The organism is Nonomuraea sp. NPDC049152, from assembly GCF_040648355.1.
In the GTDB taxonomy this organism is placed as follows: Bacteria; Actinomycetota; Actinomycetes; order Streptosporangiales; family Streptosporangiaceae; genus Nonomuraea.
Map to the genome: position 1 here is coordinate 664,598 of NZ_JBEZDO010000001.1, position 47,113 is coordinate 711,710.

General features: G+C 70.3%; 46 protein-coding genes (1 of these 46 only partly in view). 18 read left to right on the forward strand and 28 right to left on the reverse strand.

The features are described 5' to 3' along the window. Window positions 1-40 carry the beginning of a TIGR02611 family protein gene (locus tag AB0B45_RS03370; protein WP_358124741.1) on the reverse strand. 395 nt of this gene lie to the left of the window's left edge, so 40 of the gene's 435 nt are visible here — the first part of the coding sequence; its start codon is at window positions 38-40; its stop codon lies off the left edge, out of view. A gap of 233 nt (window positions 41-273) precedes the next feature. Here AB0B45_RS03370 and AB0B45_RS03375 point away from each other — a divergent pair, with 233 nt between their 5' ends. After that, a complete protein-coding gene (locus AB0B45_RS03375) occupies window positions 274-1,176 on the forward strand; it encodes an aryldialkylphosphatase (protein ID WP_358124477.1) in 903 nt (300 codons plus the stop codon). Window positions 1,177-1,407: 231 nt separating this feature from the next. Then, window positions 1,408-2,586: an ROK family protein gene (locus tag AB0B45_RS03380; RefSeq protein ID WP_358124744.1), complete on the forward strand. Its 1,179-nt coding sequence runs from the start codon at window positions 1,408-1,410 to the stop codon at window positions 2,584-2,586. A gap of 16 nt (window positions 2,587-2,602) precedes the next feature. Here the strand turns inward: AB0B45_RS03380 and AB0B45_RS03385 are convergent, their stop codons facing one another. Next, window positions 2,603-3,229: a winged helix-turn-helix transcriptional regulator gene (locus AB0B45_RS03385; RefSeq protein WP_358124480.1), complete on the reverse strand. Its 627-nt coding sequence runs from the start codon at window positions 3,227-3,229 to the stop codon at window positions 2,603-2,605. An 82-nt stretch (window positions 3,230-3,311) separates the two neighbouring features. Between AB0B45_RS03385 and AB0B45_RS03390 the strand changes: the two genes are divergently transcribed. From AB0B45_RS03390 to AB0B45_RS03405, 4 genes are read left to right on the forward strand one after another with little or no spacing between them, the layout of a single operon-like run. Then, entirely contained in the window at window positions 3,312-3,959 is a 648-nt protein-coding gene (locus AB0B45_RS03390) for a DUF899 domain-containing protein (RefSeq protein WP_358124483.1), read from the forward strand. 25 nt (window positions 3,960-3,984) lie between these two features. After that, window positions 3,985-4,170 (forward strand): hypothetical protein, encoded by a 186-nt coding sequence (locus tag AB0B45_RS03395; RefSeq protein ID WP_358124486.1) that lies wholly within the window; start codon window positions 3,985-3,987, stop codon window positions 4,168-4,170. A gap of 22 nt (window positions 4,171-4,192) precedes the next feature. Then, complete coding sequence (locus tag AB0B45_RS03400; protein ID WP_358124489.1) at window positions 4,193-5,194, forward strand: sensor histidine kinase; 1,002 nt, start codon at window positions 4,193-4,195, stop codon at window positions 5,192-5,194. A gap of 32 nt (window positions 5,195-5,226) precedes the next feature. Continuing rightward, window positions 5,227-5,880 (forward strand): response regulator transcription factor, encoded by a 654-nt coding sequence (locus AB0B45_RS03405; protein WP_358124747.1) that lies wholly within the window; start codon window positions 5,227-5,229, stop codon window positions 5,878-5,880. A gap of 36 nt (window positions 5,881-5,916) precedes the next feature. Here AB0B45_RS03405 and secY read toward each other — a convergent pair whose 3' ends face one another. After that, complete coding sequence (secY, locus tag AB0B45_RS03410) at window positions 5,917-7,188, reverse strand: preprotein translocase subunit SecY (RefSeq protein ID WP_358124492.1); 1,272 nt, start codon at window positions 7,186-7,188, stop codon at window positions 5,917-5,919. A gap of 85 nt (window positions 7,189-7,273) precedes the next feature. On the opposite strand from secY, the gene AB0B45_RS03415 reads away from it, so the two are divergent. Beyond that, entirely contained in the window at window positions 7,274-7,870 is a 597-nt protein-coding gene (locus tag AB0B45_RS03415) for an AAA family ATPase (RefSeq protein WP_358124495.1), read from the forward strand. Here the strand turns inward: AB0B45_RS03415 and AB0B45_RS03420 are convergent. Beyond that, window positions 7,812-8,420 (reverse strand): TetR/AcrR family transcriptional regulator, encoded by a 609-nt coding sequence (locus AB0B45_RS03420; RefSeq protein ID WP_358124498.1) that lies wholly within the window; start codon window positions 8,418-8,420, stop codon window positions 7,812-7,814. The two genes, AB0B45_RS03415 and AB0B45_RS03420, sit on opposite strands and share 59 nt — an antisense overlap. Before the next feature lie 39 nt (window positions 8,421-8,459). Here AB0B45_RS03420 and AB0B45_RS03425 point away from each other — a divergent pair, with 39 nt between their 5' ends. Further along, on the forward strand, window positions 8,460-10,616 hold the full coding sequence (locus AB0B45_RS03425; protein ID WP_358124501.1) for an excinuclease ABC subunit UvrA: 2,157 nt from the start codon (window positions 8,460-8,462) through the stop codon (window positions 10,614-10,616). On the opposite strand, the gene AB0B45_RS03430 is transcribed toward AB0B45_RS03425, so the two are convergent. The 5 genes from AB0B45_RS03430 to AB0B45_RS03450 all read right to left on the reverse strand — a co-directional run bounded on the left by AB0B45_RS03430 (window position 10,594) and on the right by AB0B45_RS03450 (window position 14,953). Continuing rightward, entirely contained in the window at window positions 10,594-11,379 is a 786-nt protein-coding gene (locus AB0B45_RS03430; protein ID WP_358124504.1) for a putative hydro-lyase, read from the reverse strand. The two genes, AB0B45_RS03425 and AB0B45_RS03430, sit on opposite strands and share 23 nt — an antisense overlap. 9 nt (window positions 11,380-11,388) lie before the next feature. Continuing rightward, window positions 11,389-12,615: a sugar ABC transporter permease gene (locus AB0B45_RS03435; RefSeq protein ID WP_358124507.1), complete on the reverse strand. Its 1,227-nt coding sequence runs from the start codon at window positions 12,613-12,615 to the stop codon at window positions 11,389-11,391. Further along, on the reverse strand, window positions 12,608-13,372 hold the full coding sequence (locus tag AB0B45_RS03440) for an ATP-binding cassette domain-containing protein (protein ID WP_358124510.1): 765 nt from the start codon (window positions 13,370-13,372) through the stop codon (window positions 12,608-12,610). The genes AB0B45_RS03435 and AB0B45_RS03440 overlap by 8 nt, the downstream gene beginning before the upstream one ends. 1 nt (window position 13,373) lies before the next feature. Further along, window positions 13,374-14,492 (reverse strand): substrate-binding domain-containing protein, encoded by a 1,119-nt coding sequence (locus tag AB0B45_RS03445; RefSeq protein ID WP_358124513.1) that lies wholly within the window; start codon window positions 14,490-14,492, stop codon window positions 13,374-13,376. A 107-nt stretch (window positions 14,493-14,599) separates the two neighbouring features. Then, window positions 14,600-14,953, reverse strand: coding sequence for a DUF4190 domain-containing protein (locus tag AB0B45_RS03450; RefSeq protein WP_358124515.1), 354 nt, complete (start codon window positions 14,951-14,953; stop codon window positions 14,600-14,602). A gap of 148 nt (window positions 14,954-15,101) precedes the next feature. Here AB0B45_RS03450 and AB0B45_RS03455 point away from each other — a divergent pair, with 148 nt between their 5' ends. After that, window positions 15,102-15,362: a hypothetical protein gene (locus AB0B45_RS03455; protein WP_358124518.1), complete on the forward strand. Its 261-nt coding sequence runs from the start codon at window positions 15,102-15,104 to the stop codon at window positions 15,360-15,362. 125 nt (window positions 15,363-15,487) lie between these two features. Here the strand turns inward: AB0B45_RS03455 and AB0B45_RS03460 are convergent, their stop codons facing one another. Both AB0B45_RS03460 and AB0B45_RS03465 read right to left on the reverse strand, forming a co-directional pair. Further along, a complete protein-coding gene (locus AB0B45_RS03460; protein ID WP_358124521.1) occupies window positions 15,488-15,721 on the reverse strand; it encodes a hypothetical protein in 234 nt (77 codons plus the stop codon). Further along, entirely contained in the window at window positions 15,721-15,936 is a 216-nt protein-coding gene (locus AB0B45_RS03465) for a DUF6158 family protein (RefSeq protein WP_358124524.1), read from the reverse strand. Before AB0B45_RS03465 ends, AB0B45_RS03460 begins: the two co-directional genes overlap by 1 nt. A 97-nt stretch (window positions 15,937-16,033) precedes the next feature. Between AB0B45_RS03465 and AB0B45_RS03470 the strand changes: the two genes are divergently transcribed. From AB0B45_RS03470 to AB0B45_RS03480, 3 genes are all read left to right on the forward strand, one after another. Continuing rightward, on the forward strand, window positions 16,034-16,963 hold the full coding sequence (locus AB0B45_RS03470) for a LysR family transcriptional regulator (RefSeq protein ID WP_358124526.1): 930 nt from the start codon (window positions 16,034-16,036) through the stop codon (window positions 16,961-16,963). An 86-nt stretch (window positions 16,964-17,049) separates the two neighbouring features. Further along, window positions 17,050-18,501, forward strand: a complete 1,452-nt coding sequence (locus tag AB0B45_RS03475; RefSeq protein WP_358124528.1) for a S1 family peptidase — start codon at window positions 17,050-17,052, stop codon at window positions 18,499-18,501. A gap of 206 nt (window positions 18,502-18,707) precedes the next feature. Further along, window positions 18,708-19,730 carry an LLM class flavin-dependent oxidoreductase gene (locus AB0B45_RS03480; protein WP_358124531.1) on the forward strand — a complete coding sequence of 341 codons (1,023 nt, stop codon included), beginning with the start codon at window positions 18,708-18,710 and terminating at the stop codon, window positions 19,728-19,730. A 99-nt stretch (window positions 19,731-19,829) separates the two neighbouring features. On the opposite strand, the gene AB0B45_RS03485 is transcribed toward AB0B45_RS03480, so the two are convergent. From AB0B45_RS03485 to AB0B45_RS03510, 6 genes are all read right to left on the reverse strand, one after another. Then, window positions 19,830-20,282 (reverse strand): hypothetical protein, encoded by a 453-nt coding sequence (locus tag AB0B45_RS03485; protein ID WP_358124534.1) that lies wholly within the window; start codon window positions 20,280-20,282, stop codon window positions 19,830-19,832. 108 nt (window positions 20,283-20,390) lie between these two features. After that, entirely contained in the window at window positions 20,391-20,558 is a 168-nt protein-coding gene (locus tag AB0B45_RS03490) for a hypothetical protein (protein WP_358124537.1), read from the reverse strand. 3 nt (window positions 20,559-20,561) lie between these two features. After that, window positions 20,562-21,050, reverse strand: coding sequence for a hypothetical protein (locus AB0B45_RS03495; protein WP_358124540.1), 489 nt, complete (start codon window positions 21,048-21,050; stop codon window positions 20,562-20,564). Further along, a complete protein-coding gene (locus tag AB0B45_RS03500) occupies window positions 21,047-21,550 on the reverse strand; it encodes a hypothetical protein (RefSeq protein WP_358124543.1) in 504 nt (167 codons plus the stop codon). Before AB0B45_RS03500 ends, AB0B45_RS03495 begins: the two co-directional genes overlap by 4 nt. A gap of 3 nt (window positions 21,551-21,553) precedes the next feature. Continuing rightward, window positions 21,554-22,312, reverse strand: coding sequence for a hypothetical protein (locus AB0B45_RS03505; protein ID WP_358124546.1), 759 nt, complete (start codon window positions 22,310-22,312; stop codon window positions 21,554-21,556). Window positions 22,313-22,836: 524 nt separating this feature from the next. Continuing rightward, window positions 22,837-23,010, reverse strand: coding sequence for a hypothetical protein (locus AB0B45_RS03510; protein ID WP_358124548.1), 174 nt, complete (start codon window positions 23,008-23,010; stop codon window positions 22,837-22,839). A 74-nt stretch (window positions 23,011-23,084) separates the two neighbouring features. Here AB0B45_RS03510 and AB0B45_RS03515 point away from each other — a divergent pair, with 74 nt between their 5' ends. Both AB0B45_RS03515 and AB0B45_RS03520 read left to right on the forward strand, forming a co-directional pair. Beyond that, complete coding sequence (locus tag AB0B45_RS03515) at window positions 23,085-24,137, forward strand: LacI family DNA-binding transcriptional regulator (protein WP_358124551.1); 1,053 nt, start codon at window positions 23,085-23,087, stop codon at window positions 24,135-24,137. Window positions 24,138-24,322: 185 nt separating this feature from the next. After that, on the forward strand, window positions 24,323-25,528 hold the full coding sequence (locus AB0B45_RS03520) for a hypothetical protein (RefSeq protein ID WP_358124553.1): 1,206 nt from the start codon (window positions 24,323-24,325) through the stop codon (window positions 25,526-25,528). A 97-nt stretch (window positions 25,529-25,625) separates the two neighbouring features. On the opposite strand, the gene AB0B45_RS03525 is transcribed toward AB0B45_RS03520, so the two are convergent. The 5 genes from AB0B45_RS03525 to AB0B45_RS03545 form a co-directional block, all read right to left on the reverse strand. Beyond that, on the reverse strand, window positions 25,626-26,114 hold the full coding sequence (locus AB0B45_RS03525) for a hemerythrin domain-containing protein (RefSeq protein WP_358124557.1): 489 nt from the start codon (window positions 26,112-26,114) through the stop codon (window positions 25,626-25,628). Between the two features lie 135 nt (window positions 26,115-26,249). Further along, the gene (locus AB0B45_RS03530) at window positions 26,250-27,080 is read right to left on the reverse strand and encodes a carbohydrate ABC transporter permease (protein ID WP_358124560.1); all 831 of its coding nucleotides are present in this window, start codon (window positions 27,078-27,080) and stop codon (window positions 26,250-26,252) included. Beyond that, window positions 27,080-28,024 (reverse strand): sugar ABC transporter permease, encoded by a 945-nt coding sequence (locus AB0B45_RS03535; RefSeq protein ID WP_358124563.1) that lies wholly within the window; start codon window positions 28,022-28,024, stop codon window positions 27,080-27,082. The genes AB0B45_RS03530 and AB0B45_RS03535 overlap by 1 nt, the downstream gene beginning before the upstream one ends. Continuing rightward, entirely contained in the window at window positions 28,024-29,376 is a 1,353-nt protein-coding gene (locus tag AB0B45_RS03540) for an ABC transporter substrate-binding protein (RefSeq protein WP_358124566.1), read from the reverse strand. The genes AB0B45_RS03535 and AB0B45_RS03540 overlap by 1 nt, the downstream gene beginning before the upstream one ends. 7 nt (window positions 29,377-29,383) lie before the next feature. Then, on the reverse strand, window positions 29,384-32,524 hold the full coding sequence (locus tag AB0B45_RS03545) for a discoidin domain-containing protein (RefSeq protein ID WP_358124569.1): 3,141 nt from the start codon (window positions 32,522-32,524) through the stop codon (window positions 29,384-29,386). A gap of 210 nt (window positions 32,525-32,734) precedes the next feature. Here AB0B45_RS03545 and AB0B45_RS03550 point away from each other — a divergent pair, with 210 nt between their 5' ends. After that, window positions 32,735-34,537: a DUF5107 domain-containing protein gene (locus AB0B45_RS03550; RefSeq protein ID WP_358124572.1), complete on the forward strand. Its 1,803-nt coding sequence runs from the start codon at window positions 32,735-32,737 to the stop codon at window positions 34,535-34,537. 69 nt (window positions 34,538-34,606) lie between these two features. Next, on the forward strand, window positions 34,607-35,407 hold the full coding sequence (locus AB0B45_RS03555) for a glycerophosphodiester phosphodiesterase family protein (protein ID WP_358124575.1): 801 nt from the start codon (window positions 34,607-34,609) through the stop codon (window positions 35,405-35,407). A 28-nt stretch (window positions 35,408-35,435) separates the two neighbouring features. On the opposite strand, the gene AB0B45_RS03560 is transcribed toward AB0B45_RS03555, so the two are convergent. Together AB0B45_RS03560 and AB0B45_RS03565 are read right to left on the reverse strand one after the other, a co-directional pair. Continuing rightward, on the reverse strand, window positions 35,436-37,517 hold the full coding sequence (locus AB0B45_RS03560; protein WP_358124578.1) for an AAA family ATPase: 2,082 nt from the start codon (window positions 37,515-37,517) through the stop codon (window positions 35,436-35,438). After that, window positions 37,514-39,853 (reverse strand): LuxR C-terminal-related transcriptional regulator, encoded by a 2,340-nt coding sequence (locus AB0B45_RS03565; protein WP_358124581.1) that lies wholly within the window; start codon window positions 39,851-39,853, stop codon window positions 37,514-37,516. The genes AB0B45_RS03560 and AB0B45_RS03565 overlap by 4 nt, the downstream gene beginning before the upstream one ends. 338 nt (window positions 39,854-40,191) lie before the next feature. Here AB0B45_RS03565 and AB0B45_RS03570 point away from each other — a divergent pair, with 338 nt between their 5' ends. Then, entirely contained in the window at window positions 40,192-42,429 is a 2,238-nt protein-coding gene (locus AB0B45_RS03570; protein ID WP_358124584.1) for a LuxR C-terminal-related transcriptional regulator, read from the forward strand. Window positions 42,430-42,528: 99 nt separating this feature from the next. Here the strand turns inward: AB0B45_RS03570 and AB0B45_RS03575 are convergent, their stop codons facing one another. The 4 genes from AB0B45_RS03575 to AB0B45_RS03590 form a co-directional block, all read right to left on the reverse strand. Continuing rightward, complete coding sequence (locus AB0B45_RS03575; RefSeq protein WP_358124586.1) at window positions 42,529-42,963, reverse strand: ATP-binding protein; 435 nt, start codon at window positions 42,961-42,963, stop codon at window positions 42,529-42,531. Continuing rightward, a complete protein-coding gene (locus AB0B45_RS03580) occupies window positions 42,960-43,154 on the reverse strand; it encodes a DUF5999 family protein (protein ID WP_358124588.1) in 195 nt (64 codons plus the stop codon). Before AB0B45_RS03580 ends, AB0B45_RS03575 begins: the two co-directional genes overlap by 4 nt. Window positions 43,155-43,295: 141 nt before the next feature. Beyond that, window positions 43,296-44,648, reverse strand: coding sequence for a 6-phospho-beta-glucosidase (locus tag AB0B45_RS03585; RefSeq protein ID WP_358124590.1), 1,353 nt, complete (start codon window positions 44,646-44,648; stop codon window positions 43,296-43,298). A 54-nt stretch (window positions 44,649-44,702) separates the two neighbouring features. Beyond that, on the reverse strand, window positions 44,703-45,461 hold the full coding sequence (locus tag AB0B45_RS03590) for a DeoR/GlpR family DNA-binding transcription regulator (protein WP_358124592.1): 759 nt from the start codon (window positions 45,459-45,461) through the stop codon (window positions 44,703-44,705). A 132-nt stretch (window positions 45,462-45,593) separates the two neighbouring features. On the opposite strand from AB0B45_RS03590, the gene AB0B45_RS03595 reads away from it, so the two are divergent. Next, window positions 45,594-46,874, forward strand: coding sequence for a carbohydrate kinase family protein (locus AB0B45_RS03595; protein ID WP_358124594.1), 1,281 nt, complete (start codon window positions 45,594-45,596; stop codon window positions 46,872-46,874). The last annotated feature ends 239 nt before the right edge of the window (window positions 46,875-47,113 follow it).

The following is a 47,113-nucleotide window of genomic DNA, read 5'->3' on the forward strand; positions in this document are numbered from 1 at the left end:
CGTCTTTCAGCGCGTCGGCGTCACCGGTTTCGGAGTCCATTGCCACGGATCCAGCGTAATGGGCGGAATGACGCTCCCCGGTAGATCGCCACGTCCCTCCGCCCGCGCGCCGCCCGTGCGCGGAAAACCGCCAGGCTCCACAGCGACGGGGTCTCCGGTGACTCGGCCGGGCAGGGGCCGCCGTGTCGTCGCAGGTCAGCGCTGAAACACTCCCTAGGTAAAGCTTTCGGCAGACATTAGGCGTTTACCAGCAAATATCGGTTAATGTCGTGCATGCCCGAGGTACTTATACGCACCGTCACCGGTCAAATCCGCGCCGACGCGATCACCGGTGCCGTCCTCCCCCACGAGCACCTGCGCTGCGACCTGCGCTGGGCGGTGGGCATCGACTCCGACCCGCACCGGTGGCTCGACGAGGAGCGCACCGTCACCGAAGAGCTCCGCGAGCTGCGCCAGTCGGACGACCTCGGGCTCACCGTCGAACTCTCCTGCATCGGCATGGGCAGGGACGCCGCCTCCATGGCCCGCGTCGCCGCGGGCAGCAGGGTGCCCGTCGTCGCGTCGACCGGCCTGTTCGCCGAGCCGTTCGCCCAGGTCGGGCAGGACGACGTCGACACTCTCACCGCCCGGCTGATGGACGAGATCACCTCGGGCCTCGACGGCACCGGTATCCTGCCCGGCGTCATCGGCGAAGTGGGCTCATGGGGCGCCGAGCCCACGCCCGCCGAGGAACGCTGCCTGGTCGCCGCCGCCCGCGCCTCGGTCTCCACCCGGCTGCCGGTCGCCACCCACGGCCAGAACGGGCTCGCGCTGCTGGAGATCCTGCTCGGCCAGGGGCTGCCCGCGTCACGGGTGAGCGTCGCCTGCGCGGGGCACGACCCCGTCCTGGCGCGCAAGGTCGCCGAGGCGGGCGCCTACGTCAGCCTCTCCTCCGTCGGGCTCGGCTCTTCGCAGGCGGCCGAGGTCGCGCTGGAGCTGATCTCCGAGGGGCACGCCGGCCGGCTGCTGCTCGGCAGCGGAGTGTCCCGCGTGGCCCAGCTCCAGCGGTACGGCGGAGCGGGGTACTCCCACGTGTTCCGCACGCTGCTCCCGCGCCTGAGGGAGGCCGGGGTGAACGAGGAGACGATCCGCTCGATCACGCACGACAACCCGGTCCGCTGGCTGACCAACGGCTGACCGTCCCCGCCGCCGCGCGTCACCTCTCCGCGCCCGCCGGATCCCCCCTCCCCAGCCCACCGGAAGCCCCTCCCGGCGCACCCCCATCCCCCGGCCAGGAACGTGGCAACGTCGGCCCATCTCAGCGCCCGAAGATGACATGATTCTTCCGCCGATGGTCAAGCAGAAGTGTGCTTCAATTCGACATATCGCTTTTATGGGGGACAGGGAGGAGCGGTGTTGTCTCCGGACATGGTGAACGAACCGGGTGGCACAGCCGCCGGAGCGGGCGCGCTGCTGGCGATACTGAGGGACGGCCAGGCCCGCACCAGAGCCGAGCTCGTCCAGCTCACCGGCCTGGCCAGGTCCACGGTGTCACAGCGGCTCGACGTGCTGCTCAGCCACCGGTGGATCGTGCCCACCGAGGACGCCATCTCCTCGGGCGGCAGGCCCGCCGTGGCGTTCGCGTTCAACAGCTCGGCCCGCGTCGTGCTGTCGGCGGACCTCGGAGCCACCCACGCCAGGGTCGCCGTTACCGACCTCGCCACCACCGTCCTGGCCGAACGCACCGCCGACCTCGCGATCGACCGGGGCCCCGAGCCGACGCTCGAATGGCTCCTCGAGACCTTCCTCGAACTGCTCGCGGAGACGGGCCACAGCGTCGAGCAGGTGTGCGGCGTCGGCGTCGGCCTCCCGGGTCCCGTCGAACACGCCTCGGGACGCCCGATCAACCCGCCGATAATGCCGGGATGGGATGGTTTCCCCGTGCCGGAGTGGCTCGGCGGGCGGCTCGGCGCCGCCGTGCTCGTCGACAACGACGTGAACATCATGGCGCTCGGCGAGCACTGGGCGGCCAGGCCCGAGGCCGACCAGCTCGTGTTCGTCAAGATCGGCACCGGCATAGGGTGCGGCATCATCTCCGACCGCCGCCTGCACAGGGGCGCCCAGGGGGCGGCGGGCGACATCGGGCACGTGCGCGTCTCCTCGGCGGCCGACGTGGTCTGCAGATGCGGCAACACCGGCTGCCTGGAGGCGGTGGCGGGCGGCGCGGCCGTGGCGGCCAAGCTGGCCGCGGCGGGCGTGCCCGCTGCGCACAGCCGCGACGTCGTCAACCTGGTACGGCAGGGCAACACGCAGGCCGTGCAGCTGATCAGGCAGGCGGGCAGGGAGGTCGGCGACGTGCTGGCCTCGATCGTGAACTTCTTCAACCCCGCGGTGATCGTGATCGGCGGTGACATCGCGGAGGCCGGTGAGCACGTGCTGGCGGGGGTGCGCGAGGTCATCTACAGCAGGTCGCTCCCACTGGCCACCCAGCATCTGAGCATCCGCACCAGCGAACTGGGGGATCGAGCGGGGGTCGTGGGGGCGGCGGTCATGGTGATCGAGCACGTCCTGGACCCCGGCACCGTGGACCGCGCCGTCCTGCGCTGAACGACGCGGCGAGAGATCAGGCGGAGGTCGCGAGGTGGCCGACCAGGCGGGTCACGGCCGCCTCGTCGCCCTCGATCTCCAGCCCACCGGCGGCCACGGCCTGCCGTACGTTCGCGCCCTGGAGGAGGACGGAGGCGAGGGCCGCCGCCTCGCCCTTCAGCACCGCGTCGGGGCGGGCCGCAGGTCCCCGCCCCACCGAGATGTCCGTCGACGAGGTCTTCACAGCGAAGACCTCGTCACCCATCCGCAGCTCGAAGCTTCCCTCGAAGCCGGGCAGGTACATCGCCTTCAGCGCCAGCACCAGCGACGTCACCCCGAGCCGGTTCGTCGTGGTGATGGGCGCCTGGCTCCCCCACCGCCCCAGGTGCAGCAGGACGGGTTCGAGGCCGAGCCCCCATTCCGTCAGCTCGTACACCCAGACGACGGCGGGCGGGGGCAGCTTGCGCCGCCGTACCACTCCCGCCTCCTCCAGCTCCCGCAGCCGCTGCGACAGCACGTTCTGACTGCTGCCCGGCAGGTCGCGGTGGAGGTCGGTGAAGCGTTTGGGGCCGAGCATCAGCTCGCGGACCACCAGCAGCGCCCACCGGTCGCCGACGAGATCGAGCGCGCGGGCCACCCCGCACGGGTCCTGATAGGTGCGCACGTGATCAGCATACCGCTCCCTCTTGTATTTCCTAAGTGGCCGCTCCTAAATTAGGAGTAGGACGGAAACGAGGGGAACCATCATGAACCTTCCGAAAATCGTCTCCACCGAGGAATGGCAGGCAGCGCGAGACAAACTCCTCATCGAGGAGAAGGCGGCCACCAGGCTGCTCGACGCGCTGGCCGCCAAGCGCCGCCGCCTGCCGATGGTGGAGTTCGGCACCGACTACGTCTTCGAGGGCCCCGAGGGCAAGCTCGGCCTGCTCGACCTGTTCGACGGGCGCCGCCAGCTCGTGGTCTACCACTTCATGCCGCTGCACGACGACGGCCTGCCCTGCCCGGGATGTGCCTCGTTCACCGACAACATCCCCAACCTGGCGCACCTGCGCGCCCGCGACACGACGATGGCGGTGGTCTCCCGCTCGCCGTACGCCGACCTGGAGCCCGTACGGCGGCGCCTGGGCTGGCACCTGCCCCTCTACTCGGGCCCCGAGTTCAACCTCGAGTGCGGCGCGGGCGACGGCTTCGGCGTGAGCGTGTTCCTGCGCGACGGCGAGCGCGCCTTCCGCACCTACTTCACCACCTCGCGCGGCGCCGACCGGCTGCGGATGGACTTCAACCTGCTCGACCTGACCCCGTACGGCAGGCAGGAGACCTGGGAGGACTCCCCCCAGGGCTGGCCGCAGACCGAGCCCTACCAGTGGTGGCGGCTCAACGACGAATACGCTTGACTCAACCACACTTGAGGTCACAGGCTTGCTCGACGATCTCGCCTCCATGCGGCCGTGGACCGTGCGCGGCATCGAGATCAGGGGGACGGCCGAGGCGCTCACCGACCAGGAGCCGCCCCTTCCCGGCTTCAGCGGGGAACTCATCAGGATCACCCCACGGAAGATCACTTCTTGGGGTCTCGCCGACGGGATGTCGAACCGAAGCGTCTGAAACTGGCTAGGATCTGGGCGGAATGGTGACACGGGAACGACGCCCTGTCCGCCGCCTGTGGGAGTCCATGTCCGCGGCGGCGTCGCGTGCTGCCCGCATGGGCGACATGCCCGCCGTCCTCATGCTGGTGTGGGCGGGCTGGCTGGCGGTGCCGCTGTCGCTGAGCGGTCTGGCTCAGGCCCGCGCGGCGGTGGCGGCCGCCTACGAGCACGACACTCCGCCTCCCGCGCCTGCCGCCGACCGCCACGATCCTTCCGACGCGTCCGCCGGCCTCGACGCGGCACCGCGCGCCGCGTGGCCCCACCGCTGGGCGGGATCCGGTGGCGAATGGACGCCCAGGGGCGCGAGCGCGGCACCGGCCGCGGCTCTGTGGCAGGCATCGCTCCAGGCTTGCGCCGTACCGGCCGACCCCGAGACGGCCGCGAGCACACTCGCCGAGGAGCTGGTGGCGCGGGAGCGGGCCAGGATCGCCGGTGAGGTGCACGACGCGGCGGGCCACGGCTTCTCGACCATCGCGATGCAGGCGGGGCTGGCGCTGCTGGTCCTGGAGGAGAATCCCGAACAGGCGAGGGAGTCGCTGCGGGCGATCAGGGAGACGAGCATGGAGGCGCTGGCCGGGCTGCGCGGCGCGCTCGACCTGATGGACCCGCGCGACAGCGACGACCGGCTGCCAGGCCTGGTCGGCGGGGTCCGCGCCGCGGGCCTGCCCGTCGACCTGGAGCCCGCCGAGCCCGACGTGCCAGCCCACCTGCGCGGCACCGTCTACCGGGTGGTGCGTGAGTCGCTGACGAACGTGATCAGGCACGCCGGGCCGACCAGGGCGCTGGTGAAGGTGACCGGCGACCGGGACGCGCTCGTGCTCGAAGTTGCGGACAGGGGCCGAGGACCCGTCGCGGCGGCCGGGGGCAGGGGGCTGTCCGGCATGCGGGAGCGGGTGCTGGCCGCGGGAGGCGAGTTCAGCGCGGGCCCCAGGGACGGCGGTGGCTTCCAGGTGGTGGCCCGCTTTCCCCTGGACGCCGCGTGATCCCGGCTGAAGGCGGCGCGACGCGGGAAGCCGTGATCAGGGTCGGGATCGCCGACGACCAGGCGGTCGTGCGGATGGGCCTCAAGGCGCTCATCGGCAGGGAGTCAGGCCTGGAGCTGGTCGGCGAGGCGGCCGACGGCGGTCAGGCGGTGACGCTGGTCAGGGAGAAGCGTCCCGACGTGCTGCTGCTCGACATCAGGATGCCCGGAATGGACGGCCTGCAGGTGCTGCGGGCCATCGCGGCCGACCCCGCGCTCCACGGCACCAGGATCGTGGTGGTGACGACGTTCGCCGTCGACGAGTACGTGTTCGCCGCGCTCCAGGCGGGCGCGAGCGGGTTCCTGCTCAAGGACAGCGCTCCCGACGAGCTGGTCAGCGCGATCAGGGTGGTGGCGGCGGGCGAGGCCCTGCTGTCGCCCGCCATCACCCGCAAGGTCATCGGCCTGTTCGGCAGGACGGGCGGCGCCGAGCCCGTCGCCGGCGTCGAGACGCTGACGCCGCGCGAGAGGGAGATGGTCGCGTGGGTGGCGACCGGCAGGTCGAACGACGAGATCGCCAGGGAGCTGGTGATCAGCCCCGACACCGTGCGCACGCACGTGAGCAGGGCCATGGTGAAGCTGCACGCCCGCGACAGGGCCCAGCTCGTGGTCTTCGCGATGCGCGCGGGCCTCGCCCTGCCCTCGTGAGCCATGCGGGCAGGGCGCTCGCGCCGCCTTCGTGGGCTACCTGAGCAGCCCCTCGTAGTTGCGCTGCTGAAGCTGGGCCTCGATCTGCTTCACGGTCTCCAGCCCGACGCTGACCATGATGAGCACGCTCGTCCCGCCGAAGGGGAAGTTCTGCGCCGAGGAGGGGTCGCGCAGCAGGGCGAAGGCCACCAGCGGAAGCAGCGCGAGCACGCCCAGGTAGGCGGCACCGGAGGCGGTCAGCCGCGACAGCACGAACCCCAGGTACTCGGCGGTCGGCCTGCCGGGCCTGATGCCCGGCACGAACCCGCCGAAGCGCCTCATGTTGTCGGCCACCTCGACGGGGTTGAAGGTGATCGAGACGTAGAAGTAGGCGAAGCCGACGATCAGCAGGAAGTAGACCAGCATGTAGAGCGGGTGATCGCCCGCCATGTACCGGCTGATCCACGGCACCGAGCCGCCGACCAGTGTGGGGATGTAGAGCAGCGACGAGGTGAAGATGACCGGGACGATGCCCGCCTGGTTGACCTTGAGCGGGATGTAGGTGCTGCTGCCGCCGTACATCCGCCGCCCGACCATGCGCTTGGTGTACTGCACGGGAACGCGGCGCTGCGCCTGCTCCATGAAGATCACCGCCGCGATCAGGAACAGACCGGAGACGAGGATCGTCACCGCCGCGAAGGGGCTCATCACGAACATCGTCGACATGTAGGACGGGAAGACCGCGATGACCTGGGTGAACATGAGGATCGACATGCCGTTGCCGATCCCCTTCTCAGTGACCTGCTCGCCCAGCCACATCACCACGCACGTGCCCGCGACCAGCACGGTCACCAGGACGCCGACCGCGAGCAGGCCCGTGTCGTAGAGCACGGGACGCGTGCAGCCGGGCAGCAGCGCGCCCGAGCGGGCCAGCGCGACGATGGTGGTGGCGTTGAGCACGGCCAGCGCCACCGTCAGGTACCTGGTGTACTGCATGATCTTCGCCTGCCCGCTCTGCCCCTCCTTGCGGAGCTGGTCCAGGCGCGGGATCAGCACCGCCATCAGCTGCACGATGATGCTCGCCGTGATGTACGGCATGACGCCGAGCGCGAAAACCGACAGCTTCAGCATCGCCCCGCCGCTGAACAGCTGCACCATGTCGACGACCCCGCCGCGCGCGCCGCCCAGGCACTGCCGTACCGCCGCCAGGTCCACGCCGGGCGAGGGCAGGATCTGCCCCAGCCTGAACAGCACGATGACGCCCAGCGTGAAGAGGATCTTCTTGCGCAGGTCGGGGATCTTGAAGGCACGCAGGACCAAGGTGAGCATGCGCCGAGTCTGTCCATGATCGCGCGGAAGGTCGTCCGCAGGCGGGCGGCATCGGCGTACGCAGATCCGCGTACGCTCTGACCTTGTGGTTCCTGTCTGGGTGATCAGCGGCCCGCCCGGCGCGGGCAAGTCGACCGTCGCCGCCGCGCTGCTGGCGCGTCTGGACCCCGTCCCCGCGCTGCTCGACAAGGACGCCGTCTACGGCGACTTCGTCGCCGAACTGCTCACCGTGCACGGCAGGGCGCAGGGCGAGCGCGAGGGCCCCTGGTACGACCGGCACGTCAAACGCCACGAGTACGGCGGCCTGACCAGGCTGGCCCGGCAGATCCGCACGCACGGCTGCCCCGTGATGCTCGACGGCCCCTTCACCTCGCAGGTGCATACGGCGGCGCTGTGGGAGGACTGGGTCGAGCGGCTCGGCGGACCGCCGGTCAGGCTGGTGTGGGTCCGCTCCGACGGGCCCACCCTGCGCGAACGGCTGGTCCTCAGGGGGCTGGCCAGGGACGAGGGCAAGCTGGCCGCCTTCGACGCCTACCTGAAGGCGATCATGGTGGACGAGCCGCCCGCCGTACCGCATCTGGAGATCGACAACCGGCGAGGCGCGCCCGCCCTGGGAGACCAGCTCAGCGCGGCGGGTATGCCGCCGCGAACACGGCGGGAAGCCGAGGGACCAGCCGGGTGAAGGCGCCCTCCTCGTAGGTGGCGTCGGGCTGGTTGGCGAGCTGCTGGGAGATCACGCCTGCGATGAGGCTGGCGGCGAGGGCCAGCCCCTCCTCACCCGCCGCGTCGGGATGGAGCTCGCCGCGCTCCACCGCGGCGCGGATGAGTGTGGCGAAGTGCCGGTGGATGTCCAGGGCCGGCGCGTATGCCTCGGGAGAGGGCGTGAAGCCTGGCACGGGACGCCAGAACAGCAGCTGGGCCAGCACCTGGTTGGCCATGATCCAGCGCGCGCCCGACTCCAGCGACGCGCCCATCGCCGCCAGGCCCTCGTGGCCGCGCGCGGCCTGCTGTACCGCGTCGAGGTATCCCTCCTGGCCGATCTTGAACAGCGCGTCGTAGACGGCGGCCCGAGAAGGAAAGTACTTGTACAGCGAGGGCGGCTGGATGCCGAGCCGCCTGGCCACGGTCGCCATGTTCAGCCCCGCGACCCCCTCGGCCGCCATCACCTCCAGCGCGATGCCGAGGATCTCCTCCTGCGTCTCGGCCCTTCGACGAGCCCTGCGATCTGCCATAGGCTAATACTAGTAGCCTAAGCTATGAGGAGTTCCAGAATGGACATCGTCCTTACCGGTCTTCGGCAGAACAACCTCAAGAACATCTCCCTCCGCCTGCCCAAGGAGCGGCTGACCGTTTTCACCGGCGTGTCGGGCTCGGGCAAGTCGTCGGTGGTGTTCGGCACCATCGCCACCGAGTCGCAGCGGCAGATGAACGCCACCTACAGCGCCTTCATCAGGAACCGGCTGCCCAAGTTCGAGCGCCCCCGCGCCGAGCGCCTGGCCCACCTGACGCCCGCGGTCGTCGTCGACCAGAAGCCGGTGGGCGGCAACGCCCGCTCGACCGTCGGCACCATGACCGAGATCCACCCCATCCTGCGGGTCCTCTTCTCCCGGTACGGCACGCCGTCGGCGGGCCCCGCGACCGCGTACTCGTTCAACGACCCGCAGGGCATGTGCCCCGAGTGCGACGGCCTGGGCAGGACCGTACGGCTCGACCTCGACCAGGCCGTCGACCGCACCCTGTCGATCAACGAGGGCGCGATCAGGATCTTCCCCGTCGGCTCCTACGCCTGGCGCCTGTACGCGAACTCGGGCCTGTTCGACCTGGACAAACCGGTCGGCGAGTTCACCGAGGAGGAATGGCGCCTGCTCCTGCACGGCGAGCGGTTCAAGCTGGAGCGGGGCGCCTACGAGGGCGTCGTCGACCGCTTCACCCGGCTCCACCTCAAGCGCGACACCGAGGCGACCAGGCGGGTGCTCACCGAGGGGCCCTGCCCCGCCTGCGGCGGCGCGCGCCTCAACGCCGCCGCGCTGGCCTCGACGATCGACGGGCTGAACCTCGCCGACCACACCGCGATGGAGATCAGCGACCTGGCCGAGACGCTCAGGGGGCTCGGCAACACCGTGGCCGAGCCCGCGATCGAGGCGCTGAGCAGGATCGAGGCGATCGGGCTCGGCTACCTCAGTCTCGACAGGGAGACGAGCACGCTGTCGGGCGGCGAGGCGCAGCGGCTGAAGACCGTGCGGCACCTCGGCTCGTCGCTGTCGGGGATGACCTACATCTTCGACGAGCCGAGCGCCGGCCTGCACCCGCGCGACGTGCACCGGCTCGGCGAACTCCTGGTCGAGCTGCGTGACAGCGGCAACACGGTGATCGTCGTGGAGCACGACCGCGACATCATCACCATGGCCGACCACGTCGTGGACATGGGCCCTGGCGCGGGCGCGAGCGGCGGCGAGGTGGTGTTCGAGGGCACGGTCGCCGAGCTGAGCAGGTCGAGGGCGCTCACCGGCCGCATGCTGAGGCGCGTCACCGGCCTCAAGCCGCAGGTCCGGACGCCGAAGGGGTGGCTGCCCATCGAGCGCGCCTCGCTGCACAACCTCAAGGAGGTGAGCGTGCGGGTGCCGCTGGGCGTGCTCACGGTGGTGACCGGCGTGGCGGGCTCGGGCAAGAGCACGCTGATGACGTATGCCGAGGGCGTCGCGATCGACCAGTCGGCGATCGGCGGCTCGATCCGGTCGACCCCCGCCACCTACCTCGACGTCATGGACAGGATCCGCAGGATGTTCGCGGAGGCGAACGGCGTGGAGGCGGGACTGTTCAGCTTCAACGCGGCGGGCGCGTGCGAGACGTGCGGCGGGCGGGGTGTGATCAGGACGGATCGGGCGTTCATGGACCCGGTGTCGACGGTGTGCGACGCCTGCGGCGGCTCCCGCTACAGCCCCGAAGCCCTCTCGCACCGCTTCGAGGGCAGGACGATCGCCGACGTGCTGGCGATGACGGCCGACGAGGCGCGCGGGCTGTTCGAGCTGGAAGGGCTGGCCACGCTGGGCGAGCTCGGCCTCGGCTATCTGACGCTGGGCCAGCCGCTCACCACGCTGTCGGGCGGCGAGCGGCAGCGGCTGAAGCTGGCGCACCGGCTGCGGGAGAGCGGCAACGTGTACGTCTTCGACGAGCCGACGACGGGGCTGCACATGGCCGACGTCGACACGCTGATGGAGCTGCTCGACAGGCTGGTCGACGGCGGCAACACCGTGATCGTGGTCGAGCACGAGCTCGAAGTCGTCAAGCGCGCCGACTGGGTGATCGACATGGGGCCCGAGGCCGGACAGCACGGCGGGCAGGTGGTCTTCGAGGGCACGCCGGCCTCGCTGGCGCACGCCTCCACCCACACGGCGAAGTACCTGGCTAGGTCTCTCGAAGGTCGGTGATCGCCATGTGGCCCGGCAGGTGGCCGATGGCGTAGTCGACGCCGCCGGCCATGACGGCCTCCTGCGGAGTGACGCCGCAGGCCCAGAACAGGGGCACCTCGCCGGGCCGTACGGGGACGGGGTCGCCGTGGTCGGGGCGGGACAGGTCGGCGATGCCGAGCGCGGCCGGATCGCCGACGTGCACCGGCGCCCCGTGGACGTCCGGGTAGCGCCCGCTGACCTCGATGGCGGTGGCCACCAGGTGCTCGGGGACGGGGCGCATGGAGACCACGAGCGGCCCGCGCAGCGCGCCCGCAGGACGGCAGGCCACGGCGGTGCGGTACATCGGGACGTTGACGCCCAGCTCGACGTGCCTGACGGGCACGCCCGCCCGCATGAGGGCCGCCTCGAAGGTGAAGCTGCAGCCGATGAGGAAGGCGACGAGGTCCTGCCGCCAGTGCTCGACCACGTCGTCGACGTCGGCGACCGGCTTGCCCTCGCGGTAGATCCGGTAGCCGGGCAGGTCGGTGCGCAGGTCGCCGGGGAAGATCCGGGTGCTGGTCGCGCCCGGCTCGCCGACGTCGAGCACCGGGCACGCCTGGGGGTTGCGCTCGGCGAACAGCCGCAGGTCCTCCGCGAGCCGCTCGGGAACCGCGATGAGGTTGGCCTGGGTCCAGCCCTCGCACCAGCCGGCCGTGGGGGTGCGCTCCCCCGCCCTGAAGCGGGCCCGCGCCTGGTCAGGGGTCAGGGCTCTCTCGTGAAGAGGTGCTGCGGTGTCCTCCATGTCCTCACGTTACGCCCGGCCGGCCGCCTTCTGGCTCCTGCGCGAGACCGAGTCGATGACGACCGCGGCCAGCAGCACCGCGCCGGTCACCATGAACTGGATGGAGTTGCTGACACCCTGCAACGCCATCCCCGAGGCGATCGACTGGATGACGAGCATGCCCAGCAGCGCCGAGTACGTGGTGCCGCGCCCGCCGAACAGTGACGTGCCGCCGATCACCGCCGCGGCGATCGCCATCAGCAGCACGTTGCTCTGCCCTGTCGCCTGGCTGGCGCTGGAGATGCGGGAGGCGGCGAAGATACCGCCGATCGCCGCGAACGAGCCCGAGATGACGAAGACCGAGATCCTGATGAACGGCACGCTGATGCCCGCCCGCCTGGCGGCCTCGATGTTGCCGCCGACCGCGAAGATGCTGCGCCCGTACTTGGTACGGCGCAGCACGAAGTCCGTGCCGACGACGACTATCAGGAAGATCAGCAGCGCGAGCGGGAGCCCCTTGTAGAGATTGAGGATGTAGGCCGCGCCGAAGGCCACCACCGCGAGCACGACTGTGCGGAAGACGATGTCGCCCGTCGTCCTGTACGGGATCCCCGCCGCGCGGCGCCTGTTGTTGCCGATGAACGACACGGCGAGGAAGGCCGCGACGGCCAGCGCGGCCAGGCCGTAGGCGGCTATCACATAGGCGAAGTAGGTGCTGGTCAGCCCGGCGATGAAGCCCTCGCCCGGCAGGTTGATGGTGCCGTTGGGCCCGAGGACCCACAGCTGGAAGCCGGTCCAGGCGAGAAAGCCCGCCAGCGTGACCACGAAGGAGGGCACCCCGATCTTGGCGAAGAAGAAGCCGTGGATGAGGCCGAGCACGGCGCCGACGGCGATGGCGAGCACGATGGCCAGGCCCGGGCTCATGCCCTGGTTGACGTTGAACACGGCCATGACCGCCGCACAGGCGCCGCTGACCGCGCCCGCCGCCAGGTCGATCTCGCCCAGCAGCAGCACGAACACGATGCCCACCGAGATCATCCCGGTGGGGACGATGTCGACACTGAGGTTGGACAGGTTCTGCGCGGACAGGAACTGGCTGTTCAGGCTCTGGAAGACGAGCCAGATGACGATCAGGCCGATGACGACCGGCAGCGGGCCGAGCTCGCCGCCCTTCACCTTCTGCTTGAACTCGGTCAGATATCCAGTGAGGCCCTGCTCGCGGACCACCAGCCGCGGGTCGACCGGGGTTTCACTCACTGAGCCTCCTGCTCCGGCGGGACGCGGCGTTGTCGGTCGCCCCGGTGATCGCCGCGATGATCTCTTCCTGGGTGGTGGCCTTGGCGTCGAAGAACCCGTTGTTACGGCCGAGCCTGAGCACCGCGATGCGGTCGGCCACGGCTTTGACGTCGACCATGTTGTGGCTGATCAGGATCACGCCGTGACCCTGGGCGCGCAGCCGTTCGACCAGGTCGAGGACCTGGGCGGTCTGCTCGACGCCGAGCGCGGCGGTCGGCTCGTCCAGCAGCACGACTTTCGGCTCGCCCAGCAGCGAGCGGGAGATCGCCACCGTCTGCCGCTGGCCTCCCGACAGAGAGGCCACGGGGATCCGCACGCTGGGAATCTTGATCGACAGCGTGTGGAGGAGGTCGCGTGAGCGCTTCTCCATGGAGACCTCGTCGAGGACGGCCGTCGCCGTCAGCTCGTTGCCGAGGTAGAGGTTCCCGACCACGTCGAGGTTGTCGCAGAGCGCGAGGTCCTGGTAGACGGTCGCGATGCCGAGCGCCTGCGCGTCGGAGGGGCTGCTGATCGAGACGCGCCTGCCCTCCCACGTGATCGTCCCCTCGTCCGGCGGGCCCACGCCGGCGATCACCTTGATCATCGTGGACTTGCCCGCGCCGTTGTCGCCGACCAGCGCGACGACCTCGCCCGCGTTGACCTCGAGGTCGACGTCCGTCAGCGCCTGGACCGCGCCGAACCGCTTGGAGATGCCCTCGAGGGCGAGGACGGGGGCCATGTCAGGAGATCCCCGCCGCGTCGCACGCCGACTTCACGGCCGAGGTGCAGATCTCGGTGGCCTTCCAGAAGCCGTCCTTGACCACGGTGTCCTTGATGTTGTCCTTGGTGACCACGATGGGCGCGATGATCTGCGCGGGGATGGTCTTGCTCGTCCCGTTGTCCACGGTGGTCGTGCCCTTGATCGCCTTCCCCGTGCCGATGTCGATCGCCATCTGGGCGGCGTTCTTCGCCTCCGGCTTGATCGGCTTGTAGATCGTCATCGTCTGGGTGCCGAGCAGGATCCGCTGGATGGCCGCCAGCTCGGCGTCCTGACCGGTCAGCGGGGTGCCCGGCTTGACTCCGGCGTTCTGCATGGCCCTGGCGATGCCGCCGGCCATGCCGTCGTTGGCGGCGTAGACGCCGATCACGTTGCTCGCGCCGAGCGCGGTGAACGCGCCGGCCGCCTCGGTGTTGGCCTGGTCGGGGCTCCAGTCGGGAGTGTCGTACTCCTTGCCGATCGTGACCTGGCCGTCGAGCACCGAGTGCGCGCCCTTCTTGAAGTCGGCTGCGTTGGGGTCGGTCGGCGAGCCGTTGACCATGACGATCGGTCCTCGCTTGGGGTCGCCGCCCGCCTTGATCGCGTCCAGGAGCGCCTGCCCCTGCGCCTTGCCGACCTGCAGGTTGTCGAAGGAGGTGTAGGCGTCGACGGGGCCGCTGGCCAGCCGGTCATAGGCGATCACCATGGCGCCCTGGCTCTTGGCCTTGGCGACGGAGGAGGCCACGGCCTTGGCGTCCACCGCGTCCAGGATCAGCACCTTCACCCCGTTGGTCAGCATCGAGTCGACCTGTTGCTGCTGCTGGTTGGGGTCCTGGTTGGCGTTGTTGTAGACGACCTCGCACTTGGGGCACTGGGCCTTGATGTCGTTCGTGATGTACGGCCGGTCGAACTTCTCGTACCTGGCCGTCTTCGACTCGGGAAGCAGCAGACCGATCTTGAAGCCTTGCTCGACCGTGCCGATGGCGCTCGCGCTGGCGGTGCTGCCCTGGGTGCCTCCCGCCTGACCTGACTGCCCTGCCGTACCGCATGCGACCGTCAGTCCGAGAATTACCAGAACTCCGCCGATGACCTGTGCTCTCACCGCGTCCCCCGATCGGATCCCTCGAGTGGGGCCTTACCCTCGCGGATCAGACATGGCGACGGCCTTGTCACAGCTTTGCCAGGCGATGTTCTGATTTTTCGGGATGTCTACGTATTCAGCACCGAGTCGACCCAGGAGAAGACGGCGTTCACCCAGTCGGCGACCGCGTCGGGCTGGGTGACGATGACGGCCACGGTGACGATCACCGCGGGGACGACGACGTAACCGAGGATGAGCCCGGCGACCGCCATGCCGTGACCGGGCCTCAGGCCGCGTCTGGTCTGCGACGTGGCCACGTGGCCGAGGACGATGGCGACGATCGACGGGATGCCGAACAGACACCAGCTGGCGAACAGCCCGAAGATCCCGAAGATGAGGCTCGCGACCGCGGCGCCCGACGTCGGCTTCGCGGCCGCATAGGGAACGTAACGGTGCTCGTCGTCCCCGTAGGGAGGGTGCATGTCGCCTCCGGACCTGGATCGATGTCAACCGTCACGATCGTCCACTTCTCCCTGCCGATCAAGAGTGTCTTCCGCAAGGCCGCGCCGCCCTCCCGCCACCTCCACGAAGGCGGCACCTGGTTCGCCCCGCCCCGCTGGGCCGAGCGCCGTGCGGATCGTGGCCGCCGCCAACCCGCCCGAGCAGGCGTCCTACGGGTGGGACCTGTCGGCGCCGCCGGCCAACCGGCTGATCCACCTCGACTGGCAGATGGGCGCCGCCGCGGTGGCCGAGGGGTTCACGGGCGGCTTCGCCGTACCGGATGGGCGGGGCGGGCCCGCGCCCTCCAGGGGGCAGCGGCGGTGGCCTGGGCGGAGGGGGAGGTCGCCGCCGAGCCGGCGCGAGGGGCGGTGGGCGACGCGGGGTCGATGAGGTCGCCGCCTGGTGTGCGGCGGGGCTGACTCCAGGCGAGGCGGCGGCGCAACGGGCTCTGGGGGTGACGGCCGAGCAGGCCGCGGTGTTGCGAGCCCTGGGTGGGTGACGGGGTGGGTGACTGTTCAGTATTCGAGGCCGAAGTCGTGGCGGCCCAGCGCGTACCCCTCGCCCTTGGGCACCACCTGTCCCATCGCGACGAGGGTCGCGATGCTCTGCTTCGTCTCGTCCTCGCTCAGCCCTGCCATCCTCGACACGTCGGCCACCCGTGCCTGGTCGCCCCCGACCGCGATGGCGGCGACGGCCTCGTACACGGCCAGGTCGGTGTCGGACAGCGCCTGCACGTCGTGTGGTTCCATCAGCGCTGCCTCGCTCCCTCACGCAACCGGCCGGGGTCGATGTCCCGCACGGGATGGCGGCGGAGGTACTCGCTCTCCAGCTCGTTGGTGCGCGAGGTGTGGCGGGCGAGGGCGTCGTCGGGCCCGTGCAGCAGCGTCTCCAACCGTGTCTGGTAGAGCTGCCGCAGTTCGCGGAGCAGGTCGTCTTCCGTGAGATCCCTTGGATCGATTCCCATAAACGTCAGCTACCCGTTCCACGGCCCCCACAACATCCGTCAATTTTCCTGACAAATGGGGATTGCAGGGATGTTGTGACGGTCTTACGTTCCCCGTATGGACCTCGAGCTCCGGCACCTCAAGATCGTCCGAGCGGTCGCGGAGTCGGGCAGCGTCAGCAAGGCAGCGACCCGGCTCGGGGTGGCCCAGCCGGCGCTGACCGCCCAGCTCAAACGCATCGAACGCGCGTTAGGCGGCGCCCTGTTCCAGCGCGACCGCTACGGCGCCAGGCCCACCCCCCTCGGGGAACTGGTGCTCTCCCGAGCCCGCGTGCTCCTGCCCGCGGCACAGGAACTACAGGACGAAGCCCTCCGGTTCGCCAACGCCACCGCGGGCGGCTACCGCATCGGCGCGACCAACGGACCCGTCCTCGGCGGGCTGGTCGACCGGCTGGCCGCCGCGGCGCCCGTCTCCACCTTCACCTCGTGGTCGTCGCGCGAGCTCGCCCTGATGGTCGCCCAGGGCAGGCTCGACTACGTGCTCGCGGGAGCGTGCGGCGACGGCATGCCCGAGGGCGACATCGCGTGGCACACCATCGGCATCGACCCCGTCTTCGTCATGGTCGCCGAGACGCACAAGCTGTCGGGCGAGAAGGAGGTGGCGCTGTCCGACCTGGCCGACGAGCAGTGGGCCGTCACCCCGGGCGACGGCTGCTTCGGCGACTGCTTCGCCGCCGCGTGCACGCGCGCGGGCTTCACGCCCTGCACGATGTACGAGACGGACGTGGCCACCTGCGTGCACCTCGCCCAGGTCGGCAGGGCGGTGGTCCTGTGCCAGGCCACCCATCCCTTCGCCCCTGGCCTGGTCATGGTGCCCGTCGCGGGCGCGCCGCTGCGCTGGCGCCAGATGCTCGGCCACCACCCGGGCGCCCCCGGCGCGTCATGGGTGGCCGCCCACGCCAAGGCCGCCCACGCCGACGCCGTACGGCGCAGCCCCGTCTACCACGACTGGCTGATCCGCAACCCGGGTTTCGGCACCTCCCCATAACACCGCGATAGGGGGCAAGTGGTAGCTCCTCGGCTGGTGGACCCACCGTTACGGTGACGGCACCCCCAGCAAGCGAAGGAGTTCTCATGCTTCGCCGCACCCGAGCGCTGGTCGCGATCGCGATCGGCGCGTTAGCGCTGACCTCCACCCCCGCCATCGCCTCCGTCCCCGCCGAGACCAACCCGCCCAAGGGCCTGATCGAGGCCATGCAACGCGACCTCGGCCTCACCCAGGAACAGGTCGTCAAGCGCCTGGCCAACGAGCAGCGGGCCGCGCAGACCGCTCCGGGACTCGCCAAGCGCCTCGGCGGCGAGTACGGGGGCAGCTGGGTCGAAGGCCCCGAGAGCACGCTGATCGTCGCCACGACCAACGCCGCCCAGCGCCGCGTCTCCGGCGCCCGGGTCAAGGTCGTCGCCCACTCCCACGCCCAGCTCGAAGCGGCCAAGGCAGCCCTCGACAAGGCCGCGTCCAGCGCTCCCAAGACTGCTCCCGTCTGGTATATCGACGTGCGCGCCAACAGCGTCGTGGTCCTCTCCTCCGCGCCCGCCGACGCCGAGGCGTTCGTCGCGGCCAGTGGCGCCGACAAGGCGCTCGTCAGGGTCGAGCAGTCGAGCGAGCAGCCCGTGCCGTACGCCGACGTCCGCGGCGGCGACGCCTACTACATCGGCAGCGGCTCCCGCTGCTCCATCGGCTTCTCGGTGACCAAGCCGGGCACCAACGGCGGATTCGTCAGCGCGGGACACTGCGGGACCGTCGGCGCCACCACGCGCGGCGCCAACCAGCAGGCCCAGGGCACCTTCCGCGGCTCCTCCTTCCCCGGCAACGACTACTCGTGGGTCGAGGTCAACACCAGCTGGACCCCCGTCGGCGTCGTCAACGGCTACAGCGCGGGCATCATCCCCGTCAACGGCTCGACCGTCGCCCCCGTCGGCTCCTCGATCTGCCGCGCCGGCTCCACCACCGGCTGGCACTGCGGCACCGTCCAGCAGCTCAACACCAGTGTCACCTACTCGCAGGGCACCGTCTACGAGGTGACGAGAACCAGCGTCTGCGCCGAGCCGGGCGACTCCGGCGGCTCGTACATCTCCGGCAACCAGGCGCAGGGCGTGACCTCAGGCGGGTCGGGCAACTGCACCTCCGGCGGCACCACCTACTTCCAGCCGGTCAACGAGATCCTCTCCGCCTACGGGCTCACCCTGGTCACCGGCGGCGGCAACCCGCCCACCGGCTGCCGGAACTACCGCGAGATCTACAACGGCTCGCTGAGCAACGGCCAGAACCAGTACCAGCCGAACAACTCCTACTACCAGTCGACCGTGTCCGGCACCCACGCCGGCTGCCTCGACGGGCCCAACGGCGTCGACTTCGACCTCTACCTGGAGAAGTGGAACGGCTCCTCGTGGGCGCAGGTCGCCAAGAGCGACAGCGCCAACCCCGACGAGTCGATCAGCTACAACGGCACCGCCGGCTACTACAGGTACCGCGTCAACTCCTACTCCGGCTCGGGCTCCTACACGCTCGGACTGAACAGGCCGTAACGCGTGCGGCGGCCACCGGCCCCCGGGTGGCCGCCGCCCCCCTCTTCGTCGTCACGCACCCCGGAGCCGCGCTCCCGTCGGCCGTCTCCCTGGGACAGAGCCCACCCCGCGCAGGGGGTGGGCTCGACCCATGCTTGCCGTACGGGAAGACAACCCGCAGGTCCGCGCCGTGGAATAGACCAGGGTTCGCGTGGGTTTGCCGAAAGATGACCGATCAGATCAGGGGCGTCGCGCGCGGTGAGGCCGACGTGCCGCTCTCCATCCTCGACTTGGCCACCGTGAGCACCGGCGGCACCGCCACCGACGCGCTCAGGACGAGCACCGATCTCGTACGGCAGGCCGAGCGCTGGGGCTTCCACCGCTACTGGGTCGCCGAGCACCACGGCATGCCGAGCGTCGCCAGCTCCTCCCCCGCGGTCCTGATCGCCCACCTCGCCGCCCACTCCGAGACCATCAGGCTCGGCTCGGGCGGCGTCATGCTGCCCAACCATCCCCCGCTCATCGTCGCCGAGCAGTTCGCCACCCTGCACGCCCTCCACCCCGGCCGCATCGACCTCGGCCTCGGCCGCGCGCCGGGCACCGACCCCGCCACGGCCGCCGCGATGCGCAGGGGCGACGCCGACGCCTTCCCCGAGGAGGTCGCCGCGCTGGCCGCCTTCCTCGACGGCGACGCGCCCGGCGGTCTGCAGTCCTATCCGCTCAACGCCGATCGGCCGCCCATCTGGCTGCTCGGCTCCAGCGGCTTCAGCGCCCAGCTCGCGGGGATGCTCGGCCTTCCCTTCGCCTTCGCCCACCACTTCAGCGCCGAGAACACCGAGCCCGCGCTCGAGCTCTACCGCACGCGGTTCCAGCCGTCGCAGTGGCTCGACAAGCCGTACGCCATGATCGGCGTCACCGCCGTCGCCGCCGACACCTCCGAGCAGGCCCTGCGTCTGGCCCGCACGCTCGCCCTGGCGATGCTGCGCCTGCGCCGCGGGCGGCCGAGCCCCATCCCCTCGCCGGAGGAGGCCGAGGCCCACCCCTACACCGAGGTCGAGCGGACGTTCGTCGACGGCTATCTCCGCAACGTCGTCAAGGGCACGGGGGCCGAGGTCCGCGCGGGCCTTACCGCGCTGCGCGACCGCACGGAGGCGGACGAGCTGATGATCACCACCGGTGTGTACGGCGGCGCGAACCGCCTGCGCTCCTACGAGCTCATCGCCCAGGCCTTCGAGCTCGTCAGGCCGTAGCTCCCGAAAGGCCGTAGCTCTGGAAACCCCGCGCGGCGAGCGCCTCCACGGTGAGGACCGTGAAGGCGCCCGCCCATGCGAGCGAACCGTGCGGCAGCGTCACGCCGCCACCATGATGGCCGCCAGGGGAAGGAACAGCAGGGCGAACAGCCACGTCATCTTCGGCAGGGCGAAGTCGAACGCGGTGTCGGCTCTCATCTTGTCCCGCGCGAGCAGGAAGGTGAGCAGCATCACCGCCCTGCCGATGGCGAATCCGGCGCCCGCCATGAGCGCGTCGGACCACGACCCGAGCAGGAAGAGCGAGATCGCCATGATGTGTGGCAGCCCCGTCGGCGAGTAGGTGCGCATTCCTGTACCCATCTCCGCGCCGAACTGCACCGCACCCCAGAATGGGACGTGCGTGACGAACTGCGGTACCAGCCGGGCGTTCTGCAACAGCGGGAAGCTGAACACCTGCAGCTCCCGCAGCAGGAACACGCTCGCCGCCAGGCCGGTCAGGACCTGGCACGCGATCACGGGCAGCGGCGCGCGAACGACGGAGCCGATGACCATGAAGGCGAACGTGGTGGGGAACGCCCCGAGAAACAGGCCGACGATGAAGCCGGCCGCGTCAGAACCCCGTCGGACCGACGAGGACAGCACCCAGGCGCTGTTGAGACTTCAAACCGAGCCGGACAGCGAGAAGCCCGCCACTAAGGCCGCCACGAGCCAGGTGAAGCCCCGGACGTCGAAGCCGGAGGCGAAGGCTCCCAGTGTCGCCACCTCCGCCGCGACGATCAGTCCCAGTGCGGGGACCAGGAGGCGGGTGGCGGGATTCCGAGTCAGCATCCGTCAGATCGCGGTCCGGCAGATGGAGAAACGGGAGATGTTGCCGCCGCCGCAGTCGTGGTACTCGTACCAGCCGTCGGAGCACTTGCGACGGGCGACGCGGCCGGTCCACCGCCAGGCGTTCCTGCCCGCGCAGGACGTCGTGTTGGGCGTGTAGCGGTAGTTGTAGCAGGTGCCCGAGCCGCCCTGGTTCTTGTGCCAGCTTCCCGAGCAGTTGCCGCTGCCGTAGTAGGCAGACGGGGGATAGCACACGGAGCCCGAGTCGAAGTACCCGTGGCACCCGTCGGTCCACTCGGTCAGCGCCAGCGCCGCCCGTGGCCTGGACCAGGGCAGCAGGTCGAGGGCGCCGAGCCCGGCGGCGACGGTGACGCCCGCGACGGTGCCGAAGAGCCGGCGACGGCTCCACCCTCGCTCGCTGACCGCGTACTTGGACGGCTCCGGCGACTCCGGTACGTCCGTGACACTCGGAATCTGGTCGAGGATTCTCTTCACAGTTTCGCTTCCTTTCGCCGGGCGATCACCCGTTCGACTGTCTCCGACACGATCTCTCCTGATCCCGCGGGCGTCGTGTGCAGGACGACTCCCTGTTCGTCCACGACGAGCAGGGCGGGCACGTACGGCACGCTGATCGACCGCCAGACCTGTGGATCCCTGATGACCTGGACGGACGCGGGAAGCTCCTTGTCGAAGGCCGGGTCGTCGGACACCACGGTGAACCCGACGCCGTCGGGCAGGTCGGCCGCCAGCTTCCCGACCGCGAGCAGCACGTCCTCGCACACCGGGCACCGGCGGTTGATCTTGACCGCGATGGTGGTCGCACCTGGGCGGCCGATCCCCGCGCTCCGTTCGCCGCCCGTGCCGACGTGCACGCCCACCCCGCGGTAGGTGGCGAGCTCAAGCTCGCGCACCCGCCGGTAGAGGCCGGCGCCCGCCGCGAGCAACAGGGCGACCAGGACGAAGAGGATCAGGACCGCCGCAGTGACAGGGTCCACGCCTCAGGCTCCCCACGAGACGCGCTTGACCTTCGTGAGGAACTGCGCGGCGGCCTCCGGCGTGCCGGCGTCGGACCGTGCCGCCACCCCCTTCGGCGCCTCCAGGCCCTTGCGCGGTGCGTCCCACGGGTTCACCGTTATCACGGCGCTGTCGGTGACCATCAGCAGGGTCTCCCGCTCGGGACCGTCCGTGCTTGGCACCCGCCACACCTCTCCTGCGGGGGCCGAGAAGCCGCGGAAGCGCGGAACCTGCTCGCCTGCCAGGCGCCTCGACTCCACCTGCAGGGTGCCGACGCCCGCGACGGTCAGCAGGTAGACGGCCTGCTGGAGGTTGAAGCGCCGGCCAGGCGTGGCGATCAGGCCCTCGGGGGTGTCGGTCCACTGCAGCCTGTCGAACATCGCCACCACGTCGCGCGACTCCCAGGTCGGCGCGTAGAACAGGCCGTGCGCCATGTTCCACGGGCCGAGCCAGGTCGCCCACCGCGCGTCCGACGGGTCCTCGCAGTCGTAGATGACGACCTCGCCGCCGCCCAGGGCGAAACGCTCGCGCTCCCTGCCGCGCACCGAGGTCACGCCGACGGCCAGCGCCGACTTCGGCGCCAGCTCCAGGGCCCAGACGTCTGAGGTCGTCTCGCGGCCGCCGTACCTGGGGGTGTAGCGGATGTGACCCGTCCAGGCGTGGAGCTCGTCGGGCTCGACATCCTCGATGTCGAGGCTTATCACCTGATTGTCGATCGTGCGGACATTTGAGTTCTGTCCCATTCCGCCTACCTTTCATGAGTGAGAGTGAAGGCATTACAACCAGCGAGAACGTCGCATTCGACGTGCTCGTTGGAGTGTGGGGGTCAACTCTTGGAACGACGGAACAGAGTGGTGAACAGCACTCGGTCGCCGGGGCGATAGCCTCTTGCTGACGGGGCCAATACTTGATCAGTGATGAACTCGTTGACAAGAGACCCGATCCGGAAATTTCTCCTTCCTCTTCGGCGGCCACGCGAGCGGCGGCGGCCGGGACGATCCACTGGTCCCGGCCGGCAAATGTTCCCGATCACCCCATACCGCTCTAAACAGGCATGAGCCGCGCATAGACGGGATGGCCGCTACGGCAATTATCGACTGGCCGACTAAAAGCGATTTGCCAGATCTACCCGTTGCGCATTCCCCGGCGACCTCCATGCGCGCGCTGTCACAGCGAACGGGGACCATGGCCATTTGGCCGACGGGCGCCTCCGCGACGAACGGTGAGGCGGTCCGCCGGCCCCGGAAATCCCGGCGACGCTCAAGCTTTACAAGGCGACCGGGTCGAGCCGGTCCGCGGTCCAGCGGAGCGTGTGGGCCAGCCGTGCCCGAACCCTCTCCCGCTCGCGAGGCGGTTCGGTCGGCGCGCCCGGCAGGGCGGAACGGAGCTCGCCCGCGTGCCCCATGGCCGACTTGTACGCGAGGACCTGCATGGCGTCCATATCTCCTCCTTAATCAATTAAGATCTTAATTGATTAAGAGCGCGGAGACAAGGCCAGGGACTACGGTGGGAGGCATGACCAAGGTCACGCTGCAGACGATCGCCGACCGGCTGGGCGTGTCCAGGGCCACGGTCTCCTACGCCTTCTCCCGTCCCGACCAGCTCAGCGACGGGCTACGGCAGCGGATCATGGAAGTTGCCGACGAGCTCGGCTACGCTGGCCCGAACCCGACCGCGCGCTCGCTGCGGCTGGGCCGGGCCGGTGCGCTGGGCCTGCTGTTCAGCGAGACGCTGGCCTACGCCTTCGCCGACCCGTACGCCATCGCGTTCTTCCAAGGACTGGCCACGGCGGCCGAGGACGCGGGGGTCGGGCTGCTCATCCTGCCGCTGCCGCACGGCGACCGGCGGACGGAGACCGTGCGCGACGCCGTGGTCGACGCGTTCTGCGTGGTCTCTCTCCCCGACGGGCACCCGGCGCTGGCCGAGGTGCTGGCCCGCAAGCTACCCGTCGTCGTGGTCGACGAGCCGTACGTGCCGGGACATCCCTTCGTGGGGATCGACGAACCGAGGGCGGGGGCCGAGGCGGCGGCGCACGTGCTCGGGCTTGGGCACCGGCGCATCGGGGTGGCCATGGTCGGCCTGCACGAGGACGGCCACACGGGCTGGGCCGACACCGCCCGGCAGGAGAGCGCGGCATTCGAGGCCATGCGCGGCAGGCTCCGCGGCTACCGGACGGCCTGCGAGCAGGCGGGCGTCGACTGGGCGGCCGTGCCGTTCTTCGAGCTGGCCAGGAACTCGCGCGAGGCGGGCAGGCGAGCCGGTCACGCGCTGCTCGACCGGGATCCGCGCCCGACCGCGATCCTGACGAACACCGACGTGCTGGCGCTCGGAGTCCTGGACGCGGCGGCCGACCTCGGGCTCGACGTGCCGGGCGAGCTGTCGGTGGTCGGGTTCTCCGACAGCGCGGCCGAGGAGGCCGGTCTCACCACGATCAGGCAGCCCAAACAGGAGATCGGCGAGATCGCCGGACGCATCCTGCTGTCCGGCGTCGCTGCCAAGCCCGAGCGGCTGACGCTTCCGCACGAGCTGATCGTCCGCGGGTCGACGGGCCCTGCGCCGCTGCCCTAGAAGCGCGGTTCGAGCCACAGCCTGACGCCGTCGACACGGAGGCGGGCGCGGACATGGCGTCCGCCCACATTGACCTGGCCGCCCTGATCCGGCGAACTGAACTCATCTTTCTCGGCGCACAACCGGTTCTGGGAGATGTGATGCGACGACGTCCTTGGGGACGAGCGGCTGCCACCTTAACGCTGGTGGCCTGTGCACTGTTCACGACACCGGCCGCGCCCGCCACCGCGGCGGGGCCGGTCACGCTGGAGGCCACCTATACGACCGGACTGGAGAACGGCTGGGCGCGCGTCGAGCGCTACAGGGACGGCTCCAGCGGGTTCCAGGCCGAGACCTACCCTCCCGACGGGCGCGGCGACCACACAGGGCAGACGAGGCGCCTGTTCGGCGATGTCGCCCGGCCACACGCGTCGCGGTTCCTGCTGTACCACGCGCCCGGCTGGCAGACCGGCGCCAAGGCCAACCCCGTGCTGCTGGTGCACGGCGCCAACCAGACCGCGGACCTGGCCTGGGCGAACCCCAACGCGCGCGGCTCGTACGGCTGCGGCCAGGCGAGCTGTCCCACGACGGGGCTCATGCAGCACCTCACCGCCCAGGGCTACAAGGTGTTCGCGATCGGTTTCCCGCACGTCACAGGGGACGGCTACTACTGGTCGGAGCAGATTCACGACGCCATCGCCCAGGTCAAGGCGAAGACGGGCGCGGCGCAGGTGGACGTGATCGGCTGGTCCAAGGGGGCGTTCAACGCCCGCATGTACGTCTCGTCGCTTCGCAGGTCCTGGGGCACGGCCTACGCGGGCGATGTCAGGAAACTGATCCTCGTCGGCGGACCGAACAAGGGCTTCGACTGGGGCTACCGCCACGGCTGGACCCACGATTTCGCGATATTTCCTGAATGCGGGGGATCGCTGAACGCCCCCGCCCCGCACACCCAGATGGTCTGCTACGGCCTCTGGCGCAACCACCCCGAGCTGAGCTACGAGGGAGACGCGTATCCGGGATCGGATGACATGCTCTACCGCTGGGACGACGTCTACCCGCTGCCCGCCGCCGAGCAGGACTGGTACACCACCTACTACGGGGGGACAGGCTTCTACACCGCCGGCCGCGGCATCCAGTACGCGATCGACAGGGGCTCGCTGGTCAGGCCGCTCATCACCGCGGGCACCCCGGCGAGCGTGCCGGTCTACCAGCTCTGCGGCGACTCCCCCGACATGGCGCTGATGCACAACGAGCACACCGGCCCGTCCGACGGCGCCGTGTTCGTCGCCAGTTGCGCCGCCGCCGACGGCGTCGCCAACCGGGCCGCCACCGCGACGCTCGCCCTCAACCACCTCAAGCTCGGCTGGGCCACGAACGCCATGAGCCAGATCACCACCTGGCTCGGCTGAGCCGGCCACTCGACCCCGCCGACAGCCTGCGGGCGCTCCGGCGGTGCTGAGGCGGGCCGCGTGCCGTACCCCTCCTCGTGGGGTACGGCACGTCCGGTCAGCGGGCCCTGATCGCACGGGAGGGTAACTCCCCGCCGATGTCGATCTCGTAGGCCTGGTACAGCAGGTCCGTCCCTCGCTGCCGATGGCGGCCCAGCGCCGCCAGCACCGTGGTCAACCGCTCTCTCACGCCCTCCATGGCGGCCTCGTCGCGCGCGGAAAGATCTTCCTCGGCCGCGGCGAGCCCGGCGGCGATGTCGTCGTGCTCCCGATGCAGCCGCCGCAACATGGCCTCGAGCCGAGGGGATTCCGCTCGAATCTCGTCGAACAGGCCGTCGGGTCCCTCGACGATCGAGATGTGCGCGGCGAACGCCTCCCGCATCCGGGCCACGACCGGCGCCAGCTCGCGGGCCCAGTCATCGGCGCGGCCCGCCGGCGGCACGGCCAGGGCCCGTTCGAGCTCGTCACAGGCACGACGCAGATGCGCCCGGCGCATCCGGAGCGTCGAGAGCTCCTCCTCGGGAGGCGTGACGGGGTCCTCGGACATGGCCTCTACTCGATCGCGCGTCGTCACGGCCTGAGCCGCATGCGAACACCTTCCACGGTACGACTGCGACCCGCCCGTTGACATCCTCCCGCGACCGCCCCTTGGAGGGTGTGCCACAGATACTCCGGATGACTCTCACTTGCCCGCGCCCAGGGTCAGGCCGGTGATGATGCGGCGGGCCAGCAGGAGGTAGAGCGCCAGCATGGGCAGCACGACGATCGCGACGCCCGCGATCAGCCCGCCGTACTCGGACTGGTAGGTCGCCGCGCCGTAGAAGGTGAACAGCGCGCGCGCAAGGGTGAAACCCGAGTTCTCCTGGATGAACACGATGGCCAGCAGCGTCTCGTTCCACAGGCCGATCGCGTTGAGGATCAGCGCGGTGACCAGGCCGCCGCGGGCCAGCGGCAGCGTGATCGAGACGAACGTGCGCAGCGGCGACGCGCCGTCGAGGGCGGCGGCCTCCTCCGTCTCCTCGGGGAGGGTGCGGAAGAAGCCGGTCAGGAGGAACACCGTGAACGGCACCGACAGGGCCACGTAGAGCACGTAGAGGCCGAGCAGGCTGTTGGTCAGCCCGAGCTCGGCCAAGCCGACGAACAGCGGGATGATCACGGTCTGCATGGGAACGCCCATGCCGATCGCGAGGAAACCGGTCAGCGGCCCGGAGCCGCGCACGCCGAACCTGCTGAGGGCGTAGGCGGCGGGCGCGGAGACCAGCACGATGGAGGCAGAGGCCGCCGCCACCAGGACCACGGTGACCAGGAAGGCGTGGCCGAACTCGGCCTGGTTCCAGGCGTAGAGGTAGTTGCGGAACGGGTTGCCACGGGCGAACCAGGTGTACGGCAGGCCGAACGGGTCGCGGAAGATCTCCAGCGGAGTCTTGAACGAGGCCGCGACCAGCCAGTACAGCAGGAGCACGTTGAGCCCGGTGAACAGCCAGACAGCCGCCCTCCCGACGAGTCTGAGCATCAGTATTCGAGCCTCTCCCTGCGCATCACCCGGCGCAGCGCGGTCACCAGCACGGTCACCAGGACGATCATCACGACCGCGCAGGCGCAGGCCGTGCCGTACTCCGGCGTGCCCTGCGCGCCGAAGGACCGGTCGTAGACGTAGATGGCCAGCGTCCAGGTCCTGCTGGGCGGCAGGTACGTGCCCGGGCCCGCGAGCACGAACACCATCTCGAAGATCTTGACGGCGCCGATCGTCCAGAGCACCCCGGCGATGCCCACCACGTCCCAGGTCAGGGGCAGCGTGACGGCACGGAACTGCTGCCAGGGCGAGGCCCCGCACAGCTCGGCGTCCTCGTAGAGGTAGGGCGGGATGCGGTCGACCGCGGCCATCATGATCGTGATGTAGAAGCCCGCGCTCGCCCACACGAGCGCCCCGATCACGACCCAGGTGACGTTCTCGGGGCGCAGGAATCCGGCCGCGGGCAGGCCGAGCGACTCCAGCAGGAAGTTGGCCAGGCCCTGACGGCCCGGGTTGTACTTGAAGACGAACCCGAAGAACATGCCCAGCGCCACCGGCGCGACGATGTTGGGGAAGAACAGGATCGCCCGGACCGTCTTCGAGGCCCGCATGCCCCTCAGCACCATCGTGAACAGGAACGCGAACACGAACGTTCCGGCCCCGCCCACCACGATGTAGCCCAGCGTGTTGACGAAGGCGTCGCGGAACGACTCGCTGCCCAGCAGCCTGCCGTACTGCTCCAGGCCGACGAAGGTGGCCGGGCCCGCGCCCGACCAGCGGGTGAAGCCGAGCACCACGGTCGCGACGGCAGGGCCGACGAGGAAGACGACGTAGAGCGCGATCGCGGGCAGCGTGAACGGCCAGAACAGCCGCCGCCGGTTGCGCAGGTGGGGGGTGACGTCGGCGGGCAGGGCGCGCCTGCCCGCCATCACGGCCTGTGCCATCAGCCCTGCGTCTTCCAGAACGCGGCGGTCGCCGTGGCCAGCCTGTCCACGAACGCGGCCGGGGTCAGCTTGCCCTTGAGCAGGTCGTTGTCGGCTGGGAAGAACACCTGCTCGGCGAACTTTCCGCCGGCGACGCCGTCCAGCCCGTCCATGAAGAGGGTGTGCTTCTTGGCCGGGTCCTCCAGGGCCGCCTTGAGGTCGGCCAGGTCGGACGGGACCGGCAGGTCCCTGCGCGGGGTGAGGCTGTCGGCGACCGCCGGCATGCCGGCGAGCAGGTCGCGGGTGAGGAAGTAGGCGATGAACGCCTTGGCCGCCTCGGGATGTCTCGCCTTGGCCGTGACGCCGAACGCTATCTGCTGCACCTCGACGACGTCGTGGGTGGCGCCGTCCGGCATGGGGAACTGGAAGGAGCCGTAGTCGATGCTCTGGCCGCCGCCCTGCTTCGCCAGGTACTCGCGGGTCTCCGTCGGGCCCCAACTGCCCATGAACAGGTAGGCGGCGTCGCCGTCGGCCCAGCGCTGCTGGATCTGCGGGAACTTGCCCGCGTCCCAGCCGTCGACCAGGTGGGACGCGATCCTGGCGGTGTGCTCGGCCGCCTTGAGGAAGCCGGGGTCGCTCTTCCACAGCTGCCCTGTCGGGTCCTGCGCGGCTCGGGCCAGCCCGCCGGGGCCGACGTACCGGGCGGCCAGCTGGTCGAAGTACCAGGCGGCGTAGTAGCCGATGTCGCCGTCGAGCGCGACGGACCGGTCCCCGAGCAGCGCGTACAGCTCGTCCATGGTCCTGGGCGCCTTGAACCCGGGGACCTTCTTCTTGTCGTACCACCAGGCGTTGCCCATGACGATGTACGGCACCGCGAACAGCTTGCCCGCGTCGTCCTTGATCGCCGGGGTGTCCCTGTAGGCGGCGGGCAGCACGTCCCGCACCGTGCCGTCACCGGTCTTCAGGCCGAGCACGTCGTCCAGGGCGCGGGTGCCGCCGGCCGAGACGATCGCGGCCTTGATGTTGGTGAGGTCCTGGTCGAACAGGTCGGGAACGGTGTCGGTGTTGAGCGCGGGTAACAGGTTCTGCCGCAGGTAGGCGCGGCCCAGCCATTGAATGGTGACCTTGACGCCGGTCTTCTTGGTGAAGCAGTCGGCGGCGTACCGCAGGACCTTGCCCTGGGGCTCGTCCTTGGTCCACATCGACCAGTAGGTCAGCTCCTTGTCCGTGGCGGGCTTGGTCCCCGCCTCGGGGCAGGCGGTGGTGAAGTACGCGGCGGCGGTGGGCAGCGAGAACTCGTCCTCGGCCGGGGTCGCCTGAGCGCCGCAGGCGGTCAGGGCCAGCGCGAGGCCCGCCAGATATGTCCTTCTCATGCTTCTCCTAGTGGACTTCGAGCTCGGCGAGCTGCATGTGGTACGGGTCGTTGCGGTGGCCGGTCCCGACGACCCGGATGTGCCGCGCCGTGACTTGCGGGAAGGAGAAGGCCTGCGCCGTCGCGCCAGGACGCGGGTGTCCGGTTCTGGTGGCGACCGTCGTCCAGGACGAGCCGTCGGCCGAGACCTGGACCGTGAAGTCCACGGGGAAGCCGTTGCCGGTGTTCTCTCCGTCCGACCTGGCGTAGAGGTCCACCCTGGAGACCAGGCTCGGGCCGCCGAGGTCGACGGCCGCCCATTCGGTACGGCTCGCCGTACCGGGGAGGCTGCTCCAGCCCATGGAGTGCCAGAGCGCCGAGCGCGAGCCGTCGGTGAGGTTGGTCCGGAGCCAGCCTTCGTTGCGGTACTCCACCGAGCTGGACGCGGTCACCGGGCGTCCCGCGGCGAGGTTGCCGCCGACGGCCTCGATCTCGGCCAGCTGCATGTGGTAGTGCCCGAGCTGGTCGGTGCTGAGGTTCGTGCCGGTCACCTTGACGTAGCGGACGTTGGCCGTCGGGAACGGGAACGTCTGCGCGCCCGCGCCCGGCCGGGGGAACCCGGTTCTGGTGGCGACCGTCGTCCAGGACGAGCCGTCGGCCGAGACCTGGACCGTGAAGTCCACGGGGAAGCCGAGGCCGGTGTTCGAGCCGTCGGAGCGGGGGTGGAGGTCCACGCGGCTCAGGGGCCTGGCGGCGCCGAGGTCGAGCTGGATCCACTCGGTGTGGTTGACGCCCATGTTCGCGGTGGAACTGCTCCAGCCGATGCCGGTGCGGGTGCCGTCGACGGCGGCGGGGGCGGACCAGCCGTCGCCCTCGTAGGAGCTGGACGTCGTCACGACGCGGCCCTCCGCCGGGTTGGTCTCCGGGTTGACCCGTACGTTGTCGAAGCGGGCGCTCGCGCCGCCTGTCACCAGGGCCAGGCCGCCCACCGGGTAGGCGTTGTCGGTGACGGTGAGGACCTTCTTCGCCCCCGCGTACACGGTGATGGTGCCGCCGCGCGCGGCCACCCGCAGTCTGGTCCACTGACCGGAGACGTAGCCGGGCACGGCGGCGGAGCCGAGCGAGACGCCGCTGCGGTAGACGAAGACCTGGCCGTTGTCGCGCAGCGCGACCAGGTAGCCGGTGTCCATGTCGGTGGCGTTCAGGTTGCGCACCATGATCCCGGCCCAGTTGGTGCTGCCGCCGTTGGCGTTCACCCCGGTGATCCGCAGGTCGACGCCGGCCACCACGTCGCGGTAGGCCCTGCCTTCCAGCGCGGCCGTGATGCCCCAGTTGGCGGAGGAGTCGGACTGGACGTACTCGCCGCCGCTGACCGACCAGGTGCCCGCGCTGTGCCGCCAGCTCGTCTCGCCCGCGGCGAAGTCGTCGGCGTAGGGGAAGCTCAGGTCGGGGCCGGGAGAGACGAGCGCGTCGAGGATCTGCCGGTGCCGGTTGTCTACCTCCAGGCCGGACTGCTCGTAGGAGATCGAGTCGGTGATGACGGTGTCGGCGATGGCCCGCGCGGTGACCGGCTTGGTCCGCGCCAGCAGGTTCAGCAGCTCCACGTCCTCCAGTCCGTCCAGCTGGGCCTCGCTGCGCACGCTGTCGTAGATGTCGTAGGCGGCCTTGTTCGGCCGGACCAGCCAGTTGTCGCCGGTCTGCCAGTCGTCGAAGGTGTCGGAGGGCCGGTTGAGGTCGCTGAAGTCCCACCAGAAGTTCCAGCCCCAGTGCAGGTAGCCGGTCCCGCCGATCTTCCAGGTGAGCCAGGGGGTGAGTCTGGTCGAGGCCAGGTGGTAGGAGATGAACCGGTTCATCCGCTTGTCCTGCGGGACGATGCAGTTGTAGAGCCACAGGTCGGCACCGCTCAGGCGGCGGCGCTGGTAGTAGCCGACGTTCGCGTCGTAGAGGCCGGTGTACGGCGTGGCGGTGGTGAGGTCGCCCTCCATCGCGGGCAGCACGGCCAGGTGGGCCTCGTTGGTCAGCGGGTGGGGGAAGTACTGCCGGTACGCGGCGTAGAGCCACTTGGCGGCATTGACCTGGTTGGCGGTGGACGGCTCGTCCAGCGCGCTCATGTAGAAGAGGTTCGTCCAGCCCTTGGCGTCCAGGTGGGCCTTGAGCGCGGGGAAGAGGTGGGCGAGGTAGGCGTTGGTCTCGGGGGTGTTCGGGTCGGCGAGGACCCGCTGGACGACGCCGTTTACCTTCTTGATCATGTCCAGCTTGACGACGTCGTTCGGCAGGCCCTCGAGCAGGTGCGGGGTGTAGATGTACTGCATCGCCCCCGCGTCGACGAAGGTCTGGACGAACCTGTCGAAGGTGCCCCAGCCGAAGGTGTAGGCGCCCGCCGCGTCCACGGTCGTGTCGGGGATGAGCAGGGCCTGGAAGTCGGCGAAAATCACGTTGTTGCGATGCCTGGCGTGGTCGGCCGCGATGTTCTCGATGACCCGCCACCAGTTGGCGTCGAACATCTGCACGCCGTACTGGGCGGGGATGGCCCTGATCGTGCCGTTGTAGTCCCAGCCGGCCGAGGTGAACCAGTTGTTCATCTTGAACGTCGACTGGTTGGCGGGCGGGACCGTGACGTCGTAGACCGTGACGGCGACGTTCACCGCGACGTCGCCGGCATCGCTCCTGATGGTGGCGGTGCCGGTGTAGGTGCCCGGGGCCTGGGACGCCGGCACGCGGACGCTGTAGTGGTAGGGCAGGGTGAGGTTGGCGGCCAGGGACTGCGGGGTGTTCTCCACCAGCGCGTCGTAGTAGGCGGTGCCGCCGTCGGGCGGGTTCTGGTGGACGCCGATCTTGGAGATGCGCGGGTGGTTGTACTCGCGCCTGACGGTGATCGCCGACGCGGGGATCACGGCGCCGCCCTGGCCGCTCAGCGCGCCGGCCACGACCTGCACTCCGGTGGCGGGGGCAGCCGACCTGACCAGGATCTGGGCGGCCTCGGTCTCACCGCGGGCCGCCCGCAACGCGATCGACGCAGGGGCGCCGGACGGGCGGGTGGTCGACGAGAACGCCCGGTCGGCCGCGCTCTGCACCCAGACGGAGAGGGCCGCCGCGTGGGCGGGGACGGCCACGAGCATGGAGACGAACAGGAGGGATAAGGCTGCGAGCGGGGCGGGTCTGACTGCCATGGGCAGGCTCCTCACGAGGTCTTCCCCCGAGCGTGCAATAAAACGTTTCAAATTGCTGGACTGGACGGTAGAGCTGCACAGTGCTGCCGTCAATGGCTCGTATTCGGACTGTTATACGCAACGCTCGCGGCATTGACAGCGGCCAGGAAAGGTCCCTAACGTTCGCAGCAGATCTCCTTAAAACGTTCTGCGCGAAGGGGTCACGACCGGATGCAGCTCACCATCGCCGACGCCGGGCCGGTCAGCCCGCTCCCGATCCTGCGGCCACCCGCCGTGGTGATCCCCGACTTCGGGCACCCGCCCTCGATGCTCCCGTACGGCAAGCGCGACTCCTACCGGCGCGACCCGGTCGTGCGGGAGGTGCCCGCGATCACGCTGGAGAACGAGCGGCTGCGGGCGGTGTTCCTGCCAGGGCTCGGCGGGCGGCTGTGGTCTCTGGTCGACCTCGCCACCGGCCGGGAGCTGCTGCACCGCAACCCGGTGATCCAACCGGCCAACCTCGCCCTGCGTGACGCGTGGTTCGCCGGCGGCGTGGAGTGGAACCTCGGCACGACCGGCCACTGGGCTCTGACCTGCGACCCGCTGCACGCGGCCTGGGTGGACGCGCCGTACCCCGTGCTTCGGCTGTACGAGTACGAGCGCATGCGCGGCCTGGTGGTCCAGATCGACGCCAGTCTCCCGCCCGGCTCTCCCGCTCTGGTCGTGTCCGTCACCGTCCGCAACCCGCGCCAGGAGACCGTACCGGTCTACTGGTGGTCCAACATCGCCGTCCCGCAGACCCCCGGCACCCGCGTGCTGGCCCCCGCCACCCAGGCCGATCACTTCGGTCACGCCCAGCGCCTGACCACCGTCCCCTACCCGGGCGACCCCGACACCAGCCGTCCGGGGACCTGGCGCTCAGCCGCCGACTACTTCTTCCATGTCACCTCCGACACTCCCTGGATAGCCGCCGTCGACGCCGAAGGCCACGGCCTGCTCCACACCTCCACCCCCCGCATGAAGGGCCGCAAACTGTTCGGCTGGGGCACCTCTCCCGGCGGCACCAACTGGCAGCACTGGCTCTCCGGCCCCCACTCCCCCTACCTGGAGATCCAGGGCGGCCTGGCCCGCACCCAGCTGCAGCACCTCCCCCTCCCCGGCATGACCACCTGGACCTGGACGGAGACCTACAGCCCCCTCATCCTCCCCCACCCGCACGCCCCCTACGAGCAGGCCGGCGCGGCGGCCGAGGCGATCGCCCGAACGATCCCCTGGACTCGGCCCACCTCGCAGCGGCCGGCGGCCGGCGTGTGGACCGATCGCCCCATCACGGAGGTGATTTACCGAGGGTCCGGGTGGGGAGCGCTGGAGCGCCGGGCCGGAGGGCTGCCGGATTCGGCGGCCACGCCGTTCCCCGACGACACGCTCGGCGAGGAGCAGGCGCCGTGGCTGACCCTCCTGGAAGAGGGCGACCTGCCGGGCGAGGCGGTGTGCGTGGTCGGGCCGCGCTGGCTGAGCCTGCTGCGCGAGGCGGCGGACTGGCACGGCCTCTACCACCTGGGCCTCAACCTGTGGGCCACCGGCGACCGGGCCGGCGCTCTGGGCGCATGGGGTAAGGCGATGGCCGTACGGCGCCACCCCCTGGTTCTACGGGCGCTGGCCGAGTCCCATCGAATCGACGGCGACGACGCGGCGGCGGCCGTTCTTCTCCTTGAGGCGCACACGCTGGCGCCGGCCGTACGGCCGCTCACCATCGAGACCCTCGCCGCCCTGATCGCCGCCGGCCGCCCTGCCGACGCGCTGGCGCTCGTCGACCACCTCGATCCCGACGACCGGGCCCACGGGCGTACCCGCCTGCTTGAGGCGCAGGCCGCCCTGGCCGCGGGCGACCGCGCCAGAGCCGGCCGCATCCTGGAGGAGGGCCTGGTCGTGCCCGATCTTCGCGAGGGCGAGAACGCCCTGGACGACCTCTGGTTCGCCTGTCACGGCGAGGACTCCGCTCTCCCTGCCGCGTACGACTTCCGCATGAGCTAGCCCCGCGCCCCGGCTAGGCTGCACCACGTAGATCATCCGTTCTGTTCGGCAGTCTCCCCGGGGTGGCGCATGATGACGAATCGCAGGGCCAGGGTCGCGTTGACGGTTGCCGCCTTCGCGGCAGGCTCGCTTGCCGGGGTCCCGCCGACGTCCGCCGCCGCCTCCGGCGCACCGGCTTGCCCGCTGATCTTCGGACACGGCGGCTATCCCGAGAACCCGGGCGACATGGCGAAGGACCAGGTTCGCCAGCCCAACAACGACCGTGCCGTCGACGACCAGAAGTCCTGGGGCGCGGGAGGCGTCGAAGGCGACGTCCAGCTCACCAAGGAGGGCACCAAGGCGGTGATGTGGCACAACACGTCCACCAACGGCCTGACCGGAGCCAGGCGGAACATCACCGATATCTGGTGGGCCTACGGGAGCGACAACCTGCGGGCTCGCCGCATCCTCCGCGGCCCCTACACCGGCGAGCCGGTGTACACCCTCCGCGAGTGGCTGGACCACGTGCGCTCCAAGGACCTGGTCGCCCTGCTGGAGATCAAGCCCGAGGCGAAGGCCGTTCTCACCTCCAGCCATGCGGCGAACGCGTGGAAGGAAATCTCGGACCCCATCGTCGAACGGCAGAGCGCCCAGCGGATCATGGTCTATTCGACGGACTCCTGGATTCAGGGGGAGCTCGCCAGGCGCCACCCTGGACTCCTCAAGGGATCGGCCGCCAGGTGGACCGACAGCGTCGGATGGAACGAGCCGCCTCCGGCCTGGCGCGGTAACACGGCCCGATGGCAGGCGGTTCTGAACCAGGCTCCGAAGAGCGTGATGACCAACTACACCAAGGACTATCGCGCCTGGCTGAACGGGAAGTGCGGGTAGCCCCTCACCTGCCGGGGCGGCGCAACCGTCACGCGCCGACCGCGGAGACGGCCCTGCGCTCCAGGCCCAGCCTCGCCCCCTCACGGAAGGCCGCCGTGAACGCTCGCTCTCCCAGCTCTTGGCGGGCCCGCTCCGCGCAGTGCTCGTGCCACCTCGCGTGGTACCACAGCCGGCTCGGCGAGGCCTCCACCGCCTGCCACAACGCGTGCGCCGCGCCCAGCATCCGGGCAGCCCGTTCGTGGTCTTCCCGGTGGCAGGCCGTCCAGGCCAGCACCTCCAGGCACTGCGTGAGGCACCACCGGTCGTTGATCTCCCTGGTGAACTCGGCGGCCTCGCTCACCAGTTCCTCGGCGCGGCCGCAGTCACCCAGGTTCCACGCGGCGATGCCGAGCGAAAGCTGGGCATGGCCACGGGACATCAGCGCGTGATGAGCCTCGCACAGCGCCAGCAGTTCCTCACCGAACCGGACGGCTCGCGCCGGGTCCTCCATCGAGCCGTAGGCGGCCCCGTAGTAGAGGTTGAAGGCCACGCTGTCGATGTCGCCCGCGGCGCGGTGGAGGGCGAGCGACTCCTCCAGGAGCGCGAGGCCGCGTGGCGCGTCGCCGAGGGAGAACGCGGCGACACCGGAGGTCCGGATGGCGAACGGCAGGACACTCTCGTTCCCCGCCTGCCGTGCCACGGCGTGACATTCCTCCAGCAGCGGCATCGCCACGTCCAGGTCGCCCTGGCGGAGGGCGAGCATGCTGACCACCCAGAGCGCCATCCCCCGGGCGCCGCCGGATCCGGGCACCAGGTCCAGGCCGCGCTCCAGCCAGTACCTTCCCTCGGTGAGGGAACCGGCGAGCAGCCAGTAGAACCACATCGCCGTCGCGATCTCCAGGCCCTTGCCCGCCGTGCTCTGCTCGCTCAGGCACATCTCGAGCGCGGCGCGCACGTTGGGCAGTTCCCCTTGCAGGTGCCGGTAGCGCTCGAGCTGGTCGGGAACGAGCCGGTCGATCCTGTGTCTCTCCACCACGTCCCGGTAGTGGTCGACGTACCGCCCGCGCAGCGCCAGCGCCTCCGAAGGCTCCAGCCGCTCGCTCCCGTACGCCCTGATGCTCTCCAGCATGCGGTACCTGACTCCGGCCTCCCAGTGATCGACCACCAGGACCGACTTGTCCACCAGCCCGGACAGCAGATCGACGACATCGGCGAGGTCGATCACGTCGTCGGCGCACACCGCCTCCACGGTGTCGAGGTCGGCTCCGCCGGGGAACGCCGACAGCCGGGCCCATAGCCGCTGTTCCGCCGGCGAGCAGAGATCGAAGCTCCAGTCCATGGTCGCGCGCAGCGTCCGATGGCGTGGCAGCGCGGCGTGGCTCCCGTGCGCCGGCATGTCGAGGCGCTCCTCCAGCTCGCGGCTGAGCTGCTCCAGCGGCACCGTGCGCAGGCGCACCGCGGCCAGCTCGATCGCCAGCGGAATCCCCTCCAGGCGTTGGGCCAGCCGCGCCAGGCACTCCGCGTTCCTCGCGTCAAGAGAGAAGCCGGGCCGCACGCTCGCGGCGCGGTCCACGAACAGCCGCACCGAATCGTGGCGGGCGATGTCGCGGAGCTGGTGGCCGCGGTCAGGGACGGGCAGCGACGGGACCGACAGCACCTGCTCGCCGCTCACCCCCAGGCTCTGCCTGCTGGTGGCCAGGATCCGCAACCGGGGAGCACCTCGCAGCAGCCGGTCCACGAGGCGGGCGCAGTCCTCGAGCAGATGCTCGCAGTTGTCCAGCACGAGCAGCATCCGCTTGTCCGCCAGGTAGTCCACCAGCATGGTCATGGGGTCGGTTCCCGCGTCCCGCAGGCCGAGCGCCGCGGCGACGGTCGGTCCCAGCAGGTCACCGGCTTCCAGGGTGGCCAGCTCGACCACCTCCACGCCGTCCCTGTACGTGCGCTCGAGCGTCCCCGCGACCCTGTCCGCCAGCCGTGTCTTGCCGACACCGCCCGTTCCCGTCAAGGTCAGCAGCCGCGTCCTGGACAGCATCCGCCTGGCCTCCGACACCTCGTGCCGGCGTCCGACGAACGTGGTCCCCTCCATCAGCGGATCGGTCCTGGCCACAGGAACGCTCTCGGTCCGGCTCACTGCATACCTCCGACATCGCTCTGATCGTCCCCTGGCTGTTCCTGCCGGCTGACCCAGGCGGCGATCTGGACGCGCGAGCTGAACCCGAGCTTGCCGAGAATGTGCTCGACGTGTCCCTCCGCCGTGCGCTGCGCGATCACCAGCGCGGCCGCGATCGCCTTGTTGCTCATGCCCTGGGCGACCAGCCGGGCGATCTCCATCTCCCTGCGGGTCAGCGGTGAGGGACTCGCCGACGGCTCGTGCTCCGGCGTATCCTCCCGCATCGCGTACTCCAGCGCCTCGGCGGGGGTGAGCGCCATGCCCTTGCGGAAGGCGGCCTCGAACCCCCTGGCGCCGAGGCTCTCCCTGGCCGCCAGCTCGCAGGCGTCGTGCTGTTCGGCGAGGTAGCCGAACAGGGGGCCGCCGAAAGAGCGCCAGATCTCCTGCAGGGCGCCGAGAAGCGTCGCCGCGCGCTCGCCGTCGCCGCAGCTCGTCCATGCCAGGACCTCGATGCACAGGGCGATGCCAAGGCGGTCGTCGAAGGGCTCCTTGAGCCGTATGGCCTCGCGTTCCATCTCGACCGCCCGCCGGGTGTCGCCCTGCTTCCACACCTCGATGCCGTACGTCCACAGCGCGTACGACCGGAACCAGTTCTCGCGGCGCGGCTCGCAGATCGCCAGGCATTCCTCGAACGTCTCCACCGCCTGGTCGGAATGGCCGAGGATCGAGAGCGTGGAGGCCAGGTAGATCAACGAGTTGACGACGCCGATCTGGTCGTCCGTCATGCGGCTGTACTCCAGCGCCTCGCTGAGGAGGGTGTGCGCCCCTGGGAGGTCCTGCTGGAGCAGGGCCGCGAGGCCGGCGACGTACTGGGCGGCTCCCGTGATCGCCGGGTCGTCGAACGCGCGGGCCAGCTCTCGGCACTCGTCCAGCAAGGTCGCGGCCATCGTGAAGTCGCTCTGCAGGACCGCGAGCCGCGCCTTGACGCAGAGGGCACGGGCGCGGACGGGAGTCGCCCGCCCATCGGCGGCGAGCAGGCGGTTGAACCAGATCCTGCCCTCGTAAGGGGAGTCGGACGCGATCCAGTAGTACCGCAGCGCCGCCGCGATGATCAGGCCGGACTCCGCCTCTCCCTGCACCGCGAGGCAGAAGTCGAGGGCGGTACGGAGGTTGTCGTGCTCGGTGCGCAGGCGCGCGTACCAGTCCACCTGATCCGGCCCGAACCAGCCGTGCTGCGCGCGGAGCACCAGGTCCTGATACCAGTCGCGATGCCGGCGCCTGAGCTTCTCCTCCATGCCGGACTCGCGCAGCCGGTCCCTGCCGTACTGGCGGATGGTCTCCAGCAACCGGAATCGCACCCTCGACCGGTGTTCGTCCCTGATCAGGATGGACTTGTCCACCAGGCCGATCACCAGGTCGACGACCTCCTCGGCGGCGATGCCGTCGCCTGAGCACACGTGCTCGGCCGCCTCGAGGTCGAGGCTGCCGGAGAAGACCGACAGGCGTGCCCAGAGCAGCTGCTCCTTCTCCGTGCACAGGGTGTAGCTCCAGTCGATCAAACCCCGCAACGTCCGCTGGCGGGGCAGCAGCACCCGGGGTCCCGCCGTGAGCAACCTGAACCGGTCCTCCAGCCGGTCCAGCAGCTGCCGAACGGAGACCACTCGCAGCCGGACGGCAGCCAGTTCGATCGCCAGGGGAATGCCGTCCAGGTTCCGGCAGATCTTCGCCACGGCTTCCCTGTTGTCGTCGGTGACGGCGAAACCGGGCAGGACGGCCCTGGCCCGCTCGGCGAACAACCGCACCGCGTCGGACTGCTCCAGCGACTCTCCTGACAGCCGCGACAGGTCGCCGTCCGGCAGCGGCAGCGACGGCACGACCATCGTCTGCTCGCCGGCGACGCCGAGCGCCTGCCGGCTGGTGGCGAGGATCCTCAGGTCGGGCGCGGCGCGTGCCAGCGTCTCCGCCACGACGGCGCAGTCGTGCAGCAGATGCTCGCAGTTGTCCAGGACCATCAGCAGCTGTCTGTCGCGCAGGTGGTCGGCGAGCACCTGGATCGGGGGTCGCGTGGAGAGGTCCGCGATCTCCAGCGCCTCGATCACCGTCTGGACGAGCAGGTCGGGGCGCTCCAGCGCCGCGAGCTCGACCAGGCACACGCCGTCGCGGAACGCGCGCCGCACGTCGGCCGCGACCCGCAGGGCCAGCCGGGTCTTGCCGACGCCGCCCACGCCGACGAGGGTCACCAGCCTGGAGCCGGCCAGCATCCGCTTGCCCTCGGCTATCTCACGCCGGCGGCCCACGAAGCTGGTCAGCTCGGCCGACAGCCCCCGCATCTCCGAACCCCTGGATGCCACCCCCATGAACGCTCCACCGGCGCGGACCCTCGAGGCGCCCTTGCCGCCGGGACCGAGCCGATGGAACCCAGAGTACGCTTGGGCGTTTCCGTAGGGTTTTACCGTTTTGTAAGGAATTGCCACAAGGATACTGAGGTTGGAGAGCTGTGAGGGCCTGCGCATAACCTGAAGAATGACGTCTCGGTTCCGCTCCATCGGTGGCCGAGCCGGCGAGGTAATCGATGACAGCGACGAGCGCCTCCAGGCGACAGCAGACGGCAAGGCTGCCGGCCGAGGTGACCAGTTTCGTAGGCCGTCGGCACGAAGTGGCCGAGGTCAAGCGATGCCTGCCCCTATCACGTGCGGTGACCTTGACCGGCGTGGGCGGCGTCGGCAAGACCCGGCTGGCTCTGCGGGTGGCGCTCGACGTGGCACGAGACTTCCGCGGCGGGGTGTGGTTCGTGGAGCTGGCCGCCGTCGAGAATCCGGACATGCTCGCCCAGGTCGTGGCCGAGGCCCTGGAGATCCGCGACCACAGCCTCAGCTCGCCCGTGGAGGTGCTGGCCGAGTATCTGCGGGACAAGCAGACGCTGGTGATCCTCGACAACTGCGAGCATCTGGTGCACGAGTGCGCCGTACTGGCCGAGATGCTGCTGCGCCGAGCCCCTCAGCTGAGCATCCTCGCCACCAGCCGGGAGGCGCTCGGCTTCGCCGGCGAGCAGACGCTGGCCGTGCCCACGCTCCCGTTGCCCGACATCGACGGCGCGCGGGTACCCATCGAGAGGCTCGCCAAGTGCGACGCCGTCTGCCTGTTCACCGAGCGGGCCAGAGCCGTCCTCCCGTCGTTCGCCCTCACAGAGGACAACAGGGACGTCGTCGTCGGGATCTGCCGGCGGCTGGACGGCCTGCCGCTCGGGATCGAGCTGGCCGCCGTCAGGTTGCGCGCGCTGTCCGTCCAGCAGCTGCACGAGCGCCTCGACGACCGGTTCCGGCTGCTGACCGCCGGCTCGCGGGCCGTACTCCCGCGTCATCAGACGCTCCGCGCGCTGATCGACTGGAGCTACGCCCTCTGCTCCGAGAAGGAGCAGTCGCTGTGGGCTCGCGTGTCGGTGTTCGCCGGCAGCCTGGATCTGGAGGCGGCCGAGGCCGTCTGTTCCGGCGACGGCATCGCCCGCGAGGAGATCCTGGACCTGGTGTGCGGGCTGGTGGACAAGTCCATCCTGATCCGGGAGGAGCACGGGCCGCAGGCCCGCTACCGGCTACTGGAGATCATCCGTCAGTACGGCATGGAGAAGCTCGTCGCCACGGGCCAGGAGGCCGCGCTGAAACAGCGGCACCTCGACTACTACCGAGCGCTGTCGGCACAGGCACAGGAACAGCTGTTCGGGCCGTCGCAGGTCTCCTGGTTCACCAGGTTGCGGCTCGAGCACGCCAACCTGCACACCGCTCTCGAGCACTGCTTCGGCGACCCCTCGCAGGTCGCCGGCGGCCTCGACATGGCCGCCGACCTGCTCTACCACTGGATCAGCGGCTACTACCTGGGAGAGGGCCGCCGCTGGCTGGACAGGGGACTCGCCGCCGACTCCGAACCGAGCGAGGCACGTGCGCGGGCACTGTGGGCCAGCAGCTGGCTCGCCATCATCCAGGGCGACCTCGCCTCCGCCACGACGATGCTCAAGGAGAGCCGGTCCATCGGGGAGCGGCTGGGGCTCGACTCCGTCCTCGCCTACGTCGCGCTCTACTCCGGAATGATCGCCATGTGCGGGGGTGACGCCGAGTGCGCCGTCACGCACTACCGGGAGGCGCTGGCCCGGCATCGCGCCACCGGTGACCCCGTGGGCAGGGCTCTGACCCTCATCCGGCTGTCCCTGGCGTACACCTTCCGCGGCGACTCGGAGCCGGCGATCTCGCTGGGCGACGAGTGCCTTGCCCTGTGCGACGCCCACGGGGAAGGCTGGCACAAGGCGTACATGATGATGGCGCTCGGCGTGGAGGTCTGGCGGCAGGGCGACGCCGGGCGCGCGACGGAGCTCGAGGCGAGGAGCCTGTCCTTCAATCGCGAGCTCGACGACCCGCTGGGCGTCGGGGTCAACCTGGAGGTGCTGGCCTGGATCGCCGCCACCGAGAAGCAGTATCGGCGAGCGGCCCGGCTGCTGGGCATCCTGGAAACTGTCTGGCAGGCGACAGGAGGCCCCCTGTCGGGCTTCGGACACCTATCGCACTACCACGACGAATGCGTGCTGCACACGCGCCAGGCACTCGGCGACTCGGCCTTCGACACCGCGTTCAAGCATGGCGCCCAGCTCACCTACGACGAGGCGCTCGCCTACGCGCTCCGCGAGGACAAGCAGGTCGAGGAGACGCCGGCCGAGGCCCCGTCGCCGCTGACCCCGCGGGAGACGGAGATCGCCGGTCTCGTGGCCCAGGGCATGACCAACAAGGAGATCGCCGCCTCCCTGGTGATCTCTCAGCGGACCGCCGAGGGGCATATCGAACACATCTTGAGCAAGCTCGGCTTCCACTCACGCGCCCAGATCGCCGTCTGGGTCGGCGAGCAGGCCCGCGCGGCCGACGACGAGCCGCCTGAGAACGGTGGTCAATAGGGCAGCGGCCGTCCCGACGGTGTCCGCAGGTCCTGGGCCTGGAGGTCGGTCGGCCTCCTCGGCTTGGAGGTCCGGATTCTTCGCACGGTGACGGTTCCCTCAGACGAGTCCGGGCGCGGGAAGCTCGAACCAGACGACCTTCCCCTCGCAGGTATGAGCGGTGCCCCAGCAGCAGGCCAGGTCGGCCAGCAGGAGGTGTTCGCGCCCCATGCGACACCGGGAGCGCGAGGGATCCGCGTGCTCGACCTCGCAGCGCAGCAGCCCGTCCTCGGCGGTGAGTGTGAGCCGGATCCTGTCACCGCTGTCGCGCAGGGCGTTGGTGACCAGCTCGCTGACCAGCAGGTCCGCCACCTTGATCTGGTCCTGAAGTCCCCATCGCACCAGCCGGGCGCGGGTCATGCGCCGTGCTGTGGGCAGGGCGGAGGGCGCGGACGACAGCACCCATGATGCCGTCCGGTCGCCGCCGCCGGGGACGGCGCGAGTGAGCAGGCCGTCGGCGAAGGCCAGGAGCCGGTTCGGGGTCACGCGCCTCATGCCTCTTTCCCAGCGTGCACAAGTCCGGTGGAGATGCTCCGGCCGTCCGGCAGCAGTTCACCGGCGTCATCGAAGATGACGACACCGTTGCAGAGCAGCCCCCACCCCTGTTCCGGGTGGAAGGCCACAAGCCGGGCAGAATCATGATGCGGAGCGTCCGCTGGCGGACACGGTGGTTGGTGCTGGCACACGGCTCGCACCCTTCTTTACCTGGTCGTCGGTTGGCTGAGGTCTTTGCTAAGCATTCAGCCTGCCTCGGGGACCGGCACGAGCGAGACGGGATAAACCCCCGTATGGGTACCTATTAGCCGCAGGTAGGTACCTACGTAGTCCTACGGGGAGCCGGGGAGAACGGCGGCGAGCTCCGGGATCCGGGCCCGATAGCCGTCGAGCAGCCTGCGCGCCGTGTCGACCGAGTCGACCAGGGGATGCAGGGCGAACGCCTCGACCGCCAGGCGGGACGAGCCGGACAGGGCGGCCTCGATGGCCGTCTGCTCCACCGCCTTGACCTGTTGCACGAGACCCAGGAAGCGGCCGGGGAGCGGGCGGGTGGCCAGCGGCCGGATTCCCGAGCCGTTCACCACGCAGGGGATCTCGACGACCGCGTCCGCGGGCAGGCCGGGCACCGCCGTGCCGTTGCGGACATTGAGGATCATGGTCGAGGACTCGCCGCGGGCGATGGCGGCCATGAGGGCGAGCGCGATGCCTTCGTACCCCCCGGCCTCCAGGTCCGCGGCGTCGCGTTCACCCGCGTCGGCGACGTCCCGGGTCTCGGCCATGTAGGTCTCGTCGCGTTCCCTGCGTGTCCTGATCCACTCGGCGAGGGCGTGCTGGGGCCGCTCCCGTACGGCGGCGTAGAACCGGCTCTGCTGCCCGACCAGGGACTCGCCGCGGGTCTGCTCCGCGCCGTTGAGCGCGGCGACGGATTCGCGGGTGAAGTAGTAGTAGTACAGGTACTCGTTGGGCAGCGCGCCCAGGGTCCGCACCCAGTCGCCGCCGAAGATCCGTGCCTCCTCGACCTGCCGCAGGGCCGTGTCGTCGGCGAGCAGGTCCGGCAGCACGTCGTGGCCGTCGTAGGTGAGCCCGCGCAGCCAGCCGAGGTGGTTGAGCCCCACGTAGTCGGGTGAGGCGCGCGCCGGATCGAGGCCGAGGGCGGCGGCGGCCCGCCTGATCAGTCCGATCGGCGAGTCGCAGATGCCCACCACCCGGTCGCCGAGGACGGTCCGCATGGCTTCGGTGATCATGCCGGCCGGGTTGGTGAAGTTGATGACCCAGGCCCGGGGCGCGAGGGCGGCCACCCGCTCGGCCATGCGGACGGCCACCGGGATGGTGCGCAGCCCGAACGCGATGCCGCCGGGTCCTGTCGTCTCCTGACCGAGCAGGCCCAGCTCCAGCGCGACCCGCTCGTCCGCGGTACGGCCCGCGAGACCGCCGACGCGGATGGCCGAGAAGACGAAGGCGGCGTCGCGCAGCGCGCTGTCGAGGTCGGTGGTGGTCCGCACCCGCGGCGGATCGTCGTGTCCCGCGGCGAGCTGGTCCAGCACGTGCCTCATGGCCGCAAGCCGCTCGGCCGACACGTCGTACAGCACCACCTCCTCCACGCGCGGCTTCGCGGTGTCACGCAGAAGCGCGCCGTACACGAGCGGGACCCGGAAGCCTCCGCCTCCGAGAACGGCCAGTTTCATCGCGGCTCCTCAGCTGCCTGGTGTCTCTCATCGGACCTGCGGGCGCCCAGGCGATCACGCGAGCAGCACCTCAGCGCCGGCGGCGGCGCAGTTGCCCAGCGTCATGCCGTCGGCGCCATCGTTCGTGACGATCACATCGATGTCCTCGGGCCCGCACACTCGCAGGGCGCCGGTGCCGGGGAACTTGTGCCGGTCGACCAGCAGCACCACCTGGGCCGCCGCGGCGATCATGGCGCGTTTCACCGGCACCTCGGCGAGCGTGGTGTCGACGAGCTGGCCGTCCGGCCGTACGCCGCTCGCGCCCAGGAACACGCGGTCGGCGACCACCTGGCTCAGCGCCTCCTCGGTCAGCACGCCGACCAGCGAGTGGTAGGTACGGCGGACCATGCCGCCGAGCAGCAGGAGCTCGACCGCGGGATCGGTGCGGAGCACGTCGAGGACGGCGAGGCTGGAGGTGACCACGGTGATGCGGCGGCCGCGGAGGTGGCGGGCCAGGCGCATCGTCGTGGTGCCGATGTCGAGCAGGACCACGTCGCCGTCGCGGACGAGCTGCGCGGCGCGGACGGCCACGGCCTCCTTGTCCTGCTCGGCGAGCGCCACCACCTCGGCGAAGGGCAGGTCGTCGTCGGCGTCCATGTCGGCGAGCGCGCCCCCGCGCACGCGCTTCAGCGTGCCGTCGCGGTCGAGCACCTCGAGGTCCCTGCGAATGGTCGACGGGCTCACGCCGAGCTGCCTGGCGAGGTCGGCGACGCTGGTGGCACCTGAGAGCCGGACCCGGCGCATGATCTCCGCATGCCTGAGGTGCTGAAGCACGGGTGGATCCTATCAGTCATTTCCGCGCAGAAGCGAGCATGATGGTCCAATTACTCGCGCGAAACACTTGATATGCGCGGTTAAACGTGCAAGATTGCGCACATCTCGGTCTGTCGAGGAGGACTCATCACCGTGTCTGTCCAGGCGTACGACCCTCTCGCCGATCAGCGCACCCCAGGGGGGCCGCAGTTCGACGTCTTCTTAGCGGGCACCGTGTTCCTCGACATCGTCTTCACCGGGCTGGCCGCGATGCCCGCGGCGGGCACCGAGATGTGGGCCGAGGGCATGGGCTCGTGCCCGGGAGGCATCGCCAATCTGGCCATCGCGACCAGCCGGCTGGGTCTGCGCACCTCGCTGGCCGCCGCGTTCGGCGACGACGACTACGGCGACTTCTGCTGGCGTACCCTCGCCGAGCAGGAATCGGTCGACCTGTCCAGGTCGCGGCGCTTCGAGCACTGGCACTCACCGGTGACGGTCTCCATGGCCGTCGACCGCGACCGCAGCATGGTGACGCACGGCCACCCCGCTCCCATGTCGGCCTCGGAGATGATCGGCTCCCCGCTGCGGTCGAGGGCCGTGATCGTGGCGCTGTCCGCCGACGAGCCGCTCGGCGTGTCCGACAACTGCTCATGGGCCGAGCTGGCGCACCGCAACGGCGCGCTCGTCTTCGCCGACGTGGGCTGGGATCCGTCGGGCACCTGGTCACCCGCCCTGCTGGACCAGCTCTCGACCTGCCACGCGTTCATGCCCAACGCGGTCGAGGCGATGGCCTACACCGGCACGGACACTCCACGCGACGCGCTGTACGAGCTCGCCGACCGGGTTCCCCTCGCCGTCGTCACCGACGGGGCCAACGGGGCTATGGCCATCGACTCCCTGACCGGCGAGGAGGCGTACGTTCCCGCACCGCGGGTGACGGCGCTCGATCCGACCGGCGCGGGGGACGTCTTCGGCGCGGGCATCGTGCTCGGCACCCTCTGCAAGTGGCCGCTGGCCGACAGGCTCGCGTTCGCCGGGGTCTGCGCGGCCCTGGCCGTGCAGCAGTTCGGCGGATCGCTGGCCGCGCCCGGTTGGGGCGACATCGCCGACTGGTGGCACGAGGTGCGGGCGGCGGCCGGTCACGGCGGCGCCTACGCCGACTCGCTGGCGCGCAGGTACGCCTTCCTCGACAGGCTGGTGCCCACCGTCCCCGTGGGCGCGGTACGGCGGGCCGCCGCCACCATCGCCCGGCACGCCGACCTGGGGATGGCCGCCCTGTCCGAGGAGCCGCCGGCCAAGGCCGCCGGGCCGTACGGACAGCCCGAAGACACCGCGAAGGACGAAACACACGCCGCGTCCGAGGCCGCCCCGCCGGGAGCGCACGGCGATCCCGAGAACCCGGAGACGTCTCGCGTGCCTGCCCAGAAGGAGTGACACCATGATCGCCTCGACGATCGCCTCGGCCCACGGGGTTCGGACGCGGAACCCGCGCGGCGCCCGGGTGCGTGCCGTACTCGCCGCCGGGGTCGTGGCTCTCGCCGCGGCCGCGTGCGCGCCGGGCTCCTCGGCTCCCCCCGCGGCGGGGGGGGGGGGGGGCGGGGGCCCCCGGGGGGGACACCCCCCCCCCCCCGGCACCCACAACACAACAAAAAGGAACCAGAACAGGAACGAGG

What these genes read in the sequence shown, in the direction of transcription:
- AB0B45_RS03375 (WP_358124477.1), top strand. Translation starts at nt 274, where the DNA reads ATGCCCGAGGTACTTATACGCACCGTCACCGGTCAAATCCGCGCCGAC.
- AB0B45_RS03380 (WP_358124744.1), top strand. Translation starts at nt 1,408, where the DNA reads ATGGTGAACGAACCGGGTGGCACAGCCGCCGGAGCGGGCGCGCTGCTG.
- AB0B45_RS03390 (WP_358124483.1), top strand. Translation starts at nt 3,312, where the DNA reads ATGAACCTTCCGAAAATCGTCTCCACCGAGGAATGGCAGGCAGCGCGA.
- AB0B45_RS03400 (WP_358124489.1), top strand. Translation starts at nt 4,193, where the DNA reads ATGGTGACACGGGAACGACGCCCTGTCCGCCGCCTGTGGGAGTCCATG.
- secY (WP_358124492.1), bottom strand. Translation starts at nt 7,188, where the DNA reads ATGCTCACCTTGGTCCTGCGTGCCTTCAAGATCCCCGACCTGCGCAAG.
- AB0B45_RS03420 (WP_358124498.1), bottom strand. Translation starts at nt 8,420, where the DNA reads ATGGCAGATCGCAGGGCTCGTCGAAGGGCCGAGACGCAGGAGGAGATC.
- AB0B45_RS03425 (WP_358124501.1), top strand. Translation starts at nt 8,460, where the DNA reads ATGGACATCGTCCTTACCGGTCTTCGGCAGAACAACCTCAAGAACATC.
- AB0B45_RS03430 (WP_358124504.1), bottom strand. Translation starts at nt 11,379, where the DNA reads ATGGAGGACACCGCAGCACCTCTTCACGAGAGAGCCCTGACCCCTGAC.
- AB0B45_RS03440 (WP_358124510.1), bottom strand. Translation starts at nt 13,372, where the DNA reads ATGGCCCCCGTCCTCGCCCTCGAGGGCATCTCCAAGCGGTTCGGCGCG.
- AB0B45_RS03450 (WP_358124515.1), bottom strand. Translation starts at nt 14,953, where the DNA reads ATGCACCCTCCCTACGGGGACGACGAGCACCGTTACGTTCCCTATGCG.
- AB0B45_RS03460 (WP_358124521.1), bottom strand. Translation starts at nt 15,721, where the DNA reads ATGGAACCACACGACGTGCAGGCGCTGTCCGACACCGACCTGGCCGTG.
- AB0B45_RS03465 (WP_358124524.1), bottom strand. Translation starts at nt 15,936, where the DNA reads ATGGGAATCGATCCAAGGGATCTCACGGAAGACGACCTGCTCCGCGAA.
- AB0B45_RS03470 (WP_358124526.1), top strand. Translation starts at nt 16,034, where the DNA reads ATGGACCTCGAGCTCCGGCACCTCAAGATCGTCCGAGCGGTCGCGGAG.
- AB0B45_RS03475 (WP_358124528.1), top strand. Translation starts at nt 17,050, where the DNA reads ATGCTTCGCCGCACCCGAGCGCTGGTCGCGATCGCGATCGGCGCGTTA.
- AB0B45_RS03480 (WP_358124531.1), top strand. Translation starts at nt 18,708, where the DNA reads ATGACCGATCAGATCAGGGGCGTCGCGCGCGGTGAGGCCGACGTGCCG.
- AB0B45_RS03485 (WP_358124534.1), bottom strand. Translation starts at nt 20,282, where the DNA reads ATGGTCATCGGCTCCGTCGTTCGCGCGCCGCTGCCCGTGATCGCGTGC.
- AB0B45_RS03490 (WP_358124537.1), bottom strand. Translation starts at nt 20,558, where the DNA reads ATGCTGACTCGGAATCCCGCCACCCGCCTCCTGGTCCCCGCACTGGGA.
- AB0B45_RS03505 (WP_358124546.1), bottom strand. Translation starts at nt 22,312, where the DNA reads ATGGGACAGAACTCAAATGTCCGCACGATCGACAATCAGGTGATAAGC.
- AB0B45_RS03510 (WP_358124548.1), bottom strand. Translation starts at nt 23,010, where the DNA reads ATGGACGCCATGCAGGTCCTCGCGTACAAGTCGGCCATGGGGCACGCG.
- AB0B45_RS03515 (WP_358124551.1), top strand. Translation starts at nt 23,085, where the DNA reads ATGACCAAGGTCACGCTGCAGACGATCGCCGACCGGCTGGGCGTGTCC.
- AB0B45_RS03525 (WP_358124557.1), bottom strand. Translation starts at nt 26,114, where the DNA reads ATGTCCGAGGACCCCGTCACGCCTCCCGAGGAGGAGCTCTCGACGCTC.
- AB0B45_RS03530 (WP_358124560.1), bottom strand. Translation starts at nt 27,080, where the DNA reads ATGCTCAGACTCGTCGGGAGGGCGGCTGTCTGGCTGTTCACCGGGCTC.
- AB0B45_RS03535 (WP_358124563.1), bottom strand. Translation starts at nt 28,024, where the DNA reads ATGGCACAGGCCGTGATGGCGGGCAGGCGCGCCCTGCCCGCCGACGTC.
- AB0B45_RS03540 (WP_358124566.1), bottom strand. Translation starts at nt 29,376, where the DNA reads ATGAGAAGGACATATCTGGCGGGCCTCGCGCTGGCCCTGACCGCCTGC.
- AB0B45_RS03545 (WP_358124569.1), bottom strand. Translation starts at nt 32,524, where the DNA reads ATGGCAGTCAGACCCGCCCCGCTCGCAGCCTTATCCCTCCTGTTCGTC.
- AB0B45_RS03550 (WP_358124572.1), top strand. Translation starts at nt 32,735, where the DNA reads ATGCAGCTCACCATCGCCGACGCCGGGCCGGTCAGCCCGCTCCCGATC.
- AB0B45_RS03555 (WP_358124575.1), top strand. Translation starts at nt 34,607, where the DNA reads ATGATGACGAATCGCAGGGCCAGGGTCGCGTTGACGGTTGCCGCCTTC.
- AB0B45_RS03565 (WP_358124581.1), bottom strand. Translation starts at nt 39,853, where the DNA reads ATGGGGGTGGCATCCAGGGGTTCGGAGATGCGGGGGCTGTCGGCCGAG.
- AB0B45_RS03575 (WP_358124586.1), bottom strand. Translation starts at nt 42,963, where the DNA reads ATGAGGCGCGTGACCCCGAACCGGCTCCTGGCCTTCGCCGACGGCCTG.
- AB0B45_RS03585 (WP_358124590.1), bottom strand. Translation starts at nt 44,648, where the DNA reads ATGAAACTGGCCGTTCTCGGAGGCGGAGGCTTCCGGGTCCCGCTCGTG.